Origin of the sequence: Pseudoalteromonas rubra (assembly GCF_005887095.1) — a bacterium.
GTDB classification, from domain to species: Bacteria; Pseudomonadota; Gammaproteobacteria; order Enterobacterales; family Alteromonadaceae; genus Pseudoalteromonas; species Pseudoalteromonas rubra_E.
The window spans coordinates 1-43,844 of record NZ_PNCI01000009.1 but is presented as its reverse complement, the minus strand read 5'-3'; the positions used below and the strand labels follow the sequence as shown (position 1 = coordinate 43,844).

The 43,844-nt window shown below is 48.6% G+C and carries 51 protein-coding genes and 1 tRNA gene; 35 read left to right on the top strand and 17 right to left on the bottom strand.

Features of this window, described 5'->3' with window-relative positions:
• The first annotated feature begins 96 nt into the window (after positions 1–96).
• A tRNA-Met gene (locus tag CWB99_RS05285) sits at positions 97–173 on the top strand.
• A gap of 425 nt (positions 174–598) precedes the next feature.
• On the opposite strand, the gene CWB99_RS05280 is transcribed toward CWB99_RS05285, so the two are convergent.
• The 7 genes from CWB99_RS05280 to CWB99_RS05250 all read right to left on the bottom strand — a co-directional run bounded on the left by CWB99_RS05280 (position 599) and on the right by CWB99_RS05250 (position 6,462).
• Entirely contained in the window at positions 599–832 is a 234-nt protein-coding gene (locus tag CWB99_RS05280) for a hypothetical protein (protein WP_138549646.1), read from the bottom strand.
• A 176-nt stretch (positions 833–1,008) separates the two neighbouring features.
• The gene (locus CWB99_RS05275) at positions 1,009–2,193 is read right to left on the bottom strand and encodes a dipeptidase (protein ID WP_138549645.1); all 1,185 of its coding nucleotides are present in this window, start codon (positions 2,191–2,193) and stop codon (positions 1,009–1,011) included.
• A gap of 98 nt (positions 2,194–2,291) precedes the next feature.
• Positions 2,292–2,537 carry a YheU family protein gene (locus CWB99_RS05270; protein ID WP_138549644.1) on the bottom strand — a complete coding sequence of 82 codons (246 nt, stop codon included), beginning with the start codon at positions 2,535–2,537 and terminating at the stop codon, positions 2,292–2,294.
• 7 nt (positions 2,538–2,544) lie between these two features.
• Positions 2,545–3,534: a hydrolase gene (locus tag CWB99_RS05265; protein ID WP_138549643.1), complete on the bottom strand. Its 990-nt coding sequence runs from the start codon at positions 3,532–3,534 to the stop codon at positions 2,545–2,547.
• 309 nt (positions 3,535–3,843) lie between these two features.
• Positions 3,844–3,984: a DUF3149 domain-containing protein gene (locus tag CWB99_RS24550; RefSeq protein ID WP_010386996.1), complete on the bottom strand. Its 141-nt coding sequence runs from the start codon at positions 3,982–3,984 to the stop codon at positions 3,844–3,846.
• Positions 3,985–4,102: 118 nt separating this feature from the next.
• Positions 4,103–4,546: a TIGR02444 family protein gene (locus tag CWB99_RS05255; RefSeq protein WP_138549642.1), complete on the bottom strand. Its 444-nt coding sequence runs from the start codon at positions 4,544–4,546 to the stop codon at positions 4,103–4,105.
• A complete protein-coding gene (locus tag CWB99_RS05250; protein WP_138549641.1) occupies positions 4,540–6,462 on the bottom strand; it encodes an ATP-binding cassette domain-containing protein in 1,923 nt (640 codons plus the stop codon). Before CWB99_RS05250 ends, CWB99_RS05255 begins: the two co-directional genes overlap by 7 nt.
• 160 nt (positions 6,463–6,622) lie before the next feature.
• Between CWB99_RS05250 and CWB99_RS05245 the strand changes: the two genes are divergently transcribed.
• Positions 6,623–6,823 (top strand): YheV family putative zinc ribbon protein, encoded by a 201-nt coding sequence (locus tag CWB99_RS05245; RefSeq protein WP_010386993.1) that lies wholly within the window; start codon positions 6,623–6,625, stop codon positions 6,821–6,823.
• Between the two features lie 28 nt (positions 6,824–6,851).
• Here CWB99_RS05245 and CWB99_RS05240 read toward each other — a convergent pair whose 3' ends face one another.
• Positions 6,852–7,064 (bottom strand): SlyX family protein, encoded by a 213-nt coding sequence (locus tag CWB99_RS05240; RefSeq protein WP_054017639.1) that lies wholly within the window; start codon positions 7,062–7,064, stop codon positions 6,852–6,854.
• 2 nt (positions 7,065–7,066) lie between these two features.
• Positions 7,067–8,059 carry a WD40 repeat domain-containing protein gene (locus CWB99_RS05235; RefSeq protein ID WP_138549640.1) on the bottom strand — a complete coding sequence of 331 codons (993 nt, stop codon included), beginning with the start codon at positions 8,057–8,059 and terminating at the stop codon, positions 7,067–7,069.
• A 281-nt stretch (positions 8,060–8,340) separates the two neighbouring features.
• On the opposite strand from CWB99_RS05235, the gene fkpA reads away from it, so the two are divergent.
• Entirely contained in the window at positions 8,341–9,111 is a 771-nt protein-coding gene (gene fkpA, locus CWB99_RS05230; protein ID WP_138549639.1) for an FKBP-type peptidyl-prolyl cis-trans isomerase, read from the top strand.
• A gap of 119 nt (positions 9,112–9,230) precedes the next feature.
• Here the strand turns inward: fkpA and rsd are convergent, their stop codons facing one another.
• The gene (rsd, locus tag CWB99_RS05225; RefSeq protein ID WP_138546565.1) at positions 9,231–9,704 is read right to left on the bottom strand and encodes a sigma D regulator; all 474 of its coding nucleotides are present in this window, start codon (positions 9,702–9,704) and stop codon (positions 9,231–9,233) included.
• Between the two features lie 643 nt (positions 9,705–10,347).
• On the opposite strand from rsd, the gene hemE reads away from it, so the two are divergent.
• Positions 10,348–11,415 carry a uroporphyrinogen decarboxylase gene (hemE, locus tag CWB99_RS05220; RefSeq protein WP_046006930.1) on the top strand — a complete coding sequence of 356 codons (1,068 nt, stop codon included), beginning with the start codon at positions 10,348–10,350 and terminating at the stop codon, positions 11,413–11,415.
• A 76-nt stretch (positions 11,416–11,491) separates the two neighbouring features.
• On the opposite strand, the gene speE is transcribed toward hemE, so the two are convergent.
• Positions 11,492–12,358 carry a polyamine aminopropyltransferase gene (gene speE / locus CWB99_RS05215; RefSeq protein ID WP_138549638.1) on the bottom strand — a complete coding sequence of 289 codons (867 nt, stop codon included), beginning with the start codon at positions 12,356–12,358 and terminating at the stop codon, positions 11,492–11,494.
• A gap of 241 nt (positions 12,359–12,599) precedes the next feature.
• Between speE and speA the strand changes: the two genes are divergently transcribed.
• The 6 genes from speA (at position 12,600) to CWB99_RS05185 (ending at position 19,508) form a co-directional block, all read left to right on the top strand.
• The gene (gene speA, locus CWB99_RS05210) at positions 12,600–14,480 is read left to right on the top strand and encodes a biosynthetic arginine decarboxylase (protein ID WP_138549637.1); all 1,881 of its coding nucleotides are present in this window, start codon (positions 12,600–12,602) and stop codon (positions 14,478–14,480) included.
• Positions 14,481–14,634: 154 nt separating this feature from the next.
• On the top strand, positions 14,635–15,558 hold the full coding sequence (locus CWB99_RS05205; RefSeq protein ID WP_138549636.1) for an acyltransferase: 924 nt from the start codon (positions 14,635–14,637) through the stop codon (positions 15,556–15,558).
• Between the two features lie 23 nt (positions 15,559–15,581).
• A complete protein-coding gene (locus tag CWB99_RS05200; protein ID WP_138549635.1) occupies positions 15,582–16,502 on the top strand; it encodes an acetyltransferase in 921 nt (306 codons plus the stop codon).
• Complete coding sequence (locus CWB99_RS05195) at positions 16,499–17,704, top strand: mechanosensitive ion channel family protein (RefSeq protein ID WP_138549634.1); 1,206 nt, start codon at positions 16,499–16,501, stop codon at positions 17,702–17,704. Before CWB99_RS05200 ends, CWB99_RS05195 begins: the two co-directional genes overlap by 4 nt.
• Positions 17,705–17,813: 109 nt before the next feature.
• Complete coding sequence (locus tag CWB99_RS05190; RefSeq protein WP_138549633.1) at positions 17,814–18,632, top strand: substrate-binding periplasmic protein; 819 nt, start codon at positions 17,814–17,816, stop codon at positions 18,630–18,632.
• Positions 18,633–19,001: 369 nt separating this feature from the next.
• Complete coding sequence (locus CWB99_RS05185; RefSeq protein WP_138549632.1) at positions 19,002–19,508, top strand: DUF6653 family protein; 507 nt, start codon at positions 19,002–19,004, stop codon at positions 19,506–19,508.
• Here CWB99_RS05185 and CWB99_RS05180 read toward each other — a convergent pair.
• Entirely contained in the window at positions 19,493–19,840 is a 348-nt protein-coding gene (locus tag CWB99_RS05180) for a rhodanese-like domain-containing protein (protein ID WP_138549631.1), read from the bottom strand. The genes CWB99_RS05185 and CWB99_RS05180 overlap by 16 nt on opposite strands.
• Positions 19,841–19,843: 3 nt before the next feature.
• Complete coding sequence (locus tag CWB99_RS05175; RefSeq protein WP_138549630.1) at positions 19,844–20,032, bottom strand: YgaP family membrane protein; 189 nt, start codon at positions 20,030–20,032, stop codon at positions 19,844–19,846.
• A gap of 115 nt (positions 20,033–20,147) precedes the next feature.
• Between CWB99_RS05175 and CWB99_RS05170 the strand changes: the two genes are divergently transcribed.
• Genes CWB99_RS05170 through CWB99_RS05160 form a run of 3 tightly spaced genes read left to right on the top strand, consistent with a single transcriptional unit; the run spans position 20,148 to position 24,872 of the window.
• Complete coding sequence (locus CWB99_RS05170; protein ID WP_138549629.1) at positions 20,148–20,456, top strand: ArsR/SmtB family transcription factor; 309 nt, start codon at positions 20,148–20,150, stop codon at positions 20,454–20,456.
• A complete protein-coding gene (locus CWB99_RS05165; protein ID WP_138549628.1) occupies positions 20,453–23,779 on the top strand; it encodes an efflux RND transporter permease subunit in 3,327 nt (1,108 codons plus the stop codon). The genes CWB99_RS05170 and CWB99_RS05165 overlap by 4 nt, the downstream gene beginning before the upstream one ends.
• Entirely contained in the window at positions 23,772–24,872 is a 1,101-nt protein-coding gene (locus CWB99_RS05160; protein WP_138549627.1) for an efflux RND transporter periplasmic adaptor subunit, read from the top strand. Before CWB99_RS05165 ends, CWB99_RS05160 begins: the two co-directional genes overlap by 8 nt.
• On the opposite strand, the gene CWB99_RS05155 is transcribed toward CWB99_RS05160, so the two are convergent.
• Positions 24,835–25,512: a nitroreductase family protein gene (locus CWB99_RS05155; RefSeq protein WP_138549626.1), complete on the bottom strand. Its 678-nt coding sequence runs from the start codon at positions 25,510–25,512 to the stop codon at positions 24,835–24,837. The genes CWB99_RS05160 and CWB99_RS05155 overlap by 38 nt on opposite strands.
• 252 nt (positions 25,513–25,764) lie before the next feature.
• On the opposite strand from CWB99_RS05155, the gene CWB99_RS05150 reads away from it, so the two are divergent.
• The 3 genes from CWB99_RS05150 (at position 25,765) to CWB99_RS05140 (ending at position 28,587) form a co-directional block, all read left to right on the top strand.
• Positions 25,765–26,427: a fumarylacetoacetate hydrolase family protein gene (locus CWB99_RS05150; RefSeq protein WP_138549625.1), complete on the top strand. Its 663-nt coding sequence runs from the start codon at positions 25,765–25,767 to the stop codon at positions 26,425–26,427.
• A gap of 88 nt (positions 26,428–26,515) precedes the next feature.
• On the top strand, positions 26,516–27,703 hold the full coding sequence (gene purT / locus CWB99_RS05145) for a formate-dependent phosphoribosylglycinamide formyltransferase (RefSeq protein ID WP_138549624.1): 1,188 nt from the start codon (positions 26,516–26,518) through the stop codon (positions 27,701–27,703).
• Positions 27,700–28,587, top strand: coding sequence for an aldo/keto reductase (locus CWB99_RS05140; protein WP_138549623.1), 888 nt, complete (start codon positions 27,700–27,702; stop codon positions 28,585–28,587). The genes purT and CWB99_RS05140 overlap by 4 nt, the downstream gene beginning before the upstream one ends.
• Positions 28,588–28,605: 18 nt before the next feature.
• Here CWB99_RS05140 and CWB99_RS05135 read toward each other — a convergent pair whose 3' ends face one another.
• Both CWB99_RS05135 and CWB99_RS05130 read right to left on the bottom strand, forming a co-directional pair.
• Positions 28,606–29,292, bottom strand: a complete 687-nt coding sequence (locus tag CWB99_RS05135; protein WP_138549622.1) for a TorF family putative porin — start codon at positions 29,290–29,292, stop codon at positions 28,606–28,608.
• A 244-nt stretch (positions 29,293–29,536) separates the two neighbouring features.
• Complete coding sequence (locus CWB99_RS05130) at positions 29,537–30,703, bottom strand: hypothetical protein (RefSeq protein WP_138549621.1); 1,167 nt, start codon at positions 30,701–30,703, stop codon at positions 29,537–29,539.
• A 211-nt stretch (positions 30,704–30,914) separates the two neighbouring features.
• Between CWB99_RS05130 and CWB99_RS05125 the strand changes: the two genes are divergently transcribed.
• The 19 genes from CWB99_RS05125 to rplQ all read left to right on the top strand — a co-directional run bounded on the left by CWB99_RS05125 (position 30,915) and on the right by rplQ (position 42,664).
• Positions 30,915–32,864 (top strand): AsmA family protein, encoded by a 1,950-nt coding sequence (locus CWB99_RS05125; RefSeq protein WP_138549620.1) that lies wholly within the window; start codon positions 30,915–30,917, stop codon positions 32,862–32,864.
• Between the two features lie 177 nt (positions 32,865–33,041).
• A complete protein-coding gene (locus CWB99_RS05120) occupies positions 33,042–33,875 on the top strand; it encodes a polysaccharide deacetylase family protein (RefSeq protein WP_138549619.1) in 834 nt (277 codons plus the stop codon).
• A gap of 309 nt (positions 33,876–34,184) precedes the next feature.
• Positions 34,185–34,553, top strand: coding sequence for a 50S ribosomal protein L14 (gene rplN, locus CWB99_RS05115; protein WP_010386947.1), 369 nt, complete (start codon positions 34,185–34,187; stop codon positions 34,551–34,553).
• Between the two features lie 10 nt (positions 34,554–34,563).
• Positions 34,564–34,878: a 50S ribosomal protein L24 gene (rplX, locus tag CWB99_RS05110; RefSeq protein WP_054017615.1), complete on the top strand. Its 315-nt coding sequence runs from the start codon at positions 34,564–34,566 to the stop codon at positions 34,876–34,878.
• A 15-nt stretch (positions 34,879–34,893) separates the two neighbouring features.
• Positions 34,894–35,433 carry a 50S ribosomal protein L5 gene (gene rplE / locus CWB99_RS05105; protein ID WP_010386945.1) on the top strand — a complete coding sequence of 180 codons (540 nt, stop codon included), beginning with the start codon at positions 34,894–34,896 and terminating at the stop codon, positions 35,431–35,433.
• Between the two features lie 10 nt (positions 35,434–35,443).
• On the top strand, positions 35,444–35,749 hold the full coding sequence (rpsN, locus tag CWB99_RS05100; protein ID WP_010386944.1) for a 30S ribosomal protein S14: 306 nt from the start codon (positions 35,444–35,446) through the stop codon (positions 35,747–35,749).
• A gap of 20 nt (positions 35,750–35,769) precedes the next feature.
• Complete coding sequence (gene rpsH / locus CWB99_RS05095; RefSeq protein WP_046006906.1) at positions 35,770–36,162, top strand: 30S ribosomal protein S8; 393 nt, start codon at positions 35,770–35,772, stop codon at positions 36,160–36,162.
• Between the two features lie 13 nt (positions 36,163–36,175).
• Positions 36,176–36,706, top strand: a complete 531-nt coding sequence (rplF, locus tag CWB99_RS05090; RefSeq protein WP_010386942.1) for a 50S ribosomal protein L6 — start codon at positions 36,176–36,178, stop codon at positions 36,704–36,706.
• A 9-nt stretch (positions 36,707–36,715) separates the two neighbouring features.
• Positions 36,716–37,066: a 50S ribosomal protein L18 gene (rplR, locus tag CWB99_RS05085; protein WP_054017614.1), complete on the top strand. Its 351-nt coding sequence runs from the start codon at positions 36,716–36,718 to the stop codon at positions 37,064–37,066.
• 9 nt (positions 37,067–37,075) lie between these two features.
• Positions 37,076–37,582 (top strand): 30S ribosomal protein S5, encoded by a 507-nt coding sequence (gene rpsE / locus CWB99_RS05080; RefSeq protein ID WP_046006903.1) that lies wholly within the window; start codon positions 37,076–37,078, stop codon positions 37,580–37,582.
• Positions 37,583–37,588: 6 nt separating this feature from the next.
• Positions 37,589–37,768: a 50S ribosomal protein L30 gene (gene rpmD / locus CWB99_RS05075; protein ID WP_010378276.1), complete on the top strand. Its 180-nt coding sequence runs from the start codon at positions 37,589–37,591 to the stop codon at positions 37,766–37,768.
• 4 nt (positions 37,769–37,772) lie between these two features.
• Entirely contained in the window at positions 37,773–38,207 is a 435-nt protein-coding gene (gene rplO, locus CWB99_RS05070) for a 50S ribosomal protein L15 (protein WP_046006902.1), read from the top strand.
• A gap of 11 nt (positions 38,208–38,218) precedes the next feature.
• On the top strand, positions 38,219–39,547 hold the full coding sequence (gene secY / locus CWB99_RS05065; protein WP_046006901.1) for a preprotein translocase subunit SecY: 1,329 nt from the start codon (positions 38,219–38,221) through the stop codon (positions 39,545–39,547).
• A gap of 22 nt (positions 39,548–39,569) precedes the next feature.
• On the top strand, positions 39,570–39,683 hold the full coding sequence (gene rpmJ, locus CWB99_RS05060; protein ID WP_002959476.1) for a 50S ribosomal protein L36: 114 nt from the start codon (positions 39,570–39,572) through the stop codon (positions 39,681–39,683).
• Positions 39,684–39,812: 129 nt separating this feature from the next.
• Positions 39,813–40,169 (top strand): 30S ribosomal protein S13, encoded by a 357-nt coding sequence (gene rpsM, locus CWB99_RS05055; protein ID WP_010386936.1) that lies wholly within the window; start codon positions 39,813–39,815, stop codon positions 40,167–40,169.
• 13 nt (positions 40,170–40,182) lie between these two features.
• Complete coding sequence (gene rpsK, locus CWB99_RS05050) at positions 40,183–40,569, top strand: 30S ribosomal protein S11 (protein ID WP_010386935.1); 387 nt, start codon at positions 40,183–40,185, stop codon at positions 40,567–40,569.
• A 22-nt stretch (positions 40,570–40,591) separates the two neighbouring features.
• Positions 40,592–41,212, top strand: coding sequence for a 30S ribosomal protein S4 (rpsD, locus tag CWB99_RS05045; protein WP_046006900.1), 621 nt, complete (start codon positions 40,592–40,594; stop codon positions 41,210–41,212).
• A 24-nt stretch (positions 41,213–41,236) separates the two neighbouring features.
• A complete protein-coding gene (locus CWB99_RS05040) occupies positions 41,237–42,223 on the top strand; it encodes a DNA-directed RNA polymerase subunit alpha (RefSeq protein ID WP_010386933.1) in 987 nt (328 codons plus the stop codon).
• Between the two features lie 39 nt (positions 42,224–42,262).
• Entirely contained in the window at positions 42,263–42,664 is a 402-nt protein-coding gene (rplQ, locus tag CWB99_RS05035) for a 50S ribosomal protein L17 (RefSeq protein ID WP_138549618.1), read from the top strand.
• 73 nt (positions 42,665–42,737) lie between these two features.
• Here rplQ and CWB99_RS05030 read toward each other — a convergent pair whose 3' ends face one another.
• On the bottom strand, positions 42,738–43,328 hold the full coding sequence (locus CWB99_RS05030; RefSeq protein ID WP_138549617.1) for a hypothetical protein: 591 nt from the start codon (positions 43,326–43,328) through the stop codon (positions 42,738–42,740).
• Positions 43,329–43,844: the final 516 nt, after the last annotated feature.

Here is a 43,844-nt window from a genome sequence, read left to right as displayed (position 1 = left end):
TTCGTCGGGCTCGTTAATTCCAAAATCGCCGAAGGTCGTCGGTTCAAATCTGGCTATCAGCTTCTTTCAGTAGAAGTAAAACACTGAATATACAGGCGCGGGATGGAGCAGCCTGGTAGCTCGTCGGGCTCATAACCCGAAGGTCGTCGGTTCAAATCCGGCTCCCGCAACCACTTCCTTATGTGGTAACGCCGAAGGTCGTCGGTTCACTCTTCATAAATCAAGGTCTCCCGAAAACACTCTATGAGTGGTAACGCCGAAGGTCGTCGGTGCGTTTTTCATATCTAAGCTCTCTTTCACTGTTCAATCATTATTTAACTTAACTTGTCATTTTCGTTTTTCTCCGTTTTCGTTTTCTCATTGCTCCAATCATCAACACGTTTTTTTAGTTTTATTACATTTGCCTCAGCGCTTCTGCGTCTAGTCTCACAGTTACTTTGTACTTTCAATTTAATGTTTTTTTTCTGAGTGTCTTTGATCGTTATCGAATGCGATAGGGGAGAGTAATCATGAGCTTGGTTTTTCAACGGCCTTAGCGGGAATGACTGGTAGGCCTTACTCGTGTGCTGCACACACGAATAAGGCACTTATCACTCAATTAGCACAGACAGCTATGACCAACATTACAGCTGGCCTGAGCGGTGATATTACAACAGTGTGATAAGTTCTGGCGCGATGCACAGCGTGATGTATCCTGACATGTAGAGCCAGGTCTTGTGGTGCCCGTCATTGTGCCAAAGCCAGCGCCGGCTACCTGAGGAGTTTGCTCAAGCTGAACTTTGTTATCCTGTGTCAGTGATTTAAGCTTTTTCTTATTGATTTTCAGTTTCATGGATATTTCCTTATCTATTTTTTGAAGGCTCTCGCCAATATGTGAACGTTTTTTGTTCAAATTAAGTCTATTTGATTAATTAAGGATATGGAAGAGCTGTGAGTGTAATTGAGGCAAAGTGACTAAAAGAGTTTGGGGGGAGAAGGAGAAGTGGCGTGACCACTTCTCACTGGGTATTAAAACTGTTTGGCGTATTCTTCAGCCTGACGCCAGACGCGCAGGGTGTTGCCGCCCAGAATTTTCTTGATCTGTCCTTCGGTGTAGTTACGGTCTAACAGACCCTGTACCAGGTTAGGGTAAGTTGAAACATCTTTTAATCCGATAGGCAGAGAATCACCCACACCGTCATAATCAGAGCCAATGCCCACATGGTCGATACCGATCAGCTTAACCACGTGGTCAATATGATCCAGTACTTGCTCTAGGGTGGCGTAAGGGAAGGGGTTTTTCGCACGATACGCTGCTCTGAAATCGGTTTTACTCTTACCCTGACTGGTTGCCTGTGCTTCTGCCTCATTACGTTGGTCGTACCAAGCGCGTGAGCTGCTGGTCACAAAGCTGGAACCAAAGTTAATTTGAATCACACCGCCATTCTTTTTCAGGGCTTTTAGCATTTTGTCATCCATATTACGCTCAAAACCCGGGGTGTATTTACGCAAGGATGAGTGTGAGGCAATCACAGGCACTTTAGACAGCTCCATCACCTGATAAAACGCAGCATCTGAGATATGGGAAACGTCGATCAGCATGCCAATCTTATTCATCTCAACGACCAGCTCTTTACCAAATGGGCTCAGGCCTTTCCATTTACGGCGAATATCGTATGACGAGTCGGAAATATGGTTGCTTTGCGAATGGGCCAGTGTGATGTAGCGCACGCCACGGTCGAAGAAATGCTTCAGGTTGGCCATATCGCCTTCGATAGGCGAGCCATTCTCCATGCCCATAGCAACAGAGATCTTCTTTTCGCGGAAATGGCGATAGATGTCTTTGGTGTTGTAGGCCATGGCAAACTTATCTGGTGCTCGTTGTGCCAACGCTTCCATCCCATCGATCAACTGGTTAGCCAGCTGGTAACTCTTGCCTTTGCCTTCAAACTCCAGGTTAGCGGGAATATAAATCGACATAAATGGCGCATTCAAGCCACCTTGCACAGCGCGAGGGTAGTCGAAGTCGCCGCTTTTGGTGGCTTTAGTCACATCTTCCCAGTGCTCCAGAATACGATAGGGCACATCGATGTGAGTATCGATCAGAATATTTTGCTTCGCGATGTGTCTGGCGCGTTCAGACACCTGAATATCATTGGCATAGGCGTTCGACAGGCTTAAAGCCAGTGCGCAGAGTGTAGCGGGTAACTTCATGGATTGACCTTATTATTCTTTGTAGTGTGTGTCGATTGTAGCAAGTTGGCGCTTATCTACAATTCATTCTGTCGGTCAGCCAGCGAGGCTGACCGCATTTATTCGTAGTCGTATTCCTGTGTCTGCATAGCGTGAAACTGAGCTTTTGAGACAATATTCACGGACTCGTGTAGCTCGGAATACACCAGCAAGGCTTCACCCGATTTGAGCTGAGTGTGGACCTGCTCGACTTTGCGTTCTGTACTGACTTCACTGTCACCATAGTCGGTGCCTTCACGCAGCACATAATGTTCAATCAGGTTGTTTAGTGTGGTTGGGTCCAGTTGTTGGTATGGAATGATCATAAATTTCTTAAACTCGATGAGTGAGTAATGAATGCAAATAAGCCGGTACAATCTGTTCAAGCCAGAAAACCGGCTTGAAAGGATTACGACCTGCAATAAAGCCGACATGACCACCACGCTGAGACACCGCCAGGGTAACCTGATCACTGATCTGATCCTGAGTGGGCACTGCACGGCTCGACAGCATGGGATCATCTTGTGCATGGATCAGCAAAGTTGGTGTGGCTATCTGTTTTAGATAGGGTTGAGCACTGGCCTTGGCGTAGTAATCTTCAGCACCTTTAAATCCATGCAATGGTGCCGTGATCCGCTCATCAAACTGCCACAGATCGCGGATCTGTTGTATCTCATCCCGGCCGATCTGGAGTGCGTGCTCGATTTGATCGAACTTGCGCGAGAAAGATCGTTTCATACGATCAAGTAAGTACTTTTGGTACAGTTTAAAACAGCTTTTTCGGATCACCTGGCACGAGGAGGACAAATGATAGGGCGCAGAGATCACGGCAGCACCATCGAGCAGGCTATTACGACCTTGTTCACCCAGGTACTTGGCCAGTACATTACCACCGAGTGAGAATCCCACGGCGTATATAGGGCGATCTGCAAAACGTTGCTTCAAAGTGCGGAGCAAAAATGCCAGGTCACCGGTTTCACCGCTGTGGTAGGCCCGGGGCTGACGATTTACCTGACGCGAGCAATTGCGAAAATGCATCAACACGGCATCCAGCCCGGTGGCGGTCAGGGCGCGGAGTAGCCCCTTGGCATAGAAACTATTGATATTGCCTTCCAGTCCATGTAGCACGACAACCAGTGGGGCGTGTTGATCCCCTTCATTGGCCCAGGCCAGTTCTAAAAAGTCATCATCGGGTGTGTCGAGATGCTCATAGCGCACATCGGCTTTCAGGGTTGGCCTGAACATGCGGGGCAAAATGGTTTGCAGGTGACGGTTGCGCATCCACCAGGCGGGTTGAAAGGATAACTCTGACGGCTTTAACATGTGGTTCGTATTTCCTGTAAATACCTCTGCGACAGTGAGGCTCATGCACGTAATCAGAAGAAAAATCGTCTGGTCTGATGTCAATGAATAGACTGGTATGATGAGCCTGAAATGGGATCAGTGTATCAAACTGGGGGAAATAACCCAAAAAATGTTCGAAGCAGGTATTAAGTGAAATTGGTATAATAAAAAGCACCCGACCAGCAGGGCTGATAAGGTGCTTTGTGCGTCGTGCTTAATTCTAGAACGGGAACTAATTGCTTAACGTTTTAACAACATGTTTCGAATAACATAAAAGAGTGTCGACTGTTACTCAGGTACTTCTGCTTCTTGCACTTTCTTGATGAAGTAGTAGACGTAGAAACAACACAGTACGATTACCACGCCCAAGATGCCGAAAGAGAGAAATAACACTGGGTCAGTAAAAAAGTCTCTGAAGAATACGTTCATGTCTGTGCCTCCTGATTTGTCGATGAGGTAATCTTAGTCGAGCACTCATAAGGCAGATATGATCAAGATCAAGTTTCACCAGTGCCCATGCGGGACTTGGTAAATTGCTTGATCCCGATCATGTTTTTGCAGGGATGCAGGCTTGTTGCTCGGGTGTCAGGTAGTGATTTAGATTGTCCGTTGACGGGTTTTGCTGCAGAGGGTGTTGATTGAGATAGTCGATAAGCAGAGACTGTTGCAGCTTCTCCTGGGCCAGCTCTGCTTTGAGCATGTGCTGACGCAGCTCAGCATAAGCCTTATAGTGCTTATGCTGTTGCTTCAGTATGGCGCGTACTTTACGTTGCGGATGTAAAACGCGGTGGTCAAATGCTTCACACTTCGTGTGCAGTTCCTCAAATTGCTCAGTTGTGAGCGTGATACCGAGTTCGTCGAGGTACATCAGCAACAAAATCAGGTTCACATTTTTGTGTTCGGCCTCTTGTAGCGTGAGTAGTGCGTCCTGCATACCTGCACGGGCATAGTGCGTGCAGGCATAGGTCCAGAAATCTTCGGCATCTAGCATATTTCGCCACTTTGCTCGAAGTGAGCCTGTTTCTCTTCCAGCTCTTCAAGTGCCAGCAACAGGGCTTCCTCTGTGTCGTTCAGCTCGGGTGTCAGCTTAGCCTGTTGAGCCAGCAGCTCACTGAGTCTGCCCTTGTTTTGTTCTGAGTACAGGTCATTATCGGCCAGTGCTGTTTCCACCTCACCTAGTGCAGCGCTGAGCTTATCCAGTTCTTTTTCGAGCTTATCTATCGACTTCTTCAGCGGTTGAACGGCCTTGCGGAACTCGGCTTCCAGGCGTTTCTGCTCTTTACGGTTCACACTCGAGTGGGCTTTGTCTTCACTGCTGTCTTTGCGCACCGCTTCTTTATTGGCGTTGAGCAGCCACTGGTAATAGGCATCCAGGTCATAGCCAAATGCACTTACCTCGCCCTGGTCAACCAGGTAATATTCGTCCGCGGTGTGTTTAAGCATGTGGCGGTCGTGCGAGACGGTGACCATAGCACCCTCAAAGCCTTGCAGTGCCATGACCAGTGCATGGCGCATCTCCAGATCCAGGTGGTTGGTTGGCTCATCCAGCAATAACAGGTTAGGTTTCTGATAGACCAGCATGGCCAGCACCAGGCGCGCTTTTTCACCACCGGAAAATGGCTTGACCGGCTCCAGCGCTTTGTCGCCATTAAACGCAAATCCTCCCAGAAAATCGCGCAGTGATTGCTCGCTGGCCTGAGGATCAAGACGTTGTAAGTGGGTTACCGCACTGGCAGAAAGATCCAACGACTCCAGCTGGTGCTGGGCGAAGTAGCCAATTTTCAGTCCCTGATGCTGAAAGACTTCGCCTGCCTGTGGTAACAACTCACCTGCAAGCAGTTTTATCAGCGTTGACTTACCGGCACCGTTACGGCCGAGCAGGGCAATGCGGCTGCCAGGCACCAGGTTGAGTTTGATCTTGTGTAAGATAGTCACATCACCATATCCGGCCTGAGCCTGATCCAGTGTCATCAGCGGGTTAGGCATATTGTCCGGGTTGCTAAACTCAAAACTGAACGGCGAGTCGGCATGAGCGGGGGCCAGTTTTTCCATCCGTTCCAGCGCTTTAACCCGGCTCTGTGCTTGTTTGGCTTTACTCGCTTTGGCTTTGAAACGGGTAATAAACTGCTCCAGGTGAGCGATGGTAGCTTGTTGTTTTTCGTATAACGCCTGTTGCTGCGCCATGCGCTCGGCCTTTTGGCGCTCAAACTGCGAGTAGTGGCCTTTATACACATTGAGCTGTTGCTGGTCGACATGCCAGATCTGATCGACCACGGCATCGAGGAATTCGCGGTCGTGTGAGATCAGCACTAACGTGCCCTGGTAGGCTTTTAAGAAACGCTCCAGCCAGTATACAGCATCGAGATCAAGGTGGTTGGTTGGCTCATCCAGCAGTAACAGATCGGCATCGCGGATCAGTGCCTGAGCGAGGTTCAAACGCATTCGCCAGCCCCCGGAAAACGCGCTCACGGCATCGCTGAGTTGTGCATTGCTAAACCCTAAGCCATGCAGTAGCTCTCCCGCTTTGGCTTCAATACCATAGCCGCCAACCACTTCTATCTGCTGATGCAGGCGTGCCTGTTCGGCACCATCGCCGGATGCTTCGGCACTGTGTAGCGCACTGCGCAGGGCATAGTATTCCGGATGACCCTGCAGCACGTATTCCAGTGCACTGACAGCCAGTGCCGGGGTTTCCTGTTTTACAGATGCAATGGACCAGTCTTTCGGGATTTGCAACTCGCCCGCATCCAGGTGTAATTCTGATTTGAGCAAAGCAAATAGGGAGGACTTGCCACAGCCATTGGCCCCGACCAAACCCACTTTGTGTTGTGGGAATAAGGTGGCACTGGCATTTTTCAGCAGTGTTTTACCACCGCGCATAAGTTCAATAGTCGAAAGCTGGATCATACCGTTACATCACTGTTTGATAATGCGCTCATCATAACACGGATCCCCGAAGACACTCCAAGCGTATCAACAGTGAGTAATATAGGATAAAATACACGGAGAGGGCGCAGTGCCCATGCTGTGAGTTGTAAACTGAACCACAAACCTGAGGTAACTAAAGGTGAGAAAGAAAAAGCGCTTTATTGCAGGAGCATCCTGCCCTGAATGTCATGAAGCTGACGTCATGATGTTGTACAAAGAGCATGACGTGGAAAAGGTTGAATGTGTGAAGTGTGGTCATATCATGACGCAACCGAAAGAGGCTGTTCAGGCTTCAACGCGCCAGTTTGAACAGGTTATTGGTGTGTTCAGACCTGAATAATCGGAGCCAGAACGGCTCCGTAACCCTATCAATAGTGTGGCGGAGGCGGCTCCTGATGCTGCGGCATCATACCCGAGTCTTTACCTTCTTTAATCTTTTCAGCCAGTAATTCAATCTGGCGCTGCATTTTGGCAAGGCGTACCTGATGCGCACTCAGCTCATTGTTTAAAGTCTCTATGGTATCGTCCTGAAACGCCACTTTGGCTTCCAGCTCATTAACGCGATTTTCGAGTTCTGTCATGGTTACTCTCTTGCAAATTGTTCTAACAGGCCGCTGGAACTTTCTGTCAGCAGGGTTGCATCGTCTCCTGTAAATGCGACATCAAAGACAACGGCAGACTTGGGGCGGCTCCCCTGCCTAGGTTTTACGCGCCAGGTAGCGAGTTTTTCACCGTCTTCAACCTGCCACAGGGTGAGTTGTCGGTTTGGTGAGCCTGTTGCAATTAACCGCCCATCCTGATTAAAGCGTACGGCACTGAATATCTTTTGCCGCGCAATATACTGTAATTGCGCTTTGATTTCACCCGAAGTGAGCTGCCAGATACTGGCCTTTTTCATACTGTCTGCGGTAAAGGCATAACGTCCCTCGGGATCCAGCGCGACTTTAGTGACCCGGCTGGGGTGGTTAAAACGGTGGATCACCTGCCCGGTACGGGTATCCCAAAAGTAAGCACTGTAATCGTTGGCGCCGCTTAATGCGAAGTGGCCATTGGGCGACAACGCAATACTATTAATTTTTTCTTGGTGACCAAGGAACTCTATGCGTCTGCCGCTATCTAAGTCGAGATGTACGACGACGTTGTCGCTGCGTCCGTACAGGACATAGCGACCTTCGTTGCTGATTGCGATGTCTCTGATGGTGCCTTGTTCTATCTGGTAATAGCCAATATTCTGGCCGTCAGATAAACGCCAGATGGCAAAGCGATCATTGGCTGCTGTGACGGCGCTGGAATTATCGTGGGCAATGGCCAGTGAGTGAACCAGTTCATCGGCCTGTTGAGACTGGGACCACTGATACTTCAGTCCATGTGTGGTGTTGTCCCATAAAACCACCCCATGTTCGATGGATGACACTAAACTGTAACGCCCGTCGTGTGAAATAGCGGCGGCGAATGCACCTCGGGCGGCATGTTCGACGGTTAACAGGGCGTCAGAGCTGTCCCCTGAGCAGCCAGATAGCGATGAAGTGATGAGTAATAAGGCATATTTTGTATTGTGCCGTAAATTTTTGGGCATAAATTCGGTATTTCCTCTTAACTCCATGATTTGCACCGAGTAGACTAGTGGGTAATTTGCAGAGGCCGTTCACCTGATATTAGCCTATCGGTACATGAATGTCGCCGCTCACGAAATGAATTTTCTGTCAAATTAGAGAAATTTGGCTTTATGCGCTGCGGATGTTAATGTGGCATCCACCCTTTTTAAGATTAATATAATTTTAACAATAATTTTAACAAAGACACCCAACCAGGATAGTGATAGTCGCACTCTGAGCCTGGGTTTGTCGGAGAGAAAACATGAAACACACAATTAAGTTATCTTTAGTGGCTGCCTCGGTTTTGGCACTGACCGCTTGTAATCAAAAGGCAGAAGAAAAAGCTGCCAAAGCTGAAGAAGTGAAGCTGGAAACAGAAGTTCAGCAACAGGCTTATGGTATTGGCGCATCGGTTGGTAACTTCCTGCAAAAAGACATGGCAGACAAAAAAGAGCTGGGTATTGAGTTAGACCAGGCTTTGATCATGCGTGGTTTCAAAGATGCGCTGGATGGCAATGCAAAGCTGGACGAAGCGAAAATTCGTGAAGTGCTGACTGCACTGGATTCATCTGTACGCGAAAAGCAAACTGCAAAAGCTCAAGCCGATGCTGAGAAGAACAAAGTGGAAGGTGCTGAGTACCTGGCAGCCAATGCTAAGAAAGACGGTGTGACTGTAACCGAATCAGGTCTTCAGTATGAAGTACTGAGCGAAGGCGAAGGCAAAAAGCCAGTTGCCACTGACATCGTTAAAGTTCACTACAAAGGCACTTTACTGGACGGTTCTGAATTTGACAGCTCTTACTCACGCAACCAGCCTGCAACTTTCCCTCTGAACCAGGTTATCGCTGGCTGGACTGAAGGTCTGCAGCTGATGGCAGTTGGTTCTAAGTATAAGTTCACTATCCCTTCAGAGCTGGGCTACGGCGAACGTAATCTGGGTAAAATCCCTGCTAACTCAACACTGGTATTCGAAGTAGAGCTACTTGAAATCCAGGAAGAGAAAGACCACGGTCACGCACACGACTCAGAGTAATATGTTGTGTTGTTCCAGCCTCGTCTATCGGTGGGGCTGATAACACAGACAATAAAAAAGGACCGGTTAGGTCCTTTTTTATTGTCTGTTTTGCTACTTTAAAGTGTCACTCTGTGTGATCAATCTTCACTGTGGTTGGCGTAGAGGTTATCAATCAACTCATCTTCGAGTGCAAAGCGCAATTCCAGAGCTTCTCCCAGTTCTGAGAGATCCTTATCAAAGTCTGACATCAGATTGTCTGGCTGCATTTCTGCATACTTGTCATTGAAGTCCAGTGCCAGATCGGTGGTATCTGTGATCCTGGGATACAGCGACTGCGCCAGCTTCAGGCTTTGCGGGCCTTTCTCTTTGCAGGCTGCGACCAGGTTATCATAAATTTCGAAGTGCCCGGCTGACAGGTAATCCATCAGGATCTGACAAAAAGTCTGGATCTGTAGCTGGTCAGGCAGGGCGTGGTCATCCTGTTCGAAAGGTGACAGTCCTGCGACTTTACAATACAGCAGCAAAAGCTCCTGTCGCTCAGCTAACCAGTTGTCGATAACGCTATGGCTACCTCCCCACCTTTGTTGGGCTTGTTCTAAGCGTGACAGCATAGTTATCTCCTTAGCGGGTCATTATCTGCCCGTGGCTTGCCAAAAACATCGGCACAGATTGACCCAAAATGGGGTCAAAACTTGATAGTAAACACCGAAAACCGGTTATGCCGAAATTGTTTATCTGACCTCTATAAAAAGGAAAACTGATGCAAAGGTCAACCTATTTTTTTACCAAGTGAGCAATTTACAGGAAGTGTTTCTGATGTAGGTTCGGTAATAACTCTTGTTTACAGGTCAAACAGTTAAGTATTGGGTAGGGTGACTGACGATATGTTTGAAAAAAGTTAAACAAAAAAGCCGCCTCAGGTGGTATTCCTGAGCGGCTATCAATGCAGTTTAGCAATAGAGCTTTATTATTATTGGTTTTAAAGGTGTTTTTATTCTTCTTAGCGCAGCAAATTTATAGCAAGCTTTTACCCTTGTTGCAAACAGTTTAATCGAGTGTTTTAAGTCTGGTTTGTAATTTGTTGAAGTAAAAGGGTTTTAATTTTACGCATGTTGGGTGAAAAGTGACCGCTCTCTCTGAGTTCTGTTAATCCAGATCATACTGACGGGAATTTGCATGCTGTTTCAATAGTGACGTATTCAAGTTAATGATACAATCTGAGCAATTTTTACAGCATTGGAATGAAATTACGCTATGAGCGAGTTGAAAAATGATCGTTACCTGCGCGCGTTGATGAAACAACCCGTAGATGTTACGCCCGTTTGGATGATGCGTCAGGCTGGTCGCTATCTTCCTGAATACCGAGCGACCCGTGCGCAAGCCGGAGACTTTATGAGTCTGTGTAAAAACGCGGAACTGGCGTGTGAAGTTACCCTGCAGCCATTGCGTCGTTACCCGCTTGATGCGGCGATCTTATTCAGCGATATCCTGACCATCCCGGATGCGATGGGACTGGGTCTGTACTTTGAAACAGGGGAAGGGCCTAAATTCGAACGCCCAATCAGCTCGCTGAGCGATGTGCAAAAGCTGCCTAAACTGGATCCAACCGATGAGTTGGGCTATGTGATGAATGCCGTGAGCACTATCCGTCGTGAACTTAAAGGCGAAGTGCCGTTAATCGGGTTCTCTGGTTCTCCGTGGACACTGGCGACCTATATGATTGAGGGCGGCAGCAGCAAGACCTTTGGTAAGATCAAGAAAATGGCCTTTGCCGAGCCTAAGACCTTGCACCTGCTACTCGATAAAGTCGCGGATTCCGTCATTGACTACCTGAATGCACAGGTCAAAGCTGGTGCCCAGTCTCTGATGATCTTTGACTCATGGGGTGGGGTGCTAAGCCCACGCGACTACAAAGAATTCTCGCTACAATACATGCACAAGATCGTAGATGGTCTGATCCGTGAAAACGATGGTCGTAAAGTACCGGTCACTTTGTTCACCAAAAATGGCGGCCAGTGGATTGAAGCCATTGCGGCAACGGGCTGTGATGCGGTTGGCCTGGACTGGACAATCGACATCGCCGATGCCAGACGCCGCGTGGGTGACAAAGTCGCACTGCAAGGCAATATGGACCCGTCTATGTTGCACGGTACACCAGAGCGTATTCGTGAAGAGGTACAGCATATCCTGTCTGGCTATGGTCAGGGATCAGGACATGTGTTCAATCTGGGTCATGGTATTACTCCAGATGTAGACCCTGAGAATGCAGGCGTGTTTATTAACGCCGTACATGAATTCAGCCGTCAGTACCATCAGGAATAACTGACAGGCAAAAAACAAACAACCCGGCAGATGCCGGGTTTTTTATGTCTGGACAAACGCTGCCAGTGAGCAGGTATTAATCTTTGCTTTCAAAAGCGCGGCGCATAAATCCAGGGGTTGCCAGGGCGCCTTTGTGTATTCCGGTATTGTAATATTCAGTGTCAAAGCCAGCTTGTTCGGCATCCTGTTCGCGGAAGCCGTTAAACATCTCGCCTTTACGTGCCAGCGTTGCTGACCACAGACCACTTGGGTAGATGGGTTGCGGGAATGGCAGGGTTTGCAGATCAACAAAGCCAACATCCAGCATGGCCTGGCGCATTTCTTTTAGTAAGGTCATGTGCATCAGTGGAGACTCGCTTTGCTGAACCAAAATACCGCCCGGACGCAGTGCTTTCAGGCAGCTGGTATAAAATGCATGGTTAAACAGGCCCTCGCCAGGTCCGACCGGATCGGTACCATCGACAATAACCACATCAACGGATTCTGGCGCTGCGTTGTGCATATATTTGATGCCGTCATCAAACATCACGGTGGCACGAGGGTCATCGTTAGAGGCGCACAGCTCAGGGAAATACTTTAATGACATTTGCGTAACGACTTCGTCAATGTCGATTTGAGTCACGGTTTCTACGTTCGGGTGCTTGAGTACTTCACGTAGCGTACCGCAGTCACCACCACCGATGATCACCACATTCTTGGGGGCCGGATGAGAAAATAAAGCCGGGTGGCTCATCATCTCATGATAGAAAAAGTTTTCCCGAGTGCTGACCATAGTACAGCCGTCGATGATCATCAGATTACCAAAATCTGTGGTCTCGTACATTTCAACATTTTGAAATGGTGACTGGATCTCGTCCAGTTTACGGTTGACGCGCAATGAGAACGCGCTGCCATCACGGTCGCTGATCTCAGTAAACCAGCGGTTTGCTTCTAAATTTGACATTGTTGCCTTCATGCAGATGTAATTTTCAGAGATTTTGCCAGCGCTTTCGCCCCAGCTCAATCTATTTTAGCGCATAAACGACGACTCGGTTAGGAACAAAGTAAGGCGAGAAAGTTGCTCGGCCAGCAAAGCTCGCCAAAATGACGGGCCTGTTTTGTCGCTTGGTCTGGCAAAAGATTGTCACATCTTGGCCTTAAGTATTAAAATATGCAGTCTGTAAAGCTAGTTAATAGAGATTGCCATGACCTGGGGTTTGCAAACCGCACGTGCTACTTATAACGTCACTCACTGGAGCGAAGGATATTTTGACATCAATGAGCAGGGGGAGCTGGTTGCCTATCCCGATGGCGATCGCGCAAAACCGGCTATTTCACTGGTTGAGTTAACCGAGCGCTTCAAAGAGCAAGGCCTGACTTTGCCCGTGTTGGTACGATTTACCGATATTCTCAATAGCCGCGTTGAAACCATGACACAGGCTTTTTCACAGGCAACTGCAGCCAAATCTTATCAGGGGCAATACACTTGTGTTTATCCTATCAAGGTGAATCAGCAACGCTCCGTCGTCAGTAAGTTACTGGCACATCCGAGCGGCCTGGTTGGTCTTGAAGCCGGGTCTAAACCCGAACTCATGGCGATACTGGGCATTGCCAAAGATCCCATCACCATTGTTTGCAATGGCTACAAAGACAGCGAGTTCCTGCGCCTGGCGATGATCGGCCAGGCGATGGGCCACAAAGTGCAGATCGTGATTGAAAAGCTCTCTGAGCTGGATACTTTGCTCAAGGAGATCTCGATTTTGGGCATTGAGCCGGCCATTGGCATTCGTATACGTCTCAATTCCATCGGTAAAGGAAAATGGCAGAACACAGGCGGAGAAAAAGGGAAGTTTGGTCTGACGGCCAGTCAGGTGCTCAGTGCGTTAGACAAGCTCAAAGCGCAAGGCAAACTGCACTTAATGCAACTGGTACACTTCCACATTGGCTCGCAGATAGCCAATATTCGCGATATTCAGCGCGCGTTGCGTGAGTGTGCTCGCCATTATGCCGAGCTGTCTCAGCTGGGCGTACCATTAAAAACAGTCGATGTGGGTGGCGGCCTGGGGGTGGATTACGAAGGGTCCGGGTCTCGCAGTGCCTGCTCAATGAACTATACCGTGGCTGAATATGCCCGCAATGTTGTTGGGGCTTTTGCCGAAGTGGCAGAGCAGCACGGGTTGCGTCATCCGGATATCATTACCGAATCCGGCCGGGCACTGACGGCACACCACGCGGTGCTGATCACTGACGTAATTGACGTGGAAAAAGCACCTTATCAGACCAATCCCAGTGCGCCAACCCAATCTGCGCACCATATCCAGCAGGAGCTATGGTTATCACTGCAAAGGTTGACTCCCAGGCTGGCCATAGAAACGTACCATGATGCCATGCACCTGTTTGGTGATGGTCATGATCAATATGTTCATGGCCTGATTGGCATGCAGCAATGGGCACAAATTGAGCAGTTGTATTTCACTATCTTACAAAGAGTCAAAGAATGCCTGAATATTCATTCGCGCTCGCACCGCGAGGTGCTCGATGAGCTTAATGAAAAGCTGGCGGATAAGCTGTTTGTAAACTTCTCATTGTTCCAGTCCTTACCGGATGTCTGGGGGATCCAGCAGCTGTTCCCGGTGATGCCCATTGCGGCTTTGGATCAGCCGCTCACTCAGCGTGCGGTGATCCAGGATATCACTTGTGATTCAGACGGCCAGATCCGGGAGTACGTAGAAGGGGCAGGGATTGAATCCAGCTTGCCTATTCCGCCTTATCAGCCGGGTGAGCAGTACCATATTGCAATGTTTATGGTGGGGGCATATCAGGAAATCCTCGGCGACTTGCACAACCTGTTTGGCGATACTGACTCGGTTCATGTGGAACTCACTCAGTCAGGCTACGAGCTGAGCAATGCCATAAAAGGCGACAGCGTTGAAGATGTACTGAGGTTTGTACACTATGACAAAGCCGTACTGGCAGAGAATTTTACCACGCAAATCTCTGCACTGGCGGTTGATGAGGCAACTAAAGCCGACTATCTGGCACAGCTACACGCCGGGCTCAGTGGCTATACCTATTTTGAAGACTAAGTTCCCGTCCATTCGTAAGTAAGCACCGGCTGCCCCACGAACCTTGGCAGCCGAGGCCCCGGTATGATGTAATAGGGCCAGCTTGTTTGTCTAAATATATGGTCTGAGTGTGCAATCACTCACACCATCGTCAGTCGTAGTAAAGGAACATTGCATGTCGTTAATCCGTCAGGTGCTGGGGTTACTGTTATACGCTATTAATACATTGGTCTGGTTTATCCCTATTTTTTTATTGGGGGTGATCAAACTCTTACCAATTGCGCCTTTGCAAAAAGTCGCCAGTCGCATTGCCAAAGGGTGTGCCAGTTTGTGGGTTGCAGGTAATAATCTCAACCAATCGGTTGTTTCGCCATTTCAACTCAATGTGTCAATGCCAGAGACAGTGAAAGCGAAAGACTGGTACCTGGTTATTGCCAACCATCAGAGCTGGGTAGACATATTGATCTTACAGCGGGTATTGCACCGTAAAATTCCTTTTCTGAATTTTTTTCTGAAAAAAGAACTGCTTTACGTGCCTGTACTTGGGCTTGCCTGGTGGGCGCTTGATTTTCCGTTTATGAAACGGACCAGCAAAAGTCAGCTGAAGAAAAACCCTAAGCTCCGTGGTAAAGACGTTGAAACCACGCGTAATGCATGTGAAAAGTTCAAAACCATGCCGGTGAGTATCGTCAACTTCGTCGAAGGGACGCGTTTCACAGAGCAAAAGCATCAGCGCCAGAATAGCCCTTTTAAGCACCTGCTCAAACCAAAAGCAGGTGGTATCGCATTTGTGATGCAGGCAATGGGAGAGCAGATCAATCAGGTGGTGAATGTGACCATCCACTATCCTGGTGGTATTCCCAGTTTTATGGACTTTGTAGCTGGCCGTGTTGACGAGGTTAGCGTGCAGATAGAGTTGATGCCAGTCAGTCAGGATTTGATTGGTGACTACAGTAATGACAATGAATTCAGGGTGCGCTTTCAAAGCGAGCTAAACCGTCTGTGGGGGCAAAAAGATCAGCAACTAGAGGTGTTGGCAGCGGATCACAGCCGGGATGTCGTGTCTGCCGAACAGCATGAAAAGTCGCAACAGTCCTGAGTTATTGAGGTGATGGAGGTGGTATGTTGAAAAGGTTTTTACCAGCCTGGCTAGCAGGAGCACTGGCTACTATGATACTGCTGGCTAACACCCTGTTGTGGGGCGTTGTCGTGTTTGCATTGGGATTGGTAAAGTGTATTTTGCCACTGCGCGGTGTGTCAGACATACTGCACTGGGCGTACAAAGGCTGGTGCCGGGGCAATCGTCTGGGGCTTCAGCTTGGTTGTGCTGAGGTCGTGCTGGACTTGCCTGAGCAAATGAGCGAGCAGGCCTGGTATATGCTGGTGGCCAATCATATCAGCTGGTTAGACATTGTGGTGCTTAGCGCACTAGACCGATTACCGGCACCTAAATTTTTTCTTAAAGATGAACTCAAATATGTGCCGCTGATCGGCACCGGTGCGTGGGCGCTGGGTATGCCCTTTATGAAGCGTGCAAGCAAGGCGAAAATCGCTAAAAATCCTAAGCTCAAAGGGATGGATGTCGAGCGCACCCGGCACAGTTGTCGTCATTTTCGACAGCATCCTACGACTGTGATTAATTTTGTTGAAGGGACTCGTTTTACCGCACAAAAGCACCAGCGTCAGGGGGGAGAGTTTCATTATTTGCTCAAGCCTAAAGCGGGTGGAGTGGCTTTCGCGTTAGAAGTATTAGCACAGCAACTCGACGGCATGCTTGATGCTACGGTGATTTATCAGAGCCCGGATCAGCATATCTGCCGCAGCTTTATGTGTGGCAAATTGCAGCGCATCGATGTGCGTATCCGACTATTGTCGATGGCCAGTGTGCCACTGGGCAACTACCAGACAGACAAGCAATACCGGGTGGCATTTCAGGCTTACCTGAATCAGCTGTGGCTCGACAAAGATGCGCAACTGACCGCTTATTGGGAGCAACCACAGAGTCAGGACACTGTGTGTGGCGATGAGGTGAAGCAGGCATGAAGGTAACGCACCTCAGTGAAGTGCTGGCTCCCTGGGTCGGCTCAACCTCTTATTCAGGTTTGCTGATATTGGGCACCAATGTGCTTGCGTTGGTGATCTTGCTGTTGGTCTTTTGGTTGATCCGTCAGTGGCTACTGCCGCGTATTCAGCACTTTTTAAGTGAGAACTCAACGTCTAAAATCGGTTTTCTTGCCCCCTATCTGAGTAAATTCAGCGGACGTTTCTCGTTGATGATGTGTACGCTGATGTTTATCGCGTTCAAAGAAGCGCTGTTTATTGCGCCGCTGTGGTTATTTAACGTGCTGGGCGTGGTCTCTCAGGTTTTGCTGGTGATCAGTATAGGCTTCTTGCTGAGCAGCTTAGTAAATATAGTGAACGCGATTTACAACCAGCAACCATTTGCCAAAAGTGTCCCTATTCAGAGCTTAGTGCAGGTCAGCAAACTGCTGATCTTTATTGTCTGTGCCATTTTAGTGATCAGCCTGGCGATAGATAAGTCGCCAACCTATATCTTGTCCGGGTTTGGTGCCATCGCTGCCGTGACCTTATTGGTGTTTAAAGATACCATTTTGGGGTTAGTGGCCAGTATTCAGATTGCGGCTAACCGCCTGCTGGCAACCGGAGACTGGATCCAGGTTGATGCATTTGGTGCCGACGGTGAGGTGATCGAAGTCGGTCTCAATACCGTGCGCGTGCGCAACTGGGATAACACAGTAACCACCATTCCTACCTATAAAATCATTTCTGACTCATTTAAAAACTGGCGGGCCATGCAGGAATCCAACGGACGCCGGATAAAGCGAGCTATCTATATTGATTTTGATTCTATCCACTTACTGAGTCCGGATGAGCTGAGCGCGCTGAGCCAAGAGTTGCCTGAGGTGGCAGAGATTGTGCAGCATAGTACTGAGCAGCGTTGGAGTAATGTGTCTTTGTTTCGCCGCTATGCCGAAGCTTATCTGAAAACGCATCCACAAGTGAATCCGGAATGTTTGTGTATGGTGCGAGAGTTGGCCCCAACGCAGTATGGTTTGCCTGTAGAGTTATACTGCTTTAGTCAGGATAAACGCTGGGTACCATATGAACATTTGCAAGCCGACTTGCTTGATCATGTACTTACGGTGATGCCCTATTTTTCATTGCGACCCTACCAGGTTATCTCAAGTCATCAAAACGAAATAAATCACAAAAAACCAGAGTAAGCCGCGGAACCTTGTGTTATCTTTACGATTAAGATTTTATCTTTTTATGACATATTTGTGACATGGAGACGAGTTAGGTTGCTGAGTTGCCCAAGAGGTAGGTAGTGCAATGAAGTTTTTTTTAGCAATCATGCTGGTATTGAGCTTGTATTCAACAAAACAGGCCTTTGCAGACCATGAACAAATTCTGGTCGCGGTCGATCACGCACCGCCTTACAGCGCGTTAGATGAAAAGGGGAATGCAAAAGGCCTGATCCTCGATATCCTCAATTATATTAAACACCACAGTGACGAAGACATAACCGTCAAGGCGGTGCCCTGTCCTTTTTCCCGTTGTATTCGCATGCTGGCCCAGGGAGAGGTTGATGTAATGGGTGGCCTGGTCAGAACACCGGCGCGTGAGAGCCAGATGTCGTTTGTGACACCGCCATACATGGCGCTGTCTTCCTCCTATGTTTTTTACGGGCATCAGCATAGTCAGGTAAAAGTTGAGCGTTACGAAGACCTGATTGGCAAACGGATCGCGATAATGCGTGGGGCTGCCTTCTTCCCGCGTTTTGATAAAGACACACGGCTTGATAAAGTCGAAGTACCGTCTGAGCGCGTTGCCATTGATCTGGTGCTTAAAGGGCGGGTTGATTTGGTGATTGCCGTGGAGGACACTGCTGACTTGGCAATGAATGTTCTGTCGCAACCAGCCCATCAGCTGAGAAAGATGGCTTACCGTCATACCCAGGTGATCTATGGCCATATGGCAATGAGCCGCGAGTTTTCACAAAGCCATGTCGGTCGTGAATTCAGCGAACACATGCGCCAGATGGCGAAAAACAAAGTCCTTGATAAGCTGGTCGCACCGTATCAGTTACCTGCTATCCCGCCTCAGCTGTTGTCTGAAGAGACGGGGCGCATGCACACCAATACATTCTAAGGCGTGGATCTGGTGTGCGCGGTGAAGCTGTTGCTAAATTGCAGAACCAGTTGCGCTATATCGTCGTAAGCCTGTGCGCTGACTTCGTTGCCTGAATCCCCATTGGTGAGCAATACAAAACCGCGTTGGTGACGTAAATCACCATAGATCTGAGTGAGTACGCCTGGATCATCGCCACTATGATAGATCTTATCGCCATCGATTCCCCAGAAATACCCACGCTCAGTGTAAGGTCAGGCGGGAGCTTACGCTGTTAACGAGTTGCGCCAAAGGGTCAGAAAATGTACTCGGTCGTTGACATTTTTAAACAGAGGGTAACGCCGACTCTGGCTACACTGGCTGATAAGTAAACTGATCTTAGAGGTCGATATGATGCAACGAACTGCCGCTAAATATTTCGCCATGAGCGAAGAAGTATGGGCACGCCATGCTAACCCCTGGAGTGTCTGGAGTCGCTATTCCTGTTTGCCTTTGATGATTGCCTGTCTGTGGTGGCGAGACTGGCTTGGCATCGCTTTTTGGCCTGTACTGGTGGCATTGCTGCTTTGGGTTTGGCTGAATCCCAGATGTTTCAGCAAACCCAGGGATACGCACAACTGGGCGTCACAAGCTGTCCTGGGTGAGCAAATCCTGATTTATCAGCTCGAGCGGGTACCTTTAGTGCATTATCAGGTGATCAAAGTGATTATGGTGCTGCTGACGCTGAGCACACTGGTGTGTGCCGTGGGCTTGTGGTTTCATGAAGCCATCAGCACCAGTGTTGGGGCTTTGGGTGTGATTATGAGCAAAACCTGGTTTCTTGACCGCATGGTCTGGCTGTATCAAAGCGTCACCCGCTCAGATGCCGATATCGCCGCACGTCAGGCGAAGACCTGACATACCTCATCGGCTTTACAAGTGATCACACTGACATTCTGATAGCCAATGCGTGTGAGCTGTTCGGCGGCAAACACAGCCCGGCCGCCAGCAGCACAGTGCAGATACAGTGGCCTGCTGGGGTCTTTTTCCAGCGCTGGTAATTGAAATTCCAGTACGCCTCTGGGAATATTCAGCGCACCTGAGGCGGCTTTTTCCTGATGCTCCTGAGGTTCACGTACGTCAATCAGCAGACCCTGGTTGGTCGCCATTTCTGCTTTGGCCTGCTCGGCTGTGATACAGCGTTGGTTGGGCCGAACGGTTTTTAATATGTCCTGCGGGGATGTCAGCATAGATTAATTCTCCATTCCAAGTTTTTTAAGTAATGTCATCATAGGGAACCAGCCTGTAAAGGCGGATTGGATCAGGTTCAATGCAATAAACACACTAAACCACACCCAGCGTGGGTCCATAAACCAGGTCAGTAAAAACGACAGGATCAGCATACTGCCCGCGATCAGTCTGATGGTGGCCTCAAGTCTCATATTCTTTACCTCCTGAATTCAAGTATATTGCAAGATGGGATATTAGCAAGATCTAATATTAGTAACTTCTAATATTTTGTTTTATACTGATCCCAGACACATTGTGGGAGGAAGTATGGATCTACACGCTATGGCCGACAGCGCTGCACAGGCTGAGGCTTTACTTAAAATGCTCGCCAATCGGAATCGCCTGATGATTTTATGTAGTTTGCAAAGTACAGAGCTCAGTGTGGGTGAGCTAAATGCTCAGGTCCCGCTGGCTCAGTCCGCCTTGTCTCAGCACCTGGCTGCGATGAGAAAAGCCGGCGTTGTTGCATCGCGGCGAGAAGGAGCGACCGTCTATTATCGCATTGCGGATGACAAAGTTCTCGCGCTGCTGGCGCAACTTTACCAGTTGTTTTGTGCAGATAAGGACCTGTCATGAGCACCAAGGCCAGCTTGACGGAGCGCATACTGAAGCAAAGTTTGTCAGGCCGCTTGCCCGCCCTGTTATTCTTTTTTGCCATAGTACTGGGTGCACTGGCGCTGCAATTCATGCCGCGGGAGGAAGAGCCTCAGATTGTCGTGCCGATGCTCGATATTCACGTGACGGCGCCCAATATTGCAGCACCTGAAGTCGTGCGCCTGGTGACCACGCCGCTGGAGAAGCTGTTAATGCAAATTCCCGGGGTCGAGCATGTCTATTCTACGACCAACAGCGGCAATACGGTTGTGACATTACGATTTCATGTCGGTGAAAGCCGAGAGCAGGCCATCCTGAATACCTATACAAAGCTTTATGCTAATGAGCATCAGATGGCTGCCGTCGTCAGTGATTGGCAGATCCGGCCGATTGAGGTGGACGATGTGCCGATTGTGATGTTGGGCTTGTACAGTGAAAAACCCGAGCAATACGATGATTATGACTTAACCCGTTTTGCACAGGAAATATCAACGCAGTTACAGCAGCTGCCCGATACCAGCGAAGTCAATGTGGTTGCAGGGCGACAACGGACGTTAAACGTATGGCTGGATGCAACCGCCCTGGCGGCGCACCAGAGTACGCCTTTGGATGTGTTACACGCCATTCAAAGCAGTAATCAACTACAGCAAGTCGGTAAACGTGTTGCCGGAAATAAACAGATTGTCCTGGAAGCTGGCGATGTACTGCGCACCTCTGACGCCTTACGCGAATTAGTGATCACTGTGGTGAATGGGCGCACTGTCAAACTGAAAGATGTGGCTCGTATTGAGGACGGTCCGGGCGAGCCTGAGCATTATCAGTGGCTTGCGCTCAACGATGAGCACCAGTCATTGCCTCTTGTCACCATTAGTGTCGCCAAACAAAAGGGTAGTAATGCGGTAGCAGTAGCTGAACAGGTTCACCGACTGATGCGCCGTTTACAGGCCCAGTTGCTGCCACCTGAGGTAGCGGTCAAGGTACTACGCGACTATGGACAGACAGCGGATGAAAAGGTGAATGACCTGATGGCCAGTCTGGTTTTTGCGGTGCTGACCGTGGTCATCTTTGTCGGCGTTTTTCTCGGCTGGCGACCCGCAATTGTGGTGGGTCTGGCGATCCCAGTGTGTTATGGGATCACCCTGGCTCTGGGCTGGGCGTTTGGTTATACCATCAATCGGGTGACGCTGTTTGCGTTGATCCTCTCACTGGGTCTGCTGGTGGATGACCCTATTACTGGTATTGATAACATCAGCCGCCTTTTGCTGCCGGGCAAGTCTCGAAAGCAGCAAATCATGACGGCAATGACGGAGATCCGCACAGCCTTATTGATGTCGACGCTGACTATCATGATGGCATTTCTGCCACTGGCCTATATTACCGGCATGATGGGGCCGTATATGGCACCGATGGCGTTTAACGTGCCAGTGAGTGTCATGATATCAACGGTGGTGGCGTTTTTTATCACCCCCTGGCTTGCCAGTCGCTTGCTGACGACTCAACCATCGGCTGTGCCGAGTCAGGACAATCATTGGTATGCGGCCTTACTTACACCACTGTTACGTTCGCCGCGCAGAGCTAAAGGGATGTTATGGGCAGTACTGGCGTTATTTGTACTGAGTGCCAGTCTGCCAGTGTTTCGGGCTGTGCCCCTTAAGCTTTTACCTTACGACAACAAAAACGAAGTGCAGGTACTGATCGATTTACCGGAGGGCAGTAGTCTGGAAGCCACTGCGCGCCTGACACGTGCAGTACAACAGCGAGTTTGGCAGATCAATGAGGTGAACGCCATTGCAGCCTATGTGGGCCAGCCTTCGAGTATGGACTTCAATGGCATGGTACGCGGGTACTACCGTCGCCATAGTGACAACCTGGCAGAGCTGAGGGTGTTATTGCTGGACAAAAGCGAGCGTGTGCATCAGTCCCATGCTGTGGTGCTGAGGCTGCGCGACGCATTGGCTGAGTTTAATCGTGCTGGCACGGTAGTCAAAGTGGTTGAGGTACCGCCGGGCCCGCCTGTGATGAGCACCCTGACAGCAGAAGTGTATGCTGAGCCTTTTATCTCTGCAGACACGCACCGTGAAGCGGCGCTGCAGCTGATGACACGTTTGCGTCAGGAAGCGCATGTTGTGGAAGTTGATACGTCTTTGTCGGCGCCCGCCACATTGCAACGGTTTGTCGCAGACAAGCAAAAAGCAGCGCTCTCCGGTGTGAGCAGCGTTGAAATTAATCAAACGCTGGCACTGATCAGCAAAGGCATGCAGGCAGGGTTATTGTATCAGCCGCGCGAGGCTCAACCTGTGCCGATCAATTTGCAGCTGGCTTATGCGGATCGTCAGCGCTGGTCCGCTTTACTTGCAACCCAAATCCGCGGCTCCGGTGAGGTGACTCAGGAGCAGCAGGGACTTGGTCTGAGTCGTGCGGCTCGGCCTATGGTGGCTTTGTCTGAAGTAGGGGAAGTTCACACTCTGGCGGTTGAACCTGCGATTTATCGAAAAGACCTGGCACCTGTGATTTATGTTTTTGCTGAGTTGAACGGCCGTACACCTGCGGAGGTGATTGCCGATGTGGTGGCCGATGAGCAGCAAGTTAGTATGCCCATAAAGAGTGACAAGCAGGCAACTCCCTGGCAGCAAAGAACATTTCTCAGTAGTGGCGGCGCACAGCCATGGCAGCTGCCAGAGGGGACAAGTTATCGCTTCAGTGGGGAGGGAGAATGGCGGATCACCGTGCGAGTTTTCCGTGATATGGGGATTGCCTTTGCTTTTGCGCTCGCGGCTATCTTTGTGATCCTCCGCTGGCAGACCGCTTCCAATGCAGTGGCACTGATCATTATGTCGGCCATCCCTTTGACCATGATAGGGATTATGCCGGGCTTCTGGGCACTGAATCAATTTGGTGAACGCACTATTGCAGGTGCACCGGATCCTGTGCTGTTCACGGCCACCGCCATGATTGGCATGATTGCATTGGCTGGAATTGTGGTCAGAAACTCTCTGATCCTGGTGGAGTTTATCACTCAGGCAAGACAAGCAGGTATGCCGCTGCAGGCGGCGCTGATCCGCGCGGGTAGTGTACGCATGCGACCGGTATTGTTGACTGCGGGAACGACTTTATTGGGTAATCTGGTGATCATTCTGGATCCGGTATTCAGCGGTCTGGCACTGGCAATTGTGTTTGGCATTGTCGCATCGACCTTATTCTCTTTATTGGTTGTGCCTGTCGTTTATTATCTGGTGTTCAGAACATCGGATGAAACCGCTGACCCGACCCCAATTTCTGACAGTTTGGAGACTACTCATGTTTAATATTCGCCTGTTGCGTCCGATTGCCGCCATATTGCTATTGTTACTCGCAGTAGCCTGGATGGCCGGACTGTTTAATAGCACCACACTGCCGGGAGAAAAGCCGCTGACACCTGCTTCTCAGTTAGCCACCTATGTTGTTGAGCAGCGGCTGATTCACGATGTTGAGGAAATCCCGGGCAGTGTGATAGCAAAACACAATACGGTGGTTGCAAGTCGGGTACTGGCCCAGCTCAAGAGTTTGACCGTGCGCTCCGGAGACACAATTCAGGCGGGGCAATTGATTGCGACTCTGGATGATGCCGATCTGCGTGCACAGCTGCGAGCGGTCAAGGCGCAGCAGCAGGCCAATTTAGCACAACTGACTCAGGCACAAAAACAGCTGGCGCGTGCCCAGGCTTTGCAGCGCAACGGCTTGGTTGCGCATAACCAGGTCGATGAGTGGCAAACTCAGGTCAATGAGCTGACAGCCAGGGAGTCGGTGCTGCAGCAGCAGTACAAAGGCGCAGAGGTGGCATTGAGTTATACTCAGGTCAGGGCACCAATCTCGGGTACGCTGGTGGCACGGTTACAAGAACCCGGTGCCATGCTCAATCCCGGGTCACCGTTAGTCTCAATCTATAACCCTGCACAACTGCAGGTTGAAGTGTCGGTCAGGGAGCGCTTGCTCACGGAGCTGACCGTGGGGGCCCGCCATCAAATCAGTATACCGGCTGCAGAGGCAACCCGGTACGCCATCATCAGTGAGCTGGTGCCTGTAGCTGATAGCGGGGCGAGAAGTTTTACGGTTAAGCTGGATATGCAGTGGATGCAGGGAGTGATCCCGGGAATGTATGCAATGCTGAAGCTTCCAGCAGCTTCTCGCCCGGCTGTGCTGATCCCCAAATCTTTAGTCCAACAATATGGGCAGCTTAGTAAAGTTGAGGTGTTGCATAACGGGCAGGTTCAGAGCCGGTTTATTCGTCTGGGTAATGAGTATGGTGATGAGGTTGAAGTGGTCAGTGGCTTGCTCGCCGGTGAGCACCTGGTAACGGGTTCACCGACGGCATTACCTGTGGCTACAGAAAAGTCGCAATCTCCTCAAGCGGCTTTTTAACCAGAGCATGTTCCGGCACGGTGGCGTCTTCAGCAGGATAACCGGCAATTAACAGCATATATGGACGCTCATTTTCCTTATCCCGTTGGCAGATTTCAGTCAAAAAGCTCATAGGTTTTGGGGTGTGGGTTAGTGTCGCCAGACCTGCATGATGCAAAGCCTGGATCAGAAAACCGGTGGCAATGCCAACGGACTCATGCACATAGTAGTTGGTATTTTTATCTTCCGTGTGGATACCGCCTTTTTTCTGGCTGAAGATAGCGATTAACCAGGGAGCATGTTCCAGATAAGGTTTGTCTGCATCGGTCCCCAGCGGTTTTAACGCATCGAGCCACTCTTCACCTGCGCGGCCCTCATAAAAAGCCTGCTCCTGTTGTTCAGCGGCGGCGCGGATCTGCTTCTTCACGTCCTGGCTGTGGATAGCAACAAAATGCCACGGCTGGTGGTTGGCGCCGCTGGGTGCTGAGCCTGCGGTTTTGATGCAGGCTTCAATAATCTCTTTGGGTACCGGGCGGTCGCTAAAACTGCGGATGGTATGACGGCGCTTGGCTTCATCCAGAAATGCAGTGGCACGATTGAGCATTTCTTCTTGTGGATATTCAATAAAGTCGTTGAGGGGCACGTTCGCATGTTGTTTCATGATTTACCTTTATCTTTTTTGTTTATAATTTGTTATATCCTGACTGCGTTTCCCTTGCAACTGACCGACACTCAGTGTGCAGGCACAATGTAAAGCTGACGATGGTCTGACGGCAATTTTACTTTACCTTTGCAGACTAGAGTAAAAATGTGCCGGTTATTCCTATTGGTTATATTGAACATTCGCAACCAGCACTCTGTCACTGTATTGGGATCTGCTACTATAACCGCTCAATTCTGAACGGAGGTCACTATGTATCAGCATGTATGGGAATCAGGTGAGTCGATTGCATTGCCAGTTGGTAAAGCGGTGTGTGTGGGTCGTAACTATGTTGCACATGCCAAAGAACTCAATAACCCGGTACCGGAGAGCCCTTTACTTTTTATCAAACCCACGACGGCGTTCTGCCACTTTCAATCACCACTGAGACTTAATAGCGCACTGGGTGAGCATCACTACGAAGCTGAGTTGGTACTTCTGGTGGGCAGCAGGATAGACCACACTACAAGTGCGCCATTAGAGCACATCAGTGGTATCGCCACGGGGCTGGATTTGACGTTAAGGGGTTTACAGTCTGAATTGAAGCAACAGGGACATCCCTGGGAATGTGCGAAAGCGTATGATAACAGCTGTAGCCTTACACCATTCAGACCGGTTGATGGATTGGATGAGAGCAGCGTGTTGCACTATGCATTTTGGCAAAATGGCCAGTTAAAGCAGCGCGGAGACAGTAGCTTGATGATTTTTAACCTGCATACCCTGTTAAAGGCCTGTGCTCAATATTTCACCTTGGTACCAGGTGACATCATTATGACCGGCACGCCCAAAGGGGTAGGGGCTTTACAATCCAAAGATGAGCTGACTTTGAGTCTGCTCGATGGCCCTGCCTATTCTGCGACGGTGGACATTAGCTAAGCGGTTCGTTTATCTGGTTTGCAATGCTGCCAGTACAAAGTGTGCTACTGTTTGTGCCAATCTGTTGAACGTTATTAAGGATCAAGTCATGAAAGTAAAACCTCTTGGGACACCATTTAGTGCGACGTCATGCAAAGTCCTATTGTGTGGTGGTGGCGAGCTGGGTAAAGAAGTGGTGATTGAGTTTAAACGACTTGGTGCAGAGGTGGTGGTACTGGATCGTTATGACCATGCGCCAGCGATGCAAGTTGCTGATCGCAGCTACACTTTGTCGATGCTCGATGGTGACAAGCTGGCAGCTGTCATTGAGCAAGAGCAGCCTGATTATATTGTGCCCGAGATTGAAGCCATTGCAACCGATACCTTAGTGGCGCTGGAACAGCAAGGCTTTACCGTAGTGCCCTCAGCGAAAGCCACGCAGCTGACTATGAACCGTGAGGGGATCCGCCGGCTGGCCGCGGAAGAGCTGGATTTGGCAACGTCGCCCTACCGGTTTGTTGATACACAACAGGAATTCATCAGTGCAGTTGCTGAGATAGGCATGCCCTGTGTGATTAAACCTATCATGAGTTCTTCTGGCAAGGGACAAAGTGTGGTGCGCAGTGAGGCTGATCTTGAATCCGCCTGGGAGTATGCGCAACAGGGTGGCCGTGCAGGTCAGGGCAGAGTGATAGTTGAAGGCTTTGTCGACTTCGCTTACGAAATTACCTTGTTGACCATCCGCCATATCAACGGCACCAGCTTTTGTGAGCCAATTGGCCATGTGCAACAGGATGGTGACTATCAGCAAAGCTGGCAACCACAAGCAATGTCGGAGTTAGCTTTGGCGCGTGCCAAAGCAATGGCTGAACAGGTCACAGAAGCGCTGGGTGGACGAGGCCTGTTCGGGGTTGAACTCTTTATCAAAGATGACGAGGTGTATTTCAGTGAAGTCTCTCCACGTCCTCATGACACCGGCATGGTGACCCTGATCTCTCAGGACCTGAGTGAATTTGCGCTGCACGTTCGGGCCATTTTGGGCTTGCCTGTTCCCAACATTCAGTGTCATGGTCCATCGGCATCCAGCGTTATACTGGTCGACGGCATGTCACAGCAACTGAGCTTCACTCAGGTCGCCGAGGCCCTCACTGAAGCGGATACCGATTTACGTTTGTTTGGCAAACCTGAAGTGGCAGGCCGGCGCCGTATGGGGGTTGCACTGGCACGTGATGCCAGCTGTGAACTGGCCACCGAGAAAGCAAAAAGAGTAAGTTCTACCATAGGCACAATTTTATGACACACAAGGTAATGGGCGATTTGGTCGCCGGATTTTGGCGTTTACTGGACTGGCAGTATAGCCCGGCTCAGACACTGGATTTTGTAAAGCAATTAACAGAGTTGGGTGTGCGAGATACCGATCATGCCGATATTTATGGCCAGTACGAATGTGAAGCGGCCTTCGGTCGTGCTCTGGCGCTGCAGCCGTCGGTTCGCGAGCAGATCCGCATTATCACCAAATGTGGCATTCGTCCGGCCCTGGCAAGTAAAGGGCTTGCGGGCAAAGCCAATCACTATGACTCAAGCAAAGCGCATATCATTGCCTCAGTGCAGCAGTCTTTACAGCACTTTGGCACAGATCGTATCGATACACTGCTGATCCATCGCCCTGATTACCTCATGGATGCTGATGAAGTCGCTGAGGCGTTTAACACACTCAAGCAAAATGGTGATGTATTGCACTTTGGGGTGTCTAACTTTACTCCTTCGCAGCTGAGTCTGCTGCAGTCTCGTCTTGATTTTAAGCTGGTGACAAACCAGGTCGAGTTTTCGCCCTATGAGATGAAGGCACTGGATGACGGTACCTTAGATCAGTGTCAGCAGTTGAGTATTCATCCTATGCTGTGGTCGCCTTTGGCCGGGGGACGCCTATTTGCATCACAAGATGACAAGGCGGTGCGTTTGCGTGCTTGTCTCAGTGAAGTGGCTGAAGAAGTAGGTGCCAGTGGCATAGATGCAGTGATTTATGCCTGGTTGTTAATGCACCCAAGTAAGCCGTCCGTGGTATTGGGTACAGGTAACATTGAGCGGGTACGTACGGCCGTGGCGGCGCGTACGCTAACTTTATCCCGTGAGCAATGGTATCGTATCTGGCAGGCATCGACCGGTCATAGTGTGCCTTAAGCCTGTGAGGGACTGGACTCAGAGCGTAAAGTCCAGCGCATAACTCACATAAGCCTTGATGTCATCATCGGCATCAAGGTCCGTCTTCACTAATCCCAGTGTAAACCCTCCAGTGCTTAGACTGACGCCATAATCCATATAGCTATCATCCTCACCCGTCCACTCCATGACGGTATCGCCACTGGAGCGTCCAATATGCAAACCCAGTTCAGACTCTGTAAACACCGCAAACGCCGCGTTCAGTTCCAGATACAACATGTCTTCTTCTGTGGTGGAATCATCCTGGGCGGTAGTCAGGTGGCTGAGTTTGAAGGTGAAATACTGCCAGCCGAGAGAGGCATAGAGCTCACCAAAGTCAATATCGCCAGCTGCATCCGGGTAGGCATAGTGAATATAGCCGATGTCATAGTTCACTTGATTGAACTCGCCACTGAATCCCGCATAGAGATCTAACTCGTAGCTGGTGCTGGCCGTATCACCAAAATCTACGTTGGATGCCCAGGCGCCAAGGTAAAACCCTTTGCCGCTGTCGTAATCCAGCCCACCGGAGACTGCGGCACCATCATCTGACTGGGTAATGCCGCGCCAGAAATAGTTTGAGCTTGCGGCCACATTGGCGCTAACTGTACCGGCAGATTCTGCGAAAGCCATCGAATGGGTGAACAGCAGTGAGATTGCACAGATCAATGAGTGTTTTTTATTCATGTAGAGTCCTCTGGAGCACAAAGTAGTTGTCGTGCGTGAGGGTGCAATGGCTAAGCCAGTCTTGAATAAATTATGCTTTATTGGTTTTATGGTTTTGATTTTTATAAATATAGTTTGAGCTTGGAGTGGTTTTTTGTAGATCGGAGCGGGGCTGAGTATGCACGCAGCTGGTGCAGATATGCTCTATGTTGCACAATAATCAGGCAGCTTGTCTGCTGCCTGATTGTCTGAGCGAATGGTTCAGTTATCCGAAAATGGCGCGCATCAGTGAGATGGTTTCATCGACGCTACGGCCTTTTTCTACTTCGGCAATAATGGAGTCGCGTTTGGCTCGGATATGTTCTGGAATGCTGTCGCCACTTAAAGCACGATCAACCAGCGTTTCTGCTGATTCTTTCGTACGACGAGTTGTTCTGGTCCCGCCACTGCTTGTTGTCCTTTTGGGTTTGTTTAGCAGCTTGTAGTAGTTTGAACTCTGCGGCGTATCTTCGTCTGCATAATAGAACAAGCACGGCAGTAAGGCCTTAATAGCAAGCAGGCGGGCTTCGGAGTCGTCTGCGGCAGTACCCGTTGCAAACCAGGGCATCCTATTGATAGTAACAACCACATCCTGCCAGTAACGTTCGAAATCCCGGTTGGTCAGTTTTGCAATGCCCAGTGCCTGACACAGGGCGTCCAGCTTGCTGTTGACCAGCGGCGTGAACACATCCGGGCGGCGCATTGCCAGAAGGCGAGTAGCCGGTGCCAGAGTCGGCTTTTCATCGCTGTGACTAAATGCCATCAGGTAAGCCAGTACAAACTCTTGGTAATGCTGCTCCGTCACTTCGCCTTCCAATGGGATATGGGCCAGCGCAGTATCAAACTCGCCGGGCAAGTCGGCCAGTAATTGATGGAACCCTTTGGCACTTTTCGTTGACGCAAACCACTCAACATCAAACTGATACACACTGGTATCCAGGCTGGCTGCGTGTTTGCCACTGAATGCCAGGCGATCTTCGCTGATCATGTCCTGTAAGGGGGTCGCACGCAGTGGGGCCAGGTAATCAATCAGTTTTAGCTGCTCGTCCAGTGCCAACTCCGTCTCACGTTGACGAATGAATTCGCAGATCACAGGCCAGGGCGCAATACGCAGAGTTTTTAGCTGCAAAAAGCTGATGGCACTGATCAGCATATCCTGAAGCTTCTTCACGATAGGCAGTTGATGGTCGTCAAGCAGCTCAAAATTAATGCGGTTCTTCGCTACATCCAGCAGTTCATAGCACCACCCCAGAAAGTCTTCCGGATGATTTTCGACCTTGACGGCCATCAGGTTGAGGCTGATCTCGGTCGCCTGTTTCAGGATGTTCTGGTAAATCTGACTTTCTTGTTCGCCCAAAGCCATGTTCGACGGTGAAATGAGCAGCTTCTTCATGTCGCAGCGGTTCTCCAACTAGAGGGTTAAATACAGACTATTCAGTTTAGCGAAAGGTCGGTAAAACTGACAAGGGCGTGGATCATACCGAGATCTCTCGCAAGTGCAATGCGAGATAGTCTAGATTGAAAAATCTTCCCGGGTGAAGGTGAATTTATCAACCAAATCGCTATCATAGAATGAGTCATTGATGATTTATAAAGGAAGAGATATGAAACGCGTGCTCAAACTGATAGGCGCTCTGGTGTTATTGCTGTTGGTGGCAGTTGTTGTCGCTCCGATGCTAATCCCGACTTCCACGATTATTGCGCAGTTAGAGCAACAGGTCGAAGCGAATACCGGCCGTAAGCTGGCAATCGCAGGCGACAGCGAGCTCAGTATTTTACCGCGGCTGAATATTACCCTCAACGATGTACGCTTTGAGAACATGCCCGGGGGCAGTCAACCCGATATGCTGACGATGGAGCAGCTGGCAGTCCATATCCCCTGGGTTTCGCTGTTTTCCGGAGAGTTTAAGCTAGAGCAGTTCGTGATCCGCAATCCAAAGATTTTGCTGGAAAAGAATACCGCGGGACAGGCCAATTGGGTATTGGCGCTGGGCAAGGGCACCACACCTGCACAACCAACAGAGCAAACACCGACTTCATCAGGCCCGGTGACATTACCAGCAGGGTTTGATATCGCTCTGGGCGAAGTGGCTATTTATGGTGGTGAGCTGATCTATGCTGATGAAACATCCGGCGCGCGTCATACGCTGTCTGATCTGGCACTGACTATCACCTTACCTTCTCTTTATCAGGCGCTGGAATTGGATGGCAAGGTGACCTTTCAGGAAGAATCGTTTGCCCTTAACATGACTGTTGACACCCCTGCAAAGGCGATAGAGAGCAAAGATTTCAGCTTTTCACAGGCTCTGGAATCACGTCTGGTTAATATGACCTTTGATGGGCAAATAGTGCAGCAAGGCAAGGTTTTTAGCGGTGCATTAAAGCTATCCGGCGATTCAGTAAAAGAGATTGCGCAGTGGCAAAAGGTTGACCTGAACGCGAAACCGGAGGCCTTTAATCAGTTCGAAGTGGCCGGAGAAATGCGCTTTGCCAATGATGTATTTGCACTGCAGTCATTAAAAGCCAAATTGGATAAGCTTGATATTCAGGGACGTAGTGAGATTAAGCTGGGAGATCGACTGGGGGTGACGGCCGATGTTGACTTGGGTATGTTGGATCTCAACCCTTATCTGCCAGAACCGGTTGAGGCATCAGAACAACCTGACAGTGTACCGGGTGAACCACAACCCATTGTCTGGGACGACAGTGAAATCGATTTGTCGGCACTGAATATGCTGGACGCCAAGGTGGTGATCCGCTCCAGCGGCCTGCGTGCCAGAGAGATTAAGCTAGGTGCGAACCAGTTTTCTGTTGCACTGAATAAGGGAAAAGCAAAACTATCTATGGATAAGTTTGCAGCTTATGAAGGTAACGGCAAAGGGGTGGTTCATGTTAATGCAGCAACTAAGCCGTATCAAATTACAACTAACTTTGCCCTTAATAATATCAATGCCGAGCCGCTTCTGACAGATGCGATTGGTTTTGACAAAGTGCTGGGTAAAGGCAGCCTGAACTGGGACCTGGAAACCCGAGGCATCAGCCAGAAACAGTTTGTTTCGGCGCTGGCCGGGGAGCTGGCATTTGAGTTTAAAGACGGTGGCGTTAAAGGCGCAAACCTGGCCGAAATGGTACGCAAAGGCAAAGAGATGCTTAAAGGCAACTTTTCTGCTGTCTCTGAGGGCATCAATGCCGACTTTGACCCAAACCAGAAAACGGACTTCTCTGCGCTGACTGGCAGCTTTCAATTTCTCAATGGGGTTGGTCGTAACCGTGACCTGACTTTGGCGAGTCCTTTGATCCGTATTACCGGGGAAGGGGAGGTTGACTTACCAAAAACCTATGTGAACTATCGAGTGGTGACCGGCATTGTCGATACCATTGAAGGTCAGCAGAGCCAGGATGACAGCACAGGTTTTAAAGTACCCGTCAGAATTAAGGGTCCATTCCACAAGGTGGAAACTAAGCTGGATCTGAGTAGCGCGGCTAAAGACAAAGCCAAGGACGCGGTAAAAGACAAGCTCAAAGACAAGTTGAAAGGCTTTTTTGGCGGCTAGTCACTAGCAAGTGTTCTCATACCGGGCTTAGTTGCCCGGTATGTTGTAGAGTAAATTCATAGTGTTAACCCCACCATAAGCTTCCTTCAGAAAATCTTAAGTCACTTAATCTAAGCTAGTTTGGCAGAATATAAAGCCTGGTTAAAATCCGAACGAATTCTTTTTGTGGAGGGATGTATGACAAGCATGACACGACTACTGATTCTCTTAGGCAGCACGCTTTGCCTGCCAGTTGCTCAGGCCGACACTCCGGCGGTAACAGACAAGCAGCAAGCTGCTGTATTCAGCTATCCGAAGGGGGCGAAATATGCGGTGAGTCTGACATTTGATGATGCCAGAGCAAGTCAACTAGATGTGGGTGTCCCAATTCTTGATAAGTATGGCGTGAAGGCCACCTTTTATGTGATGCCAGATCCTGTACAAGCGCGCCTTGAAGATTGGCGTAAAGTTGTGGCTACAGGCCATGAACTCGGCAATCATACCCACTCTCATTTGTGTACAGGCAACTTTGCCTGGTTGAGAGCACAGGATAAAGGGCTGGAGCAGGTTGATCTTGCCTGGCTGGAACAGGACATTCTTAAAACCAACCAGTTTTTGAAAGCCAAGCTCAGTGTCGAGCCAAAAAGTTTTGCCTACCCCTGTGGTAATACTTTTGTTGGTCGCGGCACTCAGGTGAAAAGCTATGTGCCTCTGATTGCCAAACATTTCAGTTCCGGGCGCACCTGGCTGGATGAAACTGCTAACAATCCGACCTACACTGACTTCGCACAACTGACAGGAATACGCATGGATGGTATGCGCTTTGAGGAGTTGAAAACAATGATCGAAGCACTGCGCGAAGACAACAAATGGATCATCCTGGCAGGCCATGAAGTCGGTGAAAACGGACTTTATAGTGTGGATAGTAAGGTGTTGTCACAATTAATTCATTACCTTCAAGCGCCAGAAAATGACTATTGGGTCGACACCGTTGATAAAGTGGGGACTTACATAAAAATGCATCGTAATTAACTTCGGTTGAGTGTTTTTTGTGCGCTGAGAGTGGGTTATAATCGATGCTGTTTCATCCCATCTGCATAATTAGTTTGACTGCATGACTTGTGAACGAGTGGTTTGTCCCCATATCCCTGTTTTACGGCAAGTTCGGCACAGCGGCATAGTCAAATTAATTAAAAATTGAACTATCTTTAGCGCTGCTTTGCTGTTACAATTGCCCGCCCTTGAAACACGACACGTTCGTAATTTGAGTGGAAATTAATCTAAATGCTTAGGTTTTAAACAAAATCTAGGCGAGTTGTAATTACACCGGAGCTCATCAAGATGATCCAAATGCAAACTCAGCTGGACGTTGCTGATAACAGCGGCGCTCGCAAAGTGCAGTGTATTAAAGTCTTAGGTGGTTCGCACCGTCGCTACGCAGCGGTTGGCGACATCATTAAAGTTTCTGTTAAAGAAGCAATTCCTCGCGGTAAAGTGAAGAAAGGTGATGTTAAAAACGCAGTAGTTGTGCGCACCAAAAAAGGCGTTCGTCGTCCAGACGGTTCTTTGATCCGTTTCGACAGTAATGCTGCTGTTATCCTTAACGATAGCCTACAGCCGATCGGAACTCGTATCTTCGGCCCTGTGACTCGTGAACTACGTAACGAAAAGTTCATGAAGATCGTTTCACTAGCACCAGAAGTACTATAAGGAGTCGATCATGGCAGCAAAAATCCGTCGTGATGACGAAGTAATCGTACTAGCCGGTAAAGACAAAGGTAAGCGCGGTAAAGTGCTTTCAGTTGTAACTGATACTGGTCGAGTATTTGTCGAAGGCATCAATATCATCAAAAAGCACCAGAAGCCTGTACCACAACTACAGCAAGCTGGCGGCATTGTTGAGAAAGAAGCGTCTATCGACGTATCTAATGTCGCGATCTTCAATGCCGAAACTGGCAAAGCTGATCGTGTAGGTTTTAGATTTGAAGACGGTAAAAAAGTCCGTTTCTTCAAGTCTACTGGTAAAACTATCTAATAGTTGGAGTAGACGATGGCGAAACTGCATGAAGTGTACAAAGACAAAGTAGTAAAAGAACTTTTTGAAAAGTTCGGTTACAGCTCTGTCATGCAAGTCCCTCAGATCGAAAAGATCACACTAAACATGGGTGTGGGCGAAGCCCTAGCTGACAAGAAAATTCTAGAGAATGCAGTAGCTGACCTAGAAGCTATCTCTGGTCAGAAGCCTCTGGTTACTAAAGCACGCAAATCTGTTGCTGGCTTTAAGATCCGTGAAGGTTACCCAATTGGCTGTAAAGTAACCCTACGCGGCGAGCGTATGTGGGATTTCCTAGAGCGTTTAGTCTCTATCGCGATGCCACGTATTCGTGACTTCCGCGGTGTTAGCGCAAAGTCTTTTGACGGTCGCGGTAACTATTCTATGGGCGTACGTGAGCAAATCATCTTCCCAGAAATCGATTATGATAAAGTCGACCGTGTTCGCGGTATGGACATCACAATCACTACTTCTGCGAAAACAGATGACGAAGGCCGTGCGTTGTTAGAAGCGTTCAACTTCCCATTCAAAAAGTAAGGGTAGGGTTATGGCAAAGAATTCAATGAAAGCACGTGACGTAAAACGTGCTAAATTAGTTGCTCAGTATGCTGAAAAGCGTGCTGCGTTAAAAGCTATCATCAGCGATGTTAACGCATCTGATGATGAGCGTTGGGATGCAGTGTTAAAGCTACAGTCTTTACCACGCGATTCTAGCCCTTCACGTCAACGTAATCGTTGTAACATCACGGGCCGCCCACATGGTTACCTTCGCAAGTTCGGCATGAGCCGTATTAAAGTACGCGAAGCTGCTATGCGCGGTGAAATTCCTGGCCTTAAAAAGGCTAGTTGGTAATAGAATCACGGGAGTAAGACATGAGCTTGCAAGATCCAATTGCGGATTTGTTTACACGCATCCGTAACGGTCAGACTGCGAAGAAGGTATCTGTAACTATGCCAACTTCAAAGCTGAAAGTAGCTATTGCTAAGGTACTAAAAGACGAAGGTTACATCGGTGACTTCGCAGTATCTGGTGACGTTAAAGCAGAATTGACTATCGAACTTAAGTACTTCGAAGGCAAAGCTGTTATCGAAAACATCCAGCGTGTTAGCCGCCCTGGTCTACGTATCTACAAGAAACGTGACGAATTACCTAAGGTAATGGGTGGTCTAGGTATCGCTATCGTATCAACTTCTAAAGGCCTGATGACAGACCGCGCTGCGCGTAACGCTGGTGTTGGTGGTGAAATCATTGGCTTTGTAGCTTAATCGGAGGGGAACTATGTCTCGTATAGCGAAGGCTCCTATTACTGTTCCTGCCGGTGTTGAAGTTACAGTTAACGGCCAGGACATCAAAGTTAAAGGCAAAAACGGTGAATTAACGCGCACTATCAATGCTGCGGTTGAAGTTTCACTTAACGACAACGTTATCACTACAACTCCACGTGAAGTTGCTAACGCTTGGGCTCAAGCGGGTACTGCGCGTGCGTTGATCAACAACATGATCATTGGTGCTAACGAAGGTTTTGAGAAGAAACTACAACTAGTAGGTGTTGGTTACCGTGCGGCAGTTAAGGGTAAAGTATTAGATTTAACTCTTGGCTTCTCTCACCCAGTGAACTTCGAGATCCCAGCGGGAATCACTATCGAAGCTCCAAGCCAAACTGAAATTGTTGTTAAGGGCGCAGACAAGCAGCTGGTTGGTCAAACTGCTGCGAACATTCGTTCATACCGTGAGCCAGAGCCTTATAAAGGTAAAGGTGTACGTTATGCTGACGAATACGTGCGTCGTAAAGAGGCTAAGAAGAAGTAAGGTAAGACGATGGATAAGAAAACAGCTCGTCTACGTCGTGCTAAGCGCACTCGTAGAAATATTATCGAACAGGGCACAACTCGCCTTGTTATCCACCGCACGCCACGTCACATTTACGCTCAAGTAATTAACGTTGAGGGTAATGTACTGGCTGCTGCTTCTACTGTTGAAAAAGCAATTGCTGAAACAGTTAAAGGCACAGGCAACATCGAAGCGGCTCAAGCAGTTGGTAAAGCAATCGCTGAGCGCGTAGCTGACAAAGGCGTTGAAAAAATCGCTTTTGATCGCAGTGGCTTTAAATATCACGGCCGTGTGAAGGCGCTTGCTGATGCAGCGCGTGAAGCCGGTCTGCAATTCTAGGAGTAGACAATGGCTAACGTAGAAGCAAAAGCACAACAGCCTGAATTGGCTGAAAAGCTAATCGCGGTAAACCGTGTGTCTAAAGTAGTTAAAGGTGGTCGTATCTTTAGCTTCACAGCACTGACTGTAGTTGGTGACGGCGCAGGTAAAGTAGGTTTCGGTTACGGTAAAGCACGTGAAGTTCCAGCTGCTATTCAAAAAGCAATGGAAAAAGCACGTCGTAACATGATCTCAGTAGACCTTAACGGTCATACTTTGCAGCACCCTATCAAGGGTCGCCATGCTGGTTCTAAAGTATACATGCAGCCTGCATCAGAAGGTACAGGTATCATCGCCGGTGGTGCGATGCGTGCAGTACTAGAAGTTGCTGGTGTGCAGAACGTACTTTCAAAAGCATACGGTTCTACTAACCCGATCAACATCGTTCGTGCAACAGTTGCCGCTCTAGAGAACATGAATTCTCCAGAAGGCATTGCTGCTAAACGTGGTCTTAGCGTTGACGAAATTTTGGGGTAAGACACCATGGCAAACACAGTAAAAGTAACTCAAGTACGTAGCTCAATCGGTCGTTTACCGAAGCATAAAGCTACATTACGTGGCCTTGGTTTACGTCGTATCAACCACACTGTTGAGCTAGAAGATACGCCAGCAGTTCGCGGTATGATCAACCAAGTTTCTTACATGGTTAAGGTAGAGGGTTAATTCGATGCATTTGAATACACTTTCACCTGCTGCTGGTGCAAAGACAGCTGGTAAGCGTGTTGGCCGTGGTATCGGTTCTGGTCTTGGTAAGACTGGTGGTCGTGGTCACAAAGGTCAAAAATCACGCTCAGGCGGTAAAGTACGCGTTGGTTTCGAAGGCGGTCAAATGCCTATGCAACGTCGTCTGCCTAAGTTCGGTTTCACTTCTCGTAAATCACTAGTATCTACAGAAGTTAACCTATACGAAATCGCTAAAGTTGAAGGCGATGTGGTAGACGTAAACGCGTTACAAGCAGCTGGTATCGTTAAAAAGAACATCCAGTTCGTAAAAGTTGTTAAATCTGGCGAAGTTTCACGCGCAGTTACCGTTAAAGGCATTAAAGTGTCTAAAGGTGCTCGCGAAGCTATCGAAGCTGCCGGAGGCAAGGTAGAAGACTAAGGAAGTACACTATGGCTAAACCAGGTCAAGATATGCAAAGCGCACAGAGTGGGCTAGCGGAACTGAAGCGCCGACTACTGTTTGTATTGGGTGCTATCATTATTTACCGTTTAGGTTCGTTCGTGCCGATCCCTGGGATTGATGCCGCCGTACTTGCCGAATTCTTCGAGCAACAAAAGGGCACCATTGTTGAAATGTTCAACATGTTCAGCGGTGGTGCGCTTGAGCGTGCCTCGGTACTCGCGCTGGGTATTATGCCCTATATCTCAGCTTCAATTATTATGCAGCTATTAACGCACATACATCCTGCGATGATAGAGCTTAAGAAAGAAGGTGAGCAAGGTCGTAAGAAGATCAGTCAGTACACGCGTTATGGTACGCTTGTGCTTGCTACATTCCAGTCTATCGGTATTGCGACTAACCTTCCTAATATGATGGATGGGTTGGTTGTGAATCCTGGTTTCGGTTTCTACTTCACCGCTGTGGTGAGCTTAGTAACCGGTACTATGTTCCTGATGTGGCTGGGCGAACAAATCACAGAGCGTGGTATTGGTAACGGTATCTCGGTTCTGATTTTTGTTGGTATTGTAGCTAACCTGCCGTCTGCAATCGGTTCGACAGCAGAAATGGCGCGTCAAGGTGATCTGAACGTATTAGCTTTGGTTGTGATTGCGGTAATCGTATTCGCTGTAACTTATTTGGTAGTGTTCTTTGAGCGTGGTCAACGTCGTATCGTTGTTAACTACGCAAAACGTCAGCAAGGCCGTCAGGTCTTCGCAGCGCAGAGCACGCATTTACCATTGAAAGTAAACATGGCGGGTGTTATTCCACCAATCTTTGCTAGCAGCATCATTTTGTTCCCTGGTACAATTGCAAGCTGGTTCGGTCAAGGTGAAGGTCCAGTTGCTGACTTCTTACAAGCCGTCTCTGCAGTGTTGACTCCTGGTCAGCCTCTGTATGCGATGGTACTTGCAGCAGCGATTATCTTCTTCTGCTTCTTCTACACTGCGTTGGTATTTAACCCGCGTGAGACAGCAGACAACCTGAAGAAATCTGGCGCATTTATTCCAGGCATTCGCCCAGGTGAGCAGACATCTAAATACATTGATAAAGTAATGACACGCCTGACTTTGGCCGGTGCGTTGTATATTACCTTTATCTGTCTGGTGCCCGAGTTTATGACCATGGCGTGGCAAACGCCGTTCTACTTCGGCGGTACATCAATCTTGATTATCGTTGTGGTTATCATGGACTTTATGGCACAAGTACAGACCCATCTGATGTCTCATCAGTATGATTCTGTGCTGAAAAAAGCGAACCTTAAAGGCTACGGCCGCTAAGGTCTGTTTACGGAGTTGAGTAATGAAAGTACGTGCTTCCGTTAAGAAAATCTGCCGTAACTGTAAAGTTATCAAACGTGCCGGTGTGGTACGCGTGATCTGCAGTGAGCCTAAGCACAAGCAAAGGCAAGGCTAAGAAATCTAGTCGTGCAGGCTAAGTAATCTACTTAGCCTGTTTCATTGGTAAAACCTGAATGTCGGTTGGGTATCCTATACGGGCTTTCCAGCAAGATGATAATCAGGTTTATTTATAGGAGATATGTTAGTGGCCCGTATCGCAGGCATTAACGTTCCTGATCATAAGCATGCTGTTATCGGTTTAACAAGCATCTATGGTGTAGGTAAAACTCGCGCTAAGGCTATCTTAGCTGCGACAGGTATCGCTGAAACTACTAAAATCGGCGATTTAAACGACGAAACTCTTGACATCCTTCGTGAAGAAGTTGGCAAGTACACTGTTGAAGGTGATCTTCGTCGTGAAGTTACACTAAACATCAAGCGTCTTATGGACCTTGGTTGTTTCCGTGGCTTACGTCACCGTCGTTCGCTTCCACTACGTGGTCAGCGTACTAAGACTAACGCGCGTACTCGTAAGGGTCCTCGCAAGCCTATCAAGAAATAAGGTGGGGTAAGTTATGGCAAAAGCACCAATTCGTCGTAAAAAGGTCAAAAAGCAGGTTGTTGACGGCATGGCTCACGTTCATGCATCTTTCAACAACACGATTGTGACCATCACTGACCGTCAAGGCAATGCTCTTTCTTGGGCGACTGCAGGTGGTTCAGGTTTCCGTGGTTCTCGTAAGTCTACTCCTTTCGCTGCACAGGTTGCTGCGGAGCGTGCAGGTACTGCTGCTCAAGAGTACGGTCTTAAGAACCTAGAAGTATTCATCAAAGGTCCAGGTCCAGGCCGTGAGTCTGCTGTTCGTGCATTGAATGCTGCTGGTTTCCGTATCACAAACATCACTGACGTGACGCCAATCCCACATAATGGTTGTCGTCCACCGAAGAAACGTCGCGTATAATTAATAGGTTAGGAGAAAGAACATGGCAAGATATTTGGGCCCTAAGCTCAAGCTGAGTCGTCGTGAAGGTACTGACCTGTTCCTTAAAAGCGGCGTAAGAGCTATTGACTCTAAGTGTAAACTAGAAACAGCACCTGGTCAGCACGGCGCACGTAAGGGTCGTCTATCTGACTACGGTCTACAGCTACGTGAAAAGCAAAAAGTTCGTCGTATCTACGGTGTACTTGAGAAGCAATTCCGTAACTACTACAAAGAAGCTGCTCGCCTTAAAGGCAACACAGGTGAAAACCTGCTTCAGCTTCTAGAGCAACGTCTGGACAATGTTGTATATCGCATGGGTTTTGCAAGCACACGTGCTGAAGCGCGTCAGCTAGTAAGCCACAAAGCGATTATGGTTAATGGTCGTGTTGTTAATATCCCTTCTTTCGTAGTTACTCCAGAAGACGTGGTAGTAATTCGCGAGAAGTCTAAAAAGCAAGCGCGTATCATCGCTGCTCTAGAGTTGGCTGAGCAACGCGAAAAGCCAACTTGGATTGAAGTTGACGGTTCAAAAATGGAAGGTACTTTCAAGCGCCTACCTGAGCGTTCTGATCTGTCTGCGGACATTAACGAACAACTAATCGTCGAACTTTACTCGAAGTAAAGTTAAGAGTTAAGAGAGGATAAAATGCAGGGTTCTGTAACCGAATTCCTAAAACCAAGATTAGTCGATATCGACGCTGTAAGCTCAACGCGTTCTAAAGTAGTTTTAGAGCCTCTAGAGCGTGGTTTCGGCCACACACTAGGCAATGCTCTACGTCGTATACTTCTTTCATCTATGCCTGGTTGTGCTGTGACAGAAGTTGAAATTGACGGTGTATTGCACGAGTACAGCGCGAAAGAAGGCGTACAAGAAGACATCATTGAAATTCTGTTGAACCTGAAAGGTCTGGCAGTATCTCTAGAAGGTAAAGATGAAGTTTTCCTTACCCTGACTAAGTCTGGTGTAGGCCCTGTGACTGCGGCTGATATCCAGCACGACGGAGACGTGACTATTGCCAACCCTGAGCATGTGATCTGTCACCTTACGGCTGACAATAGTGAGATCAGCATGCGCATTCGCGTTGAGCGTGGTCGCGGTTATGTACCGGCGTCTAGTCGTTTATCCTCTGATGACGATGAGCGTCCAATCGGCCGTTTGCTGCTTGATGCATCATTCAGCCCGGTTGAGCGTATTGCGTACTCGGTTGAGTCAGCTCGTGTTGAGCAACGCACAGACTTAGATAAACTAATCATCGATATGGAAACGAACGGCACTTTGGATCCTGAAGAAGCGATCCGTCGTGCGTCTACTATTCTTGCTGAGCAGCTAGAAGCATTCGTAGACTTACGTGATGTTTCTGAGCCGGAAGAAAAAGAAGAGAAGCCAGAGTTCGATCCTATTCTGCTTCGTCCAGTCGATGACTTAGAGCTAACTGTACGTTCTGCGAACTGTCTGAAAGCCGAGCAAATTCAATATATCGGTGACTTAGTACAGCGTACTGAAGTTGAGCTTCTGAAAACACCAAACCTTGGTAAGAAGTCTCTGACTGAAATTAAAGACGTGCTAGCTTCACGTGGTCTTTCTCTGGGCATGCGCCTGGAAAACTGGCCGCCTGCAAGTCTGGCTGAGTAATCTAAGTTACTATATTAGTTTAGTTAGAAGGATAGGGTCATGCGCCATCGTAAGAGTGGTCGTCAATTAAACCGTAACAGCAGCCATCGCAAAGCGATGTTCAGCAACATGGCTGGTTCTTTGGTGAAGCACGAAATCATCAAAACAACTTTGCCTAAAGCGAAAGAGTTGCGCCGTGTAATTGAGCCTTTAATCACACTGGCTAAGACTGACAGCGTAGCAAACCGTCGTTTAGCGTTTGCTCGCACGCGTGATAAAGAAGTAGTTGGTAAATTGTTCTCTGAGATCGGTCCTCGTTTCGCGGATCGTCCAGGTGGTTACACTCGTATTCTGAAGTGTGGCTTCCGTGCAGGTGACAACGCGCCAATGGCTTACATTGAACTACTAGATCGCCCAGTTGCGGCTGAAGAAGTTCAAGAAGACGCGCAGTCTGCAGAGTAAGTCTTACTAGTTAAGACACAGAAAAGCCGGGCAATGCCCGGCTTTTCTACATCTAAAGGAAAGTACTTACCTATTAAAAGTTCCAGTGGAACAACAAACCTAGGTGGTTACCATCCAGTTTTGGTGTATTGCTGTAGCTGTAGCCACCGATTTTTGATAGTTCGTACTCTACTACACTGTATCTCATTTCCAGGCTGCCATTGAAATCCTCAAATGTGTACATGCCTGAAACAATAAACTTGCCTGCACTATCGAAATCCGCATTGCTTGAAAAATCATTGTCTAGTTCTACGGCTGTATCTAGTCCAATACCAAGACCAAACTTAAATTGCTGATTGATTTTGTAGTAAGGAACTGCCTCAAGTGCAAATCGACTGAAAGTCACATCACCATTTTCAGCGTTGGCTGAGTCAAAGTGATAGGTTGCATTAAAGCGAATATCAAACGTTTGATTAATCGCATAATTCAAAGCACCACCGAGAATGAAACCATCACCGGCTTTAACGCTGTCAGTACTATTATCTTCATAAGTAAGGCGACCAATAGTGTCACCACCCATTGAATAACCAACTGTTGCAGATAAAGACCAGGGGCTTTGAGCTTCTTCTGATGCGAATGTTGAGGTAGAAAGTGCAGCTAATACAGCTAAGCCTAACTTTTTCATTGTATTCCCTATATTGTATGAATGAATTTCGGGCGTGATTTTGTCTAAAATTTTATTAGTTGTACAGATTATGTGTAAATAGACGTAAAAAATGTCTATAAAAAGGTGTTTTAGGTGTCTTTTTGTCCGAATGCACTGTTTTTCTCACTTTTCTTCAAAAAAGGGTTGCGCTGAGTTTCGATTTCCCTATAATGCGCATCCACCGACACGGGGCACAACGCTGAAAAGCAACGAGCCAAGTGAAGGAAAAGCCAAACGGAAAGCTTAATTAAGAAAAATTAAATTTTCTAGTTGACTTTAAAAGTGAAGCGGTTAATATGGCGCTCCACTTCGCAGCAAGGCTGCGGTAACTAGCCAAGGTTAGTTACACTGTTCTTTAAAAATATGAAGCAATCATCTGTGTGGGCACTCGTACAGATTGAGTTCTAACAGCGAAGCTACTTAGGTAGTGACGCAAAAAAATTTAGAGTCTCAACTGAACTGAGTGACTAACATAGTCAATTCGTTTTGATTTTA

Excerpts from the sequence above, each read along its gene's own strand:
- CWB99_RS05280 (WP_138549646.1), bottom strand. The coding sequence starts at position 832 with ATGAAACTGAAAATCAATAAGAAAAAGCTTAAATCACTGACACAGGAT.
- CWB99_RS05275 (WP_138549645.1), bottom strand. The coding sequence starts at position 2,193 with ATGAAGTTACCCGCTACACTCTGCGCACTGGCTTTAAGCCTGTCGAAC.
- CWB99_RS05270 (WP_138549644.1), bottom strand. The coding sequence starts at position 2,537 with ATGATCATTCCATACCAACAACTGGACCCAACCACACTAAACAACCTG.
- CWB99_RS05265 (WP_138549643.1), bottom strand. The coding sequence starts at position 3,534 with ATGTTAAAGCCGTCAGAGTTATCCTTTCAACCCGCCTGGTGGATGCGC.
- CWB99_RS24550 (WP_010386996.1), bottom strand. The coding sequence starts at position 3,984 with ATGAACGTATTCTTCAGAGACTTTTTTACTGACCCAGTGTTATTTCTC.
- CWB99_RS05255 (WP_138549642.1), bottom strand. The coding sequence starts at position 4,546 with ATGCTAGATGCCGAAGATTTCTGGACCTATGCCTGCACGCACTATGCC.
- CWB99_RS05250 (WP_138549641.1), bottom strand. The coding sequence starts at position 6,462 with ATGATCCAGCTTTCGACTATTGAACTTATGCGCGGTGGTAAAACACTG.
- CWB99_RS05240 (WP_054017639.1), bottom strand. The coding sequence starts at position 7,064 with ATGACAGAACTCGAAAATCGCGTTAATGAGCTGGAAGCCAAAGTGGCG.
- CWB99_RS05235 (WP_138549640.1), bottom strand. The coding sequence starts at position 8,059 with ATGCCCAAAAATTTACGGCACAATACAAAATATGCCTTATTACTCATC.
- fkpA (WP_138549639.1), top strand. The coding sequence starts at position 8,341 with ATGAAACACACAATTAAGTTATCTTTAGTGGCTGCCTCGGTTTTGGCA.
- rsd (WP_138546565.1), bottom strand. The coding sequence starts at position 9,704 with ATGCTGTCACGCTTAGAACAAGCCCAACAAAGGTGGGGAGGTAGCCAT.
- hemE (WP_046006930.1), top strand. The coding sequence starts at position 10,348 with ATGAGCGAGTTGAAAAATGATCGTTACCTGCGCGCGTTGATGAAACAA.
- speE (WP_138549638.1), bottom strand. The coding sequence starts at position 12,358 with ATGTCAAATTTAGAAGCAAACCGCTGGTTTACTGAGATCAGCGACCGT.
- speA (WP_138549637.1), top strand. The coding sequence starts at position 12,600 with ATGACCTGGGGTTTGCAAACCGCACGTGCTACTTATAACGTCACTCAC.
- CWB99_RS05205 (WP_138549636.1), top strand. The coding sequence starts at position 14,635 with ATGTCGTTAATCCGTCAGGTGCTGGGGTTACTGTTATACGCTATTAAT.
- CWB99_RS05200 (WP_138549635.1), top strand. The coding sequence starts at position 15,582 with ATGTTGAAAAGGTTTTTACCAGCCTGGCTAGCAGGAGCACTGGCTACT.
- CWB99_RS05195 (WP_138549634.1), top strand. The coding sequence starts at position 16,499 with ATGAAGGTAACGCACCTCAGTGAAGTGCTGGCTCCCTGGGTCGGCTCA.
- CWB99_RS05190 (WP_138549633.1), top strand. The coding sequence starts at position 17,814 with ATGAAGTTTTTTTTAGCAATCATGCTGGTATTGAGCTTGTATTCAACA.
- CWB99_RS05185 (WP_138549632.1), top strand. The coding sequence starts at position 19,002 with ATGATGCAACGAACTGCCGCTAAATATTTCGCCATGAGCGAAGAAGTA.
- CWB99_RS05180 (WP_138549631.1), bottom strand. The coding sequence starts at position 19,840 with ATGCTGACATCCCCGCAGGACATATTAAAAACCGTTCGGCCCAACCAA.
- CWB99_RS05175 (WP_138549630.1), bottom strand. The coding sequence starts at position 20,032 with ATGAGACTTGAGGCCACCATCAGACTGATCGCGGGCAGTATGCTGATC.
- CWB99_RS05170 (WP_138549629.1), top strand. The coding sequence starts at position 20,148 with ATGGATCTACACGCTATGGCCGACAGCGCTGCACAGGCTGAGGCTTTA.
- CWB99_RS05165 (WP_138549628.1), top strand. The coding sequence starts at position 20,453 with ATGAGCACCAAGGCCAGCTTGACGGAGCGCATACTGAAGCAAAGTTTG.
- CWB99_RS05160 (WP_138549627.1), top strand. The coding sequence starts at position 23,772 with ATGTTTAATATTCGCCTGTTGCGTCCGATTGCCGCCATATTGCTATTG.
- CWB99_RS05155 (WP_138549626.1), bottom strand. The coding sequence starts at position 25,512 with ATGAAACAACATGCGAACGTGCCCCTCAACGACTTTATTGAATATCCA.
- CWB99_RS05150 (WP_138549625.1), top strand. The coding sequence starts at position 25,765 with ATGTATCAGCATGTATGGGAATCAGGTGAGTCGATTGCATTGCCAGTT.
- purT (WP_138549624.1), top strand. The coding sequence starts at position 26,516 with ATGAAAGTAAAACCTCTTGGGACACCATTTAGTGCGACGTCATGCAAA.
- CWB99_RS05140 (WP_138549623.1), top strand. The coding sequence starts at position 27,700 with ATGACACACAAGGTAATGGGCGATTTGGTCGCCGGATTTTGGCGTTTA.
- CWB99_RS05135 (WP_138549622.1), bottom strand. The coding sequence starts at position 29,292 with ATGAATAAAAAACACTCATTGATCTGTGCAATCTCACTGCTGTTCACC.
- CWB99_RS05130 (WP_138549621.1), bottom strand. The coding sequence starts at position 30,703 with ATGAAGAAGCTGCTCATTTCACCGTCGAACATGGCTTTGGGCGAACAA.
- CWB99_RS05125 (WP_138549620.1), top strand. The coding sequence starts at position 30,915 with ATGAAACGCGTGCTCAAACTGATAGGCGCTCTGGTGTTATTGCTGTTG.
- CWB99_RS05120 (WP_138549619.1), top strand. The coding sequence starts at position 33,042 with ATGACAAGCATGACACGACTACTGATTCTCTTAGGCAGCACGCTTTGC.
- rplN (WP_010386947.1), top strand. The coding sequence starts at position 34,185 with ATGATCCAAATGCAAACTCAGCTGGACGTTGCTGATAACAGCGGCGCT.
- rplX (WP_054017615.1), top strand. The coding sequence starts at position 34,564 with ATGGCAGCAAAAATCCGTCGTGATGACGAAGTAATCGTACTAGCCGGT.
- rplE (WP_010386945.1), top strand. The coding sequence starts at position 34,894 with ATGGCGAAACTGCATGAAGTGTACAAAGACAAAGTAGTAAAAGAACTT.
- rpsN (WP_010386944.1), top strand. The coding sequence starts at position 35,444 with ATGGCAAAGAATTCAATGAAAGCACGTGACGTAAAACGTGCTAAATTA.
- rpsH (WP_046006906.1), top strand. The coding sequence starts at position 35,770 with ATGAGCTTGCAAGATCCAATTGCGGATTTGTTTACACGCATCCGTAAC.
- rplF (WP_010386942.1), top strand. The coding sequence starts at position 36,176 with ATGTCTCGTATAGCGAAGGCTCCTATTACTGTTCCTGCCGGTGTTGAA.
- rplR (WP_054017614.1), top strand. The coding sequence starts at position 36,716 with ATGGATAAGAAAACAGCTCGTCTACGTCGTGCTAAGCGCACTCGTAGA.
- rpsE (WP_046006903.1), top strand. The coding sequence starts at position 37,076 with ATGGCTAACGTAGAAGCAAAAGCACAACAGCCTGAATTGGCTGAAAAG.
- rpmD (WP_010378276.1), top strand. The coding sequence starts at position 37,589 with ATGGCAAACACAGTAAAAGTAACTCAAGTACGTAGCTCAATCGGTCGT.
- rplO (WP_046006902.1), top strand. The coding sequence starts at position 37,773 with ATGCATTTGAATACACTTTCACCTGCTGCTGGTGCAAAGACAGCTGGT.
- secY (WP_046006901.1), top strand. The coding sequence starts at position 38,219 with ATGGCTAAACCAGGTCAAGATATGCAAAGCGCACAGAGTGGGCTAGCG.
- rpmJ (WP_002959476.1), top strand. The coding sequence starts at position 39,570 with ATGAAAGTACGTGCTTCCGTTAAGAAAATCTGCCGTAACTGTAAAGTT.
- rpsK (WP_010386935.1), top strand. The coding sequence starts at position 40,183 with ATGGCAAAAGCACCAATTCGTCGTAAAAAGGTCAAAAAGCAGGTTGTT.
- rpsD (WP_046006900.1), top strand. The coding sequence starts at position 40,592 with ATGGCAAGATATTTGGGCCCTAAGCTCAAGCTGAGTCGTCGTGAAGGT.
- CWB99_RS05040 (WP_010386933.1), top strand. The coding sequence starts at position 41,237 with ATGCAGGGTTCTGTAACCGAATTCCTAAAACCAAGATTAGTCGATATC.
- rplQ (WP_138549618.1), top strand. The coding sequence starts at position 42,263 with ATGCGCCATCGTAAGAGTGGTCGTCAATTAAACCGTAACAGCAGCCAT.
- CWB99_RS05030 (WP_138549617.1), bottom strand. The coding sequence starts at position 43,328 with ATGAAAAAGTTAGGCTTAGCTGTATTAGCTGCACTTTCTACCTCAACA.